General features: G+C 72.3%; 54 protein-coding genes (2 of these 54 cut by a window edge). 30 read left to right on the top strand and 24 right to left on the bottom strand.

Translation table 11 applies throughout. The annotated features are described in order from the left end of the window. Positions 1–577 carry the 3' portion of a uroporphyrinogen-III synthase gene (locus tag ACIRSS_RS27930; protein WP_400899974.1) on the top strand. The gene continues 257 nt to the left of window position 1, outside the view, so only the last 577 of its 834 coding nucleotides appear in the window; the start codon falls outside the window, past its left edge; it ends in the stop codon at positions 575–577. On the opposite strand, the gene ACIRSS_RS27925 is transcribed toward ACIRSS_RS27930, so the two are convergent. The 5 genes from ACIRSS_RS27925 to ACIRSS_RS27905 form a co-directional block, all read right to left on the bottom strand. After that, positions 540–1,346, bottom strand: coding sequence for a DUF899 family protein (locus ACIRSS_RS27925; RefSeq protein ID WP_400899972.1), 807 nt, complete (start codon positions 1,344–1,346; stop codon positions 540–542). The genes ACIRSS_RS27930 and ACIRSS_RS27925 overlap by 38 nt on opposite strands. Continuing rightward, entirely contained in the window at positions 1,346–1,666 is a 321-nt protein-coding gene (locus tag ACIRSS_RS27920) for an ArsR/SmtB family transcription factor (RefSeq protein ID WP_400899970.1), read from the bottom strand. The genes ACIRSS_RS27925 and ACIRSS_RS27920 overlap by 1 nt, the downstream gene beginning before the upstream one ends. Then, on the bottom strand, positions 1,666–2,091 hold the full coding sequence (locus ACIRSS_RS27915) for an SRPBCC domain-containing protein (RefSeq protein ID WP_400899968.1): 426 nt from the start codon (positions 2,089–2,091) through the stop codon (positions 1,666–1,668). The genes ACIRSS_RS27920 and ACIRSS_RS27915 overlap by 1 nt, the downstream gene beginning before the upstream one ends. A 73-nt stretch (positions 2,092–2,164) precedes the next feature. Next, positions 2,165–3,016: a siderophore-interacting protein gene (locus tag ACIRSS_RS27910; protein ID WP_400899966.1), complete on the bottom strand. Its 852-nt coding sequence runs from the start codon at positions 3,014–3,016 to the stop codon at positions 2,165–2,167. Between the two features lie 28 nt (positions 3,017–3,044). Continuing rightward, positions 3,045–3,368 (bottom strand): MGMT family protein, encoded by a 324-nt coding sequence (locus tag ACIRSS_RS27905; protein ID WP_364375660.1) that lies wholly within the window; start codon positions 3,366–3,368, stop codon positions 3,045–3,047. A 172-nt stretch (positions 3,369–3,540) separates the two neighbouring features. Between ACIRSS_RS27905 and ACIRSS_RS27900 the strand changes: the two genes are divergently transcribed. Then, positions 3,541–6,714, top strand: coding sequence for an ATP-dependent helicase (locus ACIRSS_RS27900; protein WP_400901879.1), 3,174 nt, complete (start codon positions 3,541–3,543; stop codon positions 6,712–6,714). Between the two features lie 76 nt (positions 6,715–6,790). Then, positions 6,791–10,048: an ATP-dependent helicase gene (locus ACIRSS_RS27895; protein ID WP_400899963.1), complete on the top strand. Its 3,258-nt coding sequence runs from the start codon at positions 6,791–6,793 to the stop codon at positions 10,046–10,048. Here the strand turns inward: ACIRSS_RS27895 and ACIRSS_RS27890 are convergent, their stop codons facing one another. Next, positions 10,049–10,411 carry a hypothetical protein gene (locus tag ACIRSS_RS27890; protein ID WP_400899961.1) on the bottom strand — a complete coding sequence of 121 codons (363 nt, stop codon included), beginning with the start codon at positions 10,409–10,411 and terminating at the stop codon, positions 10,049–10,051. Between the two features lie 5 nt (positions 10,412–10,416). Then, positions 10,417–10,785: a hypothetical protein gene (locus ACIRSS_RS27885; protein ID WP_400899959.1), complete on the bottom strand. Its 369-nt coding sequence runs from the start codon at positions 10,783–10,785 to the stop codon at positions 10,417–10,419. A 79-nt stretch (positions 10,786–10,864) separates the two neighbouring features. Here ACIRSS_RS27885 and ACIRSS_RS27880 point away from each other — a divergent pair, with 79 nt between their 5' ends. Then, entirely contained in the window at positions 10,865–11,944 is a 1,080-nt protein-coding gene (locus tag ACIRSS_RS27880; RefSeq protein ID WP_400899957.1) for a potassium channel family protein, read from the top strand. Between the two features lie 104 nt (positions 11,945–12,048). Next, positions 12,049–12,468, top strand: coding sequence for a hypothetical protein (locus tag ACIRSS_RS27875; protein WP_400901877.1), 420 nt, complete (start codon positions 12,049–12,051; stop codon positions 12,466–12,468). On the opposite strand, the gene ACIRSS_RS27870 is transcribed toward ACIRSS_RS27875, so the two are convergent. Further along, a complete protein-coding gene (locus ACIRSS_RS27870; protein ID WP_400901875.1) occupies positions 12,461–13,477 on the bottom strand; it encodes a neutral zinc metallopeptidase in 1,017 nt (338 codons plus the stop codon). The two genes, ACIRSS_RS27875 and ACIRSS_RS27870, sit on opposite strands and share 8 nt — an antisense overlap. Positions 13,478–13,727: 250 nt before the next feature. Here ACIRSS_RS27870 and ACIRSS_RS27865 point away from each other — a divergent pair, with 250 nt between their 5' ends. The 6 genes from ACIRSS_RS27865 to ACIRSS_RS27840 are packed head-to-tail and all read left to right on the top strand — an operon-like array spanning position 13,728 to position 19,784. After that, positions 13,728–14,921, top strand: a complete 1,194-nt coding sequence (locus ACIRSS_RS27865; RefSeq protein ID WP_400899956.1) for a hypothetical protein — start codon at positions 13,728–13,730, stop codon at positions 14,919–14,921. Beyond that, positions 14,915–15,556, top strand: coding sequence for a DUF4129 domain-containing protein (locus ACIRSS_RS27860; RefSeq protein ID WP_400899954.1), 642 nt, complete (start codon positions 14,915–14,917; stop codon positions 15,554–15,556). Before ACIRSS_RS27865 ends, ACIRSS_RS27860 begins: the two co-directional genes overlap by 7 nt. Positions 15,557–15,590: 34 nt before the next feature. After that, complete coding sequence (locus tag ACIRSS_RS27855; RefSeq protein WP_400899952.1) at positions 15,591–16,730, top strand: DUF4350 domain-containing protein; 1,140 nt, start codon at positions 15,591–15,593, stop codon at positions 16,728–16,730. Beyond that, on the top strand, positions 16,727–17,692 hold the full coding sequence (locus ACIRSS_RS27850; protein WP_400899950.1) for an AAA family ATPase: 966 nt from the start codon (positions 16,727–16,729) through the stop codon (positions 17,690–17,692). The genes ACIRSS_RS27855 and ACIRSS_RS27850 overlap by 4 nt, the downstream gene beginning before the upstream one ends. 1 nt (position 17,693) lies before the next feature. Further along, entirely contained in the window at positions 17,694–18,986 is a 1,293-nt protein-coding gene (locus tag ACIRSS_RS27845) for a DUF58 domain-containing protein (RefSeq protein ID WP_400899948.1), read from the top strand. Between the two features lie 48 nt (positions 18,987–19,034). Further along, positions 19,035–19,784, top strand: a complete 750-nt coding sequence (locus ACIRSS_RS27840; RefSeq protein ID WP_400899946.1) for an RICIN domain-containing protein — start codon at positions 19,035–19,037, stop codon at positions 19,782–19,784. Here the strand turns inward: ACIRSS_RS27840 and ACIRSS_RS27835 are convergent. Then, a complete protein-coding gene (locus ACIRSS_RS27835) occupies positions 19,776–20,783 on the bottom strand; it encodes a stage II sporulation protein M (RefSeq protein ID WP_400899944.1) in 1,008 nt (335 codons plus the stop codon). The two genes, ACIRSS_RS27840 and ACIRSS_RS27835, sit on opposite strands and share 9 nt — an antisense overlap. 34 nt (positions 20,784–20,817) lie before the next feature. Between ACIRSS_RS27835 and ACIRSS_RS27830 the strand changes: the two genes are divergently transcribed. Further along, positions 20,818–21,954 carry an RDD family protein gene (locus ACIRSS_RS27830; RefSeq protein ID WP_400899942.1) on the top strand — a complete coding sequence of 379 codons (1,137 nt, stop codon included), beginning with the start codon at positions 20,818–20,820 and terminating at the stop codon, positions 21,952–21,954. Here the strand turns inward: ACIRSS_RS27830 and ACIRSS_RS27825 are convergent. Continuing rightward, the gene (locus ACIRSS_RS27825) at positions 21,951–22,919 is read right to left on the bottom strand and encodes a neutral zinc metallopeptidase (protein ID WP_400899940.1); all 969 of its coding nucleotides are present in this window, start codon (positions 22,917–22,919) and stop codon (positions 21,951–21,953) included. The two genes, ACIRSS_RS27830 and ACIRSS_RS27825, sit on opposite strands and share 4 nt — an antisense overlap. A 717-nt stretch (positions 22,920–23,636) precedes the next feature. Between ACIRSS_RS27825 and ACIRSS_RS27820 the strand changes: the two genes are divergently transcribed. From ACIRSS_RS27820 to nudC, 5 genes are read left to right on the top strand one after another with little or no spacing between them, the layout of a single operon-like run. Then, positions 23,637–25,349, top strand: coding sequence for a DUF2207 domain-containing protein (locus ACIRSS_RS27820; protein ID WP_400901873.1), 1,713 nt, complete (start codon positions 23,637–23,639; stop codon positions 25,347–25,349). A gap of 2 nt (positions 25,350–25,351) precedes the next feature. Beyond that, a complete protein-coding gene (locus tag ACIRSS_RS27815) occupies positions 25,352–26,926 on the top strand; it encodes a DUF2207 domain-containing protein (RefSeq protein WP_400899938.1) in 1,575 nt (524 codons plus the stop codon). A gap of 9 nt (positions 26,927–26,935) precedes the next feature. Continuing rightward, entirely contained in the window at positions 26,936–28,228 is a 1,293-nt protein-coding gene (locus ACIRSS_RS27810) for a M16 family metallopeptidase (protein WP_400899936.1), read from the top strand. Continuing rightward, positions 28,225–29,604 (top strand): M16 family metallopeptidase, encoded by a 1,380-nt coding sequence (locus tag ACIRSS_RS27805; protein ID WP_400899934.1) that lies wholly within the window; start codon positions 28,225–28,227, stop codon positions 29,602–29,604. The genes ACIRSS_RS27810 and ACIRSS_RS27805 overlap by 4 nt, the downstream gene beginning before the upstream one ends. Continuing rightward, a complete protein-coding gene (gene nudC, locus ACIRSS_RS27800) occupies positions 29,604–30,623 on the top strand; it encodes an NAD(+) diphosphatase (protein WP_400899932.1) in 1,020 nt (339 codons plus the stop codon). The genes ACIRSS_RS27805 and nudC overlap by 1 nt, the downstream gene beginning before the upstream one ends. 262 nt (positions 30,624–30,885) lie before the next feature. On the opposite strand, the gene ACIRSS_RS27795 is transcribed toward nudC, so the two are convergent. Next, entirely contained in the window at positions 30,886–31,356 is a 471-nt protein-coding gene (locus tag ACIRSS_RS27795; RefSeq protein WP_400899930.1) for a hypothetical protein, read from the bottom strand. 232 nt (positions 31,357–31,588) lie between these two features. Between ACIRSS_RS27795 and ACIRSS_RS27790 the strand changes: the two genes are divergently transcribed. From ACIRSS_RS27790 to ACIRSS_RS27765, 6 genes are read left to right on the top strand one after another with little or no spacing between them, the layout of a single operon-like run. After that, on the top strand, positions 31,589–32,785 hold the full coding sequence (locus tag ACIRSS_RS27790; protein WP_400901871.1) for an ROK family transcriptional regulator: 1,197 nt from the start codon (positions 31,589–31,591) through the stop codon (positions 32,783–32,785). 23 nt (positions 32,786–32,808) lie between these two features. Further along, a complete protein-coding gene (locus tag ACIRSS_RS27785; RefSeq protein WP_400899928.1) occupies positions 32,809–34,170 on the top strand; it encodes an extracellular solute-binding protein in 1,362 nt (453 codons plus the stop codon). Next, positions 34,167–35,159, top strand: coding sequence for a carbohydrate ABC transporter permease (locus ACIRSS_RS27780; protein ID WP_400899926.1), 993 nt, complete (start codon positions 34,167–34,169; stop codon positions 35,157–35,159). Before ACIRSS_RS27785 ends, ACIRSS_RS27780 begins: the two co-directional genes overlap by 4 nt. After that, entirely contained in the window at positions 35,156–36,046 is an 891-nt protein-coding gene (locus tag ACIRSS_RS27775; RefSeq protein WP_400899924.1) for a carbohydrate ABC transporter permease, read from the top strand. Before ACIRSS_RS27780 ends, ACIRSS_RS27775 begins: the two co-directional genes overlap by 4 nt. After that, positions 36,043–37,308, top strand: a complete 1,266-nt coding sequence (locus tag ACIRSS_RS27770) for a 6-phospho-beta-glucosidase (RefSeq protein WP_400899922.1) — start codon at positions 36,043–36,045, stop codon at positions 37,306–37,308. The genes ACIRSS_RS27775 and ACIRSS_RS27770 overlap by 4 nt, the downstream gene beginning before the upstream one ends. Then, positions 37,305–38,273 (top strand): N-acetylglucosamine kinase, encoded by a 969-nt coding sequence (locus ACIRSS_RS27765; RefSeq protein ID WP_400899920.1) that lies wholly within the window; start codon positions 37,305–37,307, stop codon positions 38,271–38,273. The genes ACIRSS_RS27770 and ACIRSS_RS27765 overlap by 4 nt, the downstream gene beginning before the upstream one ends. A gap of 54 nt (positions 38,274–38,327) precedes the next feature. On the opposite strand, the gene ACIRSS_RS27760 is transcribed toward ACIRSS_RS27765, so the two are convergent. The 5 genes from ACIRSS_RS27760 to ACIRSS_RS27740 form a co-directional block, all read right to left on the bottom strand. After that, positions 38,328–38,834 (bottom strand): SRPBCC domain-containing protein, encoded by a 507-nt coding sequence (locus ACIRSS_RS27760; protein ID WP_400899918.1) that lies wholly within the window; start codon positions 38,832–38,834, stop codon positions 38,328–38,330. Beyond that, on the bottom strand, positions 38,831–39,154 hold the full coding sequence (locus ACIRSS_RS27755; RefSeq protein ID WP_400899916.1) for an ArsR/SmtB family transcription factor: 324 nt from the start codon (positions 39,152–39,154) through the stop codon (positions 38,831–38,833). The genes ACIRSS_RS27760 and ACIRSS_RS27755 overlap by 4 nt, the downstream gene beginning before the upstream one ends. Before the next feature lie 120 nt (positions 39,155–39,274). After that, the gene (locus ACIRSS_RS27750) at positions 39,275–39,541 is read right to left on the bottom strand and encodes a DUF2510 domain-containing protein (protein ID WP_400899914.1); all 267 of its coding nucleotides are present in this window, start codon (positions 39,539–39,541) and stop codon (positions 39,275–39,277) included. 87 nt (positions 39,542–39,628) lie between these two features. Next, positions 39,629–40,996 (bottom strand): gluconate:H+ symporter, encoded by a 1,368-nt coding sequence (locus tag ACIRSS_RS27745; RefSeq protein WP_400899912.1) that lies wholly within the window; start codon positions 40,994–40,996, stop codon positions 39,629–39,631. Then, positions 40,993–41,487 carry a gluconokinase gene (locus tag ACIRSS_RS27740; protein ID WP_400899910.1) on the bottom strand — a complete coding sequence of 165 codons (495 nt, stop codon included), beginning with the start codon at positions 41,485–41,487 and terminating at the stop codon, positions 40,993–40,995. Before ACIRSS_RS27740 ends, ACIRSS_RS27745 begins: the two co-directional genes overlap by 4 nt. A 101-nt stretch (positions 41,488–41,588) precedes the next feature. Here ACIRSS_RS27740 and ACIRSS_RS27735 point away from each other — a divergent pair, with 101 nt between their 5' ends. From ACIRSS_RS27735 to ACIRSS_RS27725, 3 genes are all read left to right on the top strand, one after another. Next, positions 41,589–42,272 carry a FadR/GntR family transcriptional regulator gene (locus ACIRSS_RS27735; RefSeq protein WP_400899908.1) on the top strand — a complete coding sequence of 228 codons (684 nt, stop codon included), beginning with the start codon at positions 41,589–41,591 and terminating at the stop codon, positions 42,270–42,272. A gap of 40 nt (positions 42,273–42,312) precedes the next feature. Further along, positions 42,313–43,203: a cobalamin biosynthesis protein gene (locus ACIRSS_RS27730; RefSeq protein ID WP_400899906.1), complete on the top strand. Its 891-nt coding sequence runs from the start codon at positions 42,313–42,315 to the stop codon at positions 43,201–43,203. A 63-nt stretch (positions 43,204–43,266) separates the two neighbouring features. Next, positions 43,267–43,701, top strand: coding sequence for a hypothetical protein (locus ACIRSS_RS27725; RefSeq protein WP_400899904.1), 435 nt, complete (start codon positions 43,267–43,269; stop codon positions 43,699–43,701). Positions 43,702–43,730: 29 nt separating this feature from the next. Here ACIRSS_RS27725 and ACIRSS_RS27720 read toward each other — a convergent pair whose 3' ends face one another. From ACIRSS_RS27720 to ACIRSS_RS27705, 4 genes are all read right to left on the bottom strand, one after another. Next, complete coding sequence (locus ACIRSS_RS27720; RefSeq protein WP_400899902.1) at positions 43,731–44,345, bottom strand: FMN-binding negative transcriptional regulator; 615 nt, start codon at positions 44,343–44,345, stop codon at positions 43,731–43,733. 50 nt (positions 44,346–44,395) lie between these two features. Beyond that, on the bottom strand, positions 44,396–45,229 hold the full coding sequence (locus tag ACIRSS_RS27715) for an SURF1 family protein (RefSeq protein ID WP_400899900.1): 834 nt from the start codon (positions 45,227–45,229) through the stop codon (positions 44,396–44,398). 60 nt (positions 45,230–45,289) lie between these two features. Then, the gene (locus tag ACIRSS_RS27710) at positions 45,290–45,748 is read right to left on the bottom strand and encodes a low molecular weight protein-tyrosine-phosphatase (protein WP_400899898.1); all 459 of its coding nucleotides are present in this window, start codon (positions 45,746–45,748) and stop codon (positions 45,290–45,292) included. 231 nt (positions 45,749–45,979) lie between these two features. Then, positions 45,980–46,537, bottom strand: coding sequence for a chorismate mutase (locus ACIRSS_RS27705; protein WP_400899896.1), 558 nt, complete (start codon positions 46,535–46,537; stop codon positions 45,980–45,982). Positions 46,538–46,568: 31 nt separating this feature from the next. Between ACIRSS_RS27705 and ACIRSS_RS27700 the strand changes: the two genes are divergently transcribed. From ACIRSS_RS27700 to ACIRSS_RS27685, 4 genes are all read left to right on the top strand, one after another. Beyond that, positions 46,569–47,390: a Nif3-like dinuclear metal center hexameric protein gene (locus tag ACIRSS_RS27700; RefSeq protein WP_400899894.1), complete on the top strand. Its 822-nt coding sequence runs from the start codon at positions 46,569–46,571 to the stop codon at positions 47,388–47,390. A 10-nt stretch (positions 47,391–47,400) separates the two neighbouring features. Further along, complete coding sequence (locus tag ACIRSS_RS27695; protein WP_400899892.1) at positions 47,401–48,138, top strand: zinc ribbon domain-containing protein; 738 nt, start codon at positions 47,401–47,403, stop codon at positions 48,136–48,138. Then, positions 48,135–49,256: a bifunctional RNase H/acid phosphatase gene (locus ACIRSS_RS27690; protein WP_400899890.1), complete on the top strand. Its 1,122-nt coding sequence runs from the start codon at positions 48,135–48,137 to the stop codon at positions 49,254–49,256. The genes ACIRSS_RS27695 and ACIRSS_RS27690 overlap by 4 nt, the downstream gene beginning before the upstream one ends. A 183-nt stretch (positions 49,257–49,439) precedes the next feature. After that, positions 49,440–51,182: a hypothetical protein gene (locus tag ACIRSS_RS27685; RefSeq protein ID WP_400899888.1), complete on the top strand. Its 1,743-nt coding sequence runs from the start codon at positions 49,440–49,442 to the stop codon at positions 51,180–51,182. 3 nt (positions 51,183–51,185) lie between these two features. On the opposite strand, the gene ACIRSS_RS27680 is transcribed toward ACIRSS_RS27685, so the two are convergent. The 4 genes from ACIRSS_RS27680 to ACIRSS_RS27665 form a co-directional block, all read right to left on the bottom strand. Then, positions 51,186–51,566, bottom strand: a complete 381-nt coding sequence (locus ACIRSS_RS27680) for a contact-dependent growth inhibition system immunity protein (protein ID WP_400901869.1) — start codon at positions 51,564–51,566, stop codon at positions 51,186–51,188. A 12-nt stretch (positions 51,567–51,578) separates the two neighbouring features. Beyond that, entirely contained in the window at positions 51,579–52,820 is a 1,242-nt protein-coding gene (locus tag ACIRSS_RS27675; protein ID WP_400899886.1) for an SLC13 family permease, read from the bottom strand. A gap of 167 nt (positions 52,821–52,987) precedes the next feature. Then, on the bottom strand, positions 52,988–54,100 hold the full coding sequence (gene sfnG / locus ACIRSS_RS27670; RefSeq protein ID WP_400899884.1) for a dimethylsulfone monooxygenase SfnG: 1,113 nt from the start codon (positions 54,098–54,100) through the stop codon (positions 52,988–52,990). 57 nt (positions 54,101–54,157) lie between these two features. Then, positions 54,158–55,946: the 3' portion of an AAA family ATPase gene (locus tag ACIRSS_RS27665; protein WP_400899882.1), read on the bottom strand. The gene runs 983 nt beyond the window's last position; only the last 1,789 of its 2,772 coding nucleotides appear in the window; its start codon lies beyond the right edge, outside the window; the stop codon is at positions 54,158–54,160.

The following is a 55,946-nucleotide window of genomic DNA, read 5'->3' as shown; positions in this document are numbered from 1 at the left end:
CCTGCTGGAGCGGCTGGGGGCGTCGCGGATCTACGCGCGCGGGCCCAAGGCGGTCGGCGCGGTTCGCGGCGCGGGGTTGCGTGAGTCCTTTTCGGCCTCTTCGGAGAGCAATTCGGAACTGTTCGGTTCGCTGGTGTCCGCAGGGGTCTCGGGGGCGCGGGTCGCGGTCCAGCTGCACGGGACGCCGCTGCCGGAGCACACCGCGCCGCTGGTCGAGGCCGGGGCTTCGGTGGTCGAGCTGCAGCCGTACCGGTGGTACTCCCCACCGGACGTGACGCCGGTGCACGAGCTGATCGACGCGGCGGTGGCCGGTTCGCTGGGGGCGCTGGCCTTCACGAGCGCTCCGGCGGCGGCGAACTTTTTGACTCTCGCTCGGGAGTACGGGCGGTATGAGTCGTTGCTGGCCGCATTGCGCGGGCCGCTGGTGGTGGCGTGCGTGGGCCCGGTGACGGCGGCGCCGCTGGAAGAGGTGGGCGTCGAGACGCTGCAGCCGGAGCGCCAGCGGCTGGGTGCGTTGGTGAAACTGCTGGTCACGACGCTCAGTGGCACCGATGGGGCGTCGGAGATCCGGTCGTAGCGCCGAGGTCGTCGGAGCGGCCGGCCTCCAGCCGCTCCCACTGGGCGATCGGCCGCCCACCCGGCCACTCCGTCAGCGGCGGCCACTCGGGCGCGCCCGCTTCGGTTCGGACGTTCGTGCGCTCCTGGGGCCAGCCCTCCGGTGAGTCCTCCCAGGACTCCTGGCGGCCGTACACCGTCAAATCCATCAGCGCGTAGCTGTAGTCCATCGCCTCCACGCCACGGCGTTTCGTCCAGTACGTCTCGAACACGCGGTCGCCGTCGCGGACGTAACAGACCAGGTGGAACAACCCGATTTCCCGCCCGACCAGCAACGACTCGAGCGATGGCTGCGCCGAGTACCACGGCATCCGCCAGTCCATGAACGCCCGGTAGCGCAGGCTTTCCTCGTACGACGTCCGCGCGTCGGCCGGCTCGGTGCTGACGTTGCGGCCCTGGGAAAACACCGCGTACGTGATGTCGCGCGAGTGCAGCGGCGACAACTCCGCGACCTGGTTCGCGTAGAACGTGCAGCCCTCGCACTGTTCGGCCGCCGGGCGACCCGGGTTCCACATGAAGTAGTACGCGATCAGCTGACGGCGGCCCTCGAACGCGTCCAAAAGTGTGACCGGACCCTCCGGACCGAGCAGGGGGAGCGTCGCGTCCACTTCGACCGCCGGGAGGCGACGGCGGGCCGCCGCGATCGCGTCGCCTTCGCGCGTGTGGGCCTTTTCCCTGGCGCGCAAGCGATCCAGGGATGCTTCGAATGTTCCGCGGTCGACGATTTCCATCAGGACTCCTCGGCGAAGCGTTTGATCTTGGCCAGGCGGCGGTCCCACTCGGCCGCGAGCGCCGCCATCCAGCGGGCTGTCGCGTCCAGGGCGTCGGGACGCACCGCGTACCGGACCTCGCGGCCGGCCTTCACGCCCTCGACCAGCCCGGCCGCGTCGAGGACGGTCAAGTGCTTGACCACCGCCTGGCGCGACACCGGCATCCCGGCCGCCAGCGTCGTCGCGGTGGCCTGGCCGTGGGCGGCGAGCAGGTCGAGCAGCCGGCGGCGGGTCGGGTCGGCCAAGGCGGCGAGCACGCCGTCGACGACTTCGGTGGACATCAGCCGACGCGCGCGGCGAGCGCGGGCAGGCACTGCTCCCAGCCCGCGGTGTGGTCTTCGACCACGTTGCGGCGGTTAGCGTCGGACGTCGGCAACTCGGTGAACCCGCTTTCGACCACGCGCAGGCGAGTGCCGTCGCCCTCGGGGGTCAGCGTGAACTCGACGAGCGTCGAGTTGTCCTCCCGCAGCTCTTCGCCGGGGAACGCGCTCACCCAGCGGTAGGCCAGGTAGTGCGGCGGGTCGACCTTCTCGACGCGGATCGGGAAGTCGCCGTGCTCGGAGTGCGTGACCACCAGCGTCCGGCCTTCTTCGGCCAGCGTGCCGCGGGCGGTTTCGTCGTCGGTCGCCCAGAACCCGGGCTCGGCCACCAGCGGCCAGACCTTCTCCGGGGCGGCGGCGATCAGGATCTCGCGTTCGATCAGCATCGACGGGCTCCTCTCTTGTGCAACTCCAGGGTTGCACGTCGAGGAGCCATGGTGCAACCCCGTGGTTGCATGTTCAGTCGGCCGGCGCCTCGCCCGCCTCCGCCGCGCGGACCGCCTCCCGGCTCGCCTCTTCCTCGCTGATCCCCAGCCGCCAGTAGCCCGTGAAGCAGATCCGCCGCTTGTCGACTTCGCGCTCGCGTACGAGGTGGCGCCGCACCAGCTTGACGACGCCCGCTTCGCCCGACACCCACGCGTACGGCGCTCCGCCGGGGAAGCTCGCCGCGCGCACCGCGTCGAGCAGTGCCTCTCCCAACGGGCGCGACCCGCGGATCAGCCAGTGGACTTCGACCGCTCCGCGCGTCTCGAACGTCTGGCGCTCACTGCGTTCCGGCACCTCGATGTACGCCGAAGCGCGCGTGCCGGCCGGGAGCCGCTCGATGATCGCGCCGATCGCGGGCAACGCCGTTTCGTCGCCGACCAGCAGCTGCCAGTCGGTGCCGCCGGGCACGTCGTACAGGCCGTGTGGGCCGAGGAACGCGACGCGGTTGCCCGCCGCCGCGCGCGACGCCCACGCCGAGGCCGGCCCGGTGTCGCCGTGCAGTGCGAAGTCGACGTCGATCTCCGCCGCCTCGGGCCGGTGCGCCCGGACCGTGTACGTGCGCATCGGTGGCCGGACGTCGTCCGGCATCGCCAGGTACGTCCGGTACCACGACATGACGTCGGAGCCGGTCTCCGGCAGCCGCGGCTCTTCCTCCCCGGGCAGCGGGAAGAAGACCTTGACGTACTGGTCCGGCGCCCCGGGTGGCACTTCGCGGAAGCTGGCCGCTTCGAACGTCACGCGCACCATCTGCGGCGTGATCGGCCGCACCGCGGTCACCCGGGCCCGGTGGTACGTCAAAGCCGGCCGCTCCACCTGTGTCGTCATTAGGCGAGGCTAACCTAAGAATCAGCGGTCAGAACAGTCCCTCCTCACCCGGATCTTCGTCACCGCCGGGCTTCCAGCGGTACTTCCGCAGGTCGACGCGCTGGCCGTCGGCCAGCACGCCCTCCGCGCGCAGCCGCTCGAGCTGGTCGTGCACCAGGTGCGGCGCCGGGGTCCCGTTCGCGCGCAGGATCCGGTGCCACGGCAGGTCGTGCCCGTCCTCGGCCAGGATGGCGCCGACCATCCGCGGCGAGGGCGCGCCGGCGAGCGCCGCGATGTCGCCGTACGTGGCCACCGTGCCGGCTGGCACCGACTCGATGATCTCCCGCACCCGCTCGTGCAGAACGTCGTCCATACCGACACTCTGCCGCACACCACCGACACTTTCCGCAGCCGTCCGGCGCACGCTCCGGCACCTTCGCCGAACGTGCCGGCGTTAAGGCGTGCCGGTGCGCCACCCGGGTGAGCGGGCGTGGTTCCATCGCTGGGTGAACGCGAGGCGAACGGGGCGGGCGGACGCGCGGCTGGTGCGCACGCCGATCACCGACGCACCCACGTTCACCTGGGACGAAGGCGCCCGCCGTGTGCTCTCCGCACCCGGGGGCTTCCGCCGCGTGCTCGGCGGTCCCGGCACCGGCAAGACGGCGCTGCTCGCGTCGGCCGCCACCCGCCGCATCGCCGAGGGGGCGGACCCGGAGAGCGTGCTGGTGCTCACCACGTCCCGCAAGGCCGCGGACGCGCTGCGCGCCGACATCACCCGCCGGCTCACCTTCGACCCCGACCAGGCGCGGCCGCTGCCGCGCACCGTCCGCGAACCCCTCGTCCGCACGGTCCACTCGTACGCCTACTCGCTGCTGCGCCTCGAAGCGATGGCCGAGGAGCTCCCGCCGCCGCGGCTGCTCGCCGGCGCCGAGCAGGACGTCGTCGTCCGCGAGCTGCTGGCGGGCGACCTCGACGAGGAGGCCGGGTGCTGGCCCGAGCAGCTGCGGCCGGCGCTGATGGTGCCCGGGTTCGCCGAGGAGCTGCGCGACCTGCTGATGCGCGCCGCCGAACGCGGGCTGGGCCCGGAGGACCTCGCCGAGCTGGGCCGGCGTCGCGGCCGCGAGGAGTGGATCGCCGCCGGGCAGTTCTGGGCGCAGTACGAGGAGGTCACGCAGCTGCAGGGCGCGGGCGGCAACGCCCTCGGCGTGGCGAGCGCGCCCGCGCTGGACGCCGCCGAGCTGGTCACCTCCGCGCTGCTCGCCCTCGAAGACGACGACGAGCTGCGCGAACGCGAGCGCACCCGCGTGCGGCACCTGTTCGTCGACGACGCCCACCACCTCGACCCGCTGCAGACCAGCCTGGTCCGGGTGATCGGGCACACCGCGGCGGAGTTCGTCGTCGCCGGCGACCCCGACCAGAACGTGTTCTCCTTCCGCGGTGCCGACGCGAGCCTGTTCGCCGACGCCGACCCGGACGGCAGCCGGACCGTCACGCTCACGACGGCCCACCGGCTCGCCCCGGCCGTCCGCCTGGCGGTGGCGAAGATCGGGGCGACGCTGCCCGGGTTGTCCCAGCACCGCAAGATCGTCCCGCCCGCGGGGGCTTCCGGCGGGAACGTGCGGGTCCGTGTGATGCCGACGCCGGCCGCCGAGGCCAGCTGGATCGCCGACCAGCTTCGCCGCGCGCACCTCGTCGATGGCGTGCCGTGGTCGGAGATCGCGGTGCTCGTCCGGTCGCCGGCGCGGACTTTCCTGGTGCTGCAACGGGCGTTGCGCGCCGCCGGCGTCCCGATCGGATCGGCGACCGAAGAGCTGCCGCTGGCGCGCCAGCCCGCGGCGCGGCCGCTGCTGGCCGTGCTGAAGCTCGCGCCCGCGCCCGAACTCCTCGACGTCGACCTCGCCGAAATGCTGCTGTCGTCGGCGCTCGGCGGCGCGGATCCGTTGGCGCTGCGGCGGTTGCGCCGTGGTCTGCGGCGGCTCGAACTGGCCGGTGGTGGCCAGCGGTCGAGCGACGAACTGCTCGTCGAAGCGTTGCGCGGCGGGGACATCCTCGCCGGGCTCGCCGACGCCGAGGCCGAGCCGGTGCGGCGCGTCGGCGGGCTGCTGCGCGTCACGCACCAGGCTGTGGCGCGCGGCGACGGCGTCGAGCAGGTGCTGTGGCAGCTGTGGAACGAAAGCCGGCTGCAGGAGAAGCTGCTGAAGCAGGTCGAACGCGGGGGATCGCTGGGGGCGCAGGCCGACCGCGACCTCGACGCCGTCGTGGCGCTGTTCGACGCCGCCGGCCGGTACGTCGACCGGCTGCCGCGCGCGAGTGTCGCGTCCTTCGCGGATTACCTGGGGGCGCAACAGATCGCGGGCGACACACTCGCGCCGGCGGCGGTGCCTTCGGACGGCGTCTCGCTGCTGACCGCGCACGCGGCCGCCGGTCGCGAGTGGACGGTCGTCGCCGTCGCGGGGGTCCAGGAAGGAGCGTGGCCGGACCTGCGGCTGCGCGGATCCGTGCTGGGCGTGGAACGGCTGAAGGACCTGATGTCCGGAGTGGACGATGACGCCGTCTCCGCGACCGCGCCGATCCTGGCCGAAGAGCGGCGGCTGTTCTACCTGGCGATGAGCCGGGCGAAGCAGACGCTGCTCGTCACGGCGGTGTCCGGAGAGGACGAACAGCCGTCGCGGTTCCTCGACGACCTCGAGGAGAACGGCGCCGACGACGGCGGGCTCGACTCCCGGATGAAGCCGCCGGGGCGGTCGCTGGTGCTGGCCGAGCTGGTGGGGGAGCTGCGCGAGGTCGTCTGCGACGACAAGGCCGACCCCGTGCGCCGGCGGCGCGCGGCCAAGCAGCTGGCGCGGCTGGCCGAGGCGAAGGTGCCGGGCGCCCATCCGTCCACTTGGTACGGCTTGCTGCCGGCCTCGACCGACGAGCCGGTGCACCGGCCGGGCGACCTGATCCGGATCTCACCGTCCACAGTGGAAATCCTGACGAAGTGCCCGCTGCGCTGGATGATCGAGCGCCACGGCGGTTCCGACCCGGCGCAGCTGGCCGCGGTCACCGGCACGCTGGTGCACGGGCTGGCGCAGGCGGTGGCGTCGGGGCGCACGGACGCCGAGCTGCAGGCGGCGCTGGACGAGGCGTGGGTGCGCGTCGACGCCGGGGCGCCGTGGTTCTCCCGGCGCGAGCGGCGGCGGGTCGAGCAGATGCTGCAGAACTTCGTGACGTGGCTGGAGCGCAGCCGGGCGGAGCTGAAGGCGGCGGGCGTCGAGCAGGACATCGAGGTCGAGCTGCCGGCCGGGGGCGAGGACGAGGTCCGGGTGCTGCTGCGCGGGCGGGTCGACCGGGTGGAGCTGGACGCCGACGGGCGGCCGGTGATCGTCGACATCAAGACGGGCAAGGTCCCGGTGTCGAGCGCGGACGCCGAGGCGCACCCGCAGCTGGCGGCGTACCAGCTGGCGGTGCTGCTGGGGGCGATCAAGGGCAGCAACGAGCCCGGCGGGGCGCGGCTGGTCTACGTCGCCAAGGGCAACAACAAGACGGGGGCGACCGAGCGGTCCCAGCCGCCGTTGGACGAGGTGGGCGGCAAGCAGTGGCTGGAGCTGGTCCGCGACGCGGCGGCTTCGGCGGCGGGGCCGGACTACCAGGCCCAGGAGAACCCGGACTGCGACCGCTGCCCGGCCCGCGGGTGCTGCCCGCTGCGGCCGGAGGGCAGGCAGGTGCCGGGCCCGTGAGCCGGTCAAGGGACGTCGTGAGTGAGAAACAGTGTTCTAAGCCTGTTTCTCACTCACGACCGGGTGGGGGGCGTGGGTGAGCCCGCTCGTCATCGCCAACCCCGTCGAGCCCGCCGAACTCGCCGATGCGCTCGGCTTGCACCGGCCGACCCCCGAACAGGCCGTCGTCATCGCCGCGCCCGTGGAACCGTCGCTCGTCGTCGCCGGGGCGGGGGCCGGGAAGACCGAAACCATGGCCGCGCGGGTCGTCTGGCTCGTGGCCAACGGGATCGTCAGCCCCGACCGCGTCCTCGGCCTCACCTTCACCCGGAAAGCCGCGCGCCAGCTCGGGGAACGCGTCCGCGCGCGGCTGCGGCGGCTGGCCGGGTCCGGGCTGCTCGACCGGCTCGACCCGTCCGGCGGGCTGCGGTCCACCGTGGTCGCCGGCGAGCCGACCGTCCTCACCTACCACGCCTACGCCGGCCGTCTCCTCTCCGAACACGGCCTGCGCCTGCCTGTCCAACCCGGTGTGCGGCTGCTCTCGGAAACGTCGTCGTGGCAGATCGCGCACCGTGTCGTGTCCACTTGGGACAACGAGCTCGACACCGACCGCGTGCCGCCCACCGTCACCGCGGACCTCCTGCAGCTCGCCGGCGAACTGGGCGAGCACCTCATCTCGACCGAGCAGCTCGCCGAGTACACGACGTGGATGTGCCGCGTCATCGAGAACGCCCCGCGCGCCAGGGGACAGCGGGCCGCGCTGCCGCAGAAGCTCACGGAAATCATGGCCGCGCAGCACTTCCGGCTCGCGCTGCTGCCGCTCGTCGAGGAGTACCACCGCCGCAAGCGCAACGAAGGCGCGCTCGACTTCGCCGACCAGATGTCCCTCGCCGCCCAGCTCGCGAGCGGGTACCCGTCGGTCGTACGCGGGGAGCGTGAACGCTTCGGTGCCGTCCTGCTCGACGAGTACCAGGACACCGGGCACGCCCAGCGCGTCCTGCTGCGGGCGTTGTTCGGCGGCGTCGAGAACCAGCCGATGCCGGTCACCGCCGTCGGCGACCCCGCGCAGGCCATCTACGGCTGGCGCGGTGCCAGCGCGGCCAACCTGCCCCGCTTCACCACGGACTTCCCCCGCCACTCCATCGACGAAAAGGCGGGCGAAAAGCTCGTCCCCGCGCACGAATTCGGCCTGCTGACGAGCTTCCGCAACCCGCCGGAGATCCTCGAACTCGCCAACGCGATCGCCGAACCGCTGCGGGCGCGCGGCCTCGGCGTCGAACGGCTGCGGGCACGCGAAGGCGCCGGTCCGGCGGACATCGCGGCCGCGCTGCTGCCGGACATCCGCGCCGAGCGCGAGTGGGTGGCCGACGCGATGGCGCGACGCTGGCACGCGCAACAAGAGGAGACGGGCAAACCGCCGACGGCCGCCGTGCTCGTGCGGCGCCGGGCCGACATGGCGCCGATCGCCGCCGAGCTGCGGGCGCGCGGGCTGCCGGTCGAGGTCGTCGGGCTCGGCGGCCTGCTCGACGAGCCCGAGGTCGCGGACCTCGTGTCGACGCTGAAGGTGCTCGCCGACCCGTTGTCGGGCAGCGCGGCGGCCCGGCTGCTGACCGGCGCGCGCTGGCGGCTCGCGGCCGCCGACGTCGCTGCGCTGTGGCGCCGGGCCGGCGAACTCTCCAGTCCGGAGAAGGCTTCGGACGAGCCGGAGCTGGTCGTGGAGCGCGTCGAACAGGCCGGACTGATCGACGCGATCGACGAGCCCGGGTCGCCGGAGCGGTACTCCGAAGCGGGCTACCAGCGCATCCGGCGGATCGGCTGGGAGCTCGCGGCGCTGCGACGGCGGCTCGACCAGTCGCTGCCGGAGCTCGTCGCCGACGTCGAACGCACGATGCTCCTCGACGTGGAGTCGTTGGCGCGCCCGGGATCCGCCGGGCGCGCGCACCTCGACGCGTTCGCCGAAGTCGTCATCGACTACGCCGAAACGGCACCCACGGCGACCCTGCTGTCCTTTGTGGACTACCTGAACACCGCCGCGCACGCGGAAGACGGGCTGACCCCGGGCGAGGTCGAGGTCGTGCCGGACCGCGTGCAGGTGCTGACCGTGCACTCGGCGAAGGGCCTCGAATGGGAGGTCGTCGCCGTCCCGCACCTGGTGCAGGACGTCTTCCCGGGCCGGCGGCGCTCGTCGTCGTGGCTGCGGACGGCGACGTCGCTGCCCGCCGCGTTGCGCGGTGACTCGCAGGACCTGCCGGAGCTGCGGATCGCCGAGGGCTACGACCGCAAGGAAGTCCAAGAAGGACTGGAACTGCACGAAGCCGGGTTCGTCGAGCGGGAGCAGGCGGAAGAACGGCGGCTCTGCTACGTCGCGCTGACGCGGTCCGAGCACGCGCTGATCGTGTCCGGGCACTGGTGGAACGAGAGCAGCAGCCGGTACAAGGGGCCGTCGGAGTTCCTGACGGAGATCGGTGACGTCCTGCGCGAGACCGGCGTCGGGCAGCTCGCGGAGTGGGCGCCGGAGCCGGAGAAGGAGGACGAAAACCCCCTGGTTTCGGACTCGCGCAAGGCGCGCTGGCCCCTCGACCCGCTGGCCGACCGCCGCACCGGCGTGCAGACCGGGGTGGAGCTGGTCTCCGAGGCACTGTCCAATATGGATGAAGAAGAGTCCGAAGAGGACGACGATCCGGACGGCTGGCTGACCGACACGGACGTCCTGCTCGAGGAGTGGGCGCGCAAGGACGACCACGTCCACCGGGTCCCGCTGCCGTCGCGGCTTTCGGTGAGCCAGCTGGTCGCGCTGGCCGACGACGCGGGCAAGCTGGCGGCGGACCTGCGCCGCCCGCTCCCGGTGGAGCCCAACAGCTTCGCCCGCCGCGGCACCGAGTTCCACGGCTGGCTGGAACGCCGGTTCGCGGGCGACCAGCTCATCGAGATCGACGACCTCCCGGGCGCGGCCGACTTCGGCGAAGCCCCCGACGCGGACTTCGAGGAGCTGCAGGCGGAGTTCGAGAAGAGCGAGTGGGCCACACGGGTGCCGCACGCGGTGGAGGTGTCGTTCACGGCCGACGTCGAGGGCATCACCCTGCGCGGCCGGATGGACGCGGTGTTCCAGAACCCGGACGGCACGTGGGAGGTCGTGGACTGGAAGACGGGCTCGGTGCCGCCGGAGTCGCGGCAGCCGGTGCTGGCGGTCCAGCTGGCGGCGTACCGGATGGCGTGGGCGGCGCTGAAGAACATCCCGGTGGAGCGGGTCCGCGCGGCGTTCCACTACGTCCGGGCGAACCGCACGATCCGCCCGGCGGACCTCCTGGACCCCGAAGGCCTGCGACGGCTGCTGCGGGACATCCCGGAGGCGTGACTACAGGTTCAGCGGGTACAGCTCGAGGCGCTCGACCGTCAGCCGCAGCCGGGCGCCGGGCCGGACGGCCGGCGCGGCGAGCTCGGCCTGCACGACGCTGCCGCCCAGCCGGAGGGTGACCACCCCGCCGTCGTTCGCGGCCACCGGAGCCGTCATCAGGATCTGTTCACCGGCGCCGGAAAGCGCGGGTTCGCCCGGCGGCACCGCCGCCCAGGCCCGGACCTCGTCCGGGATCTCCAGTTCCACGTCGACCGGCCCAGTCGGCGGAGGCTCGATGCCGCGCCAGCGCGCGCATGCGGTGCCGAGCGGCGAGCCGAAGCGAACCAGGCCGCCGTCGAGGACCTCGGTGATCTCGATCCGCACCGGATTCAGGCCCGGTCGCGGACCTTCAGCGCCCACGCGATCAGCGGCCACTGCAGCGGCAACCGCGCCCACGCCAGCGCGCGGCGCGGGGCCGGGGCCGAAGACGCGTCCACCGCCATCTTCACGTTCCCCGGGAACACGCCCAGGAACAGCAGCGCCGCCGCCAGGCCGCCCAGCCTCCGGGTCCGGGGGACCGCCACCGCTACCCCGACCGCCAGCTCCGCGACCCCCGACCCGTACGTCCACGCCCGCCGGGACCCCGGCAGCGATGCCGGGATCAGCTCGTCGAACGGCTTCGGGACCGCCAAGTGCAGCACGCCCATCGCGCCCAGCGCGCCGGCCAGGAAGCGGGCCGGTCGTTGTGAGTTGGCCATGAACTGATCGTTCCACGCGGCGGCCCGGTACTCCGTTCGGCTATCCTCCGGGCGTGAGTGACGCTCGACACCAGCCAGCATGAAGGCCCTGAAGCGGTTGCCGCTGGGCAGTCTCACCGATCGGCCGGACCACGAGCTCGTCGGCGTCCTGCGCATGCCCGAGCTGACCGTCAGCCCGCTGCGCGCGATCGTGAAGCGGATCATCGGCGCCCTGCTCGCGCTGCTGGCCACCGTGGTCATCGTCTACATCGACCGCGACGGCTACCGCGACGCCAACGGCGATGGCCTGTCCCTGCTGGACAGCCTGTACTACGCCACCGTCTCGCTGTCGACGACCGGCTACGGCGACATCGCGCCCGCCACGTCGTCCGCCCGCCTGGTGAACGTTCTGGTGATCACCCCGCTGCGGGTGCTCTTCCTCATCGTCCTGGTCGGGACCACCCTGGAGGTGCTCACCGAGCGCTCCCGGCAGGCGTTCAAGATCCAGAAGTGGAGGACGAAGGTGCGCGACCACACGGTCGTCGTCGGGTTCGGCACGAAGGGCCGGTCCGCCGTCAACGCGCTGCTCGGCGACGAGTCCGTCGCCCCGGGCCAGATCGTCGTCGTCGACACCGACCAGCAGGCCCTCGACGCGGCGAGCGCGCTCGGCCTGGTCGCCGTGCACGGCTCGGCCACCCGGTCCGACGTCCTGCGCGTCGCCGCGGTGCAGCACGCCCGCGCGGTCGTCGTCGCCCCGAACCGCGACGACACAGCGGTGCTCGTCACGCTCACCGCCCGCGAGCTGGCGCCGAAGGCGCACATCGTCGCGTCGGTGCGGGAGGCGGAGAACGTCCACCTGCTCAAGCAGTCGGGCGCCGACCAGGTCGTCGTGTCCAGCGAGACGGCCGGGCGGCTGCTCGGCATGGCGACGTCGACGCCGCTGGTCGTGGACATCATGGAGGACCTGCTCACGCCCGAGTCGGGCCTGGCGATCGCCGAGCGGCCGGTCGAGCCGTCCGAAGAGGGCGGTTCGCCGCGGCACCTGTCCGACCTGGTCCTCGGCCTGGTCCGCGACGGCGTCCTGTACCGCGTGGACGCCCCGCAGGCGGATGCCATCGAGCCCGGCGACAAGCTGCTCTACGTCAAGAAGGTGACGCAGGCGGAGAAGATCGAGCGGTAGGTCCGCTTCGCCGCTGAGCGGGACCGGGGCGCCTGGGTTTTGCCCGGCGGATCTGGAACCATGGCGAAGTGCCCCCGCGATCACTCGATCTCAAGTGGCCCACGGTGGCGATCCCCGCCGCGGCGGGTGTGCTCGTCGTGCTGCTGGCCTGGCTGGCCGGGCCGGGGCTGCTGGGCATCTCGAACGACGACCTCGGCGCCCCGGTGACGGCCGAGGTCACCAAGCCCGCGCCGTGCGACCGGCCGGACGCGGTCGAGACCGTGAAGTTCACCGTCGCGGGCAAGACGCACGAGGGCACCCTGAACGGCTGCGGGCACGGCCAAGGCGAGCGTGTCGAGGTCGGCGTCCCCGACCAGCTGCCGGACCAGGGGACGGTCACCGTCCGCGTCGCGGACACGTCGGCCGGGGCGTCGGACGCGCGGCGTCCGGTCGGCCTGTTCCTGCTCGTGTTCGCCTGCTTCTCCGGCGGGATGTTCGCCTACCTCTGGCTGAGCATCCCGCTGCGGCCCAAAACAGCTAGCTGACCTCGGACGACGGCGCCGCGAAGGTGTTGCAGTCGGCGATCCGGTTGCTCGTCGCGCCCGCCCGCCACCAGGACGCGTAGTGCGCGTTCGTCCCGTGGTCGTGGCTGCGGGAGGTGTTGTCGCCGCGGGTCTCCTGGTCGTTCCAGGCCTTGTTGTACATGTCGCGGCTGATCGTGCCGCCCTGGTCGACGTGCGCGCCGAGGAACATGCCGGAGAAGCACTGGGCCTGCAGTTCCTTGCGCCGCGACATCTCCAGCCCGGCCGGGCTGTTCTGGCCGGCTTCGTAGATCTTCTGCCAGGCCGCGTCCATCAGCCCGGCGACCTCCTGGACGTGGTGGCCGTACTCGTGGGCGAAGAGGGCCAGGTAGACGCCGGGGTTGTTGCCGTACTGGTCGGTCTGCAAGCCGCGGAACGGGACGTACAGGTTGTTTTCGCAGTAGTACGCGGCGGTCGCGATGCCGACCTGGATCGTGCCGCACTCGGTCTCGAAGCTCGCGCCGGTCGGGAAGTGCAGCGCCGGCGGGGTGAACGGCAGGTGGTAGGCCGTGAGGAACGGGCCCCACGCCGCGTCGAGGCACTTGCTGGCGGCGGTGAAGAAGGCTTCCGCGCCGTCCTGCGTGCTCTGCCAGGCGGGGAGGTTGCAGACGCGGTTCTGCAGGCCGGCGTTCGGGTCCTGCAGGATCGGGTGGTCGGCCAGCTTGAGGATCTTCTGCGGGCCGGTCGGGCTGGGCGTCGACAGCTCGCTCGGCGGGGCCGACGCCGACGCCGGGGCACCCGCGCCGCCGGGCAGCTGCGAGGGGAGGTCCTGGGACGTCGGCGTGTCGCGGAAGTTCGCGTTGGCCGACGGCGTCTCGCCGCGGTTGAGGACCACGATCGCGACCAGCCCGAGCACCAGCACGGCCACGGCCCCGAGGCACACGCCGATCACGGCCGCCGGGGAGCGGCGACGCGGGGCGGAGACGGTGTGGGGGCGGCCCAACCAGGGAAGATCCGGTGGCGCATCCGGCACCGGCGGCGGCTGGACGATCCCGCGAGGCGGTACCCGGCCGTGGGGCGGTTGCGTCACTAGGCAGTCCCGAAGGGTCTCGGTACGGACCGGGGGTACCCGATCCCGCCATTCAGCATATCGGGGGAACGGGGGCTCTCGCACCCGTCCGTGCGCGCCGAGTCACCGCGCACCGACGTCACCCCAGGTCTGGCCGGGTGCAACGGGCTCTGAAAGAGTGTGGGCAACCAGGTACTGCAGGCGAGGGGCTTCGATGACAGACACCGGTGGCGCGCCCGGCGGCCAGGGCGACGACACGCCGACACCCAGCCAGGGACTTCCCCAGGCAGTACCCCCCGGATCGGGTGGTTCGAAGCCGGGCGCGGACCACTCCGCGTCACCGGCGACGCCGCCGCGCGGGTGGCAGCCGCCGGACGCCGCGGCGGCCCCGGGCCCGGCGACGCCGCCGGGCTGGGAGCGCCCGGCCGCCACCGGGCAGCCGCAGTGGGGCGCCCGGCCGCAGTACCAGCAGCAGCCGTACCAGCAGCAGCGCCCCTGGAGCCCGCACGGGCTCGGCAAGCCGGGCGTGATCGCGTTGCGGCCGCTCAACATCGGCGACATCCTCGACGGCGCGATCACCACGATCCGCCGCCACCCGCTGCTCATCCTCGGCATCGGCGCGGTGCTGGCGGTGATCACCGCCGCCGTCACGTTCCTGGTGCAGAAGTTCGTCTACGACGACCTGCAGAGCCTGGCCACGACGGCCGAGCTCGGCCCGGGCGCGACGGATGCGGAGGTGCGCAACGCCGTGTTCGGCGCGTTCGGCGACGTGCTGCTCGCGCTGCTGCCGACGGCGCTGCTCACGACGTTGCTGACGACGGTGGCGAACGGCCTGCTGGCCGCGGTCATGGGCCGCGCGGCGCTCGGGCGCGAAGTCACCTTCGGCATCGCCTGGAGCGAGGTGCAGCCGCGGCTGTGGCCGCTGCTGGGCGTCGGGTTCGCCTACTCGATCCTCACGACGCTCGGCGTGCTGCTGTGCATCATCCCCGGCATCGTCGCCTATGTGTTCTGGGCGCTGGCCAGCCCGGCGCTCGTGCTGGAGCGCGGCACTTTCAAGCAGGCGTTCTCGCGGTCGGTGCGGCTGGTCAGCGGCTCGTTCTGGCGGGTGTTCGGCATCCTGCTGCTCGCCGGGCTGATCGCGTACTTGTTCAACGCCATCATCCAGCTGCCGTTCAGCCTCGGCAGCGGCGCGTTCAGCGGGATCCTGAACCCGTCGGCGCGGACGGTCGTGCCCGGCACCGGTGAACTGCTGCTGCAGTCGGCGGGCCAGATCGTGTCCGAAACCATCGCCACGCCGTTCGTCGCGCTGGTCACCGTGATCGTGTACCTCGACCAGCGGATGCGCCGCGAGGGCATGGACATCGAGCTGGCGCGCGCGGCCGGGGTCCAGCCCCCGCAGGCATGGTGACGCTGCTGCTCACCGACATCCCGGTCGACATCGACCGGGACGATGCGCGGCGCGCGGCGGCCGAGGAGCTGTCCGACCCGAAGTACCAGGCCGCGCGGCCGAGCGGCCTGGAGCAGTTCGTCCAGTGGCTCGGCGAGCAGCTCCAAAAGCTGCTCAACGGCGTGTCGAACGTGGTCCCGGGCGGGATCTTCGGGGTGCTGCTGATCCTCGTGGTGCTGATCGTGCTCGTCGTGGTGGTCCGGCTGCGCACCGGCAAGATCGCCCGCTCGTCCCGAGCCGACCGGCTCGTCTTCGGCGGGAAGCGGCAGAGCGCGGACGACTACCGCCGCGCGGCCGCCGAAGCCGCCGCGGCCGGCCGGTACGACGACGCCGTCCGCGACCGCTTCCGCGCCGTCGTGCGCGCCCTGGAGGAACGCGCGCTGCTCGACGCCCGCTCCGGCCGGACGGCCGACGAAGCCGCCGCCGAGGCCGGGGTGCTGCTGCCGAACGTCGCCGCGGAGCTGCGGCAGGGCGCGCGGCTCTTCGACGACGTCCACTACGGCGGCCGCGAAGGCACCGAAGCCGCCTACCGCGCGCTGACCGAGCTGGACGAGCGCTGCCGCCGTGAACGCCCGGTCGCCCTGGCGGTCCCGTGAGCTCCGCCGACGTACTTTTTCCCGCGGAGGCGGCATGAGCACAGCGGTTTCGCCGGACGTGCGCCGGATCTGGCGCGGAGTGCGGATTCCGCTCGCCCTGGTCGCGCTGATCTTCGCGGCCGGCGCGCTGCTCCTGCTCGGCCGCGGCGAGCAGACCCGCGGCGCGCTCGAACCCGGCTCCTACGAACCCGGTGGCGCGCACGCGCTGGCGAAACTCCTGCGGGACCAGGGTGTCGACGTCCGCACCGCGCACTCGATGGACGAAGCTGACGCGGCCGTCCGCGAAGACGCGACGCTGCTGGTCACCGAGCCGGACCTGGTCCCGGCCAAGCGGCTCGACGCGCTGCGGCGGCACGCCGCCGACGTCGTCCTCGTGACGCCGGGAGCGCCGACGCTGCAGGACTCGCTGCCGCTGGTCCGGCCGGTCGGCCGGAGCGACGTCGGCACGCTGCACCCGGAGTGCACGGTCGCCGCGGCGGTGGCGGCCGGCGACGTCACGCTCGGCGGGGTCGGCTACGCCTCGCCCGGCGCGCGGTCGTGCTACCCCGGCGACGACGGCGGCGGCACGCTGCTGCAGCTCGCCGACTCCGGCGGCACGACGACGCTGCTCGGCTCGTCGGCGCCGCTGACCAACTCGCGGCTCGCCGACGAGGGCAACGCGGCGCTGAGCCTGCGCCTGCTCGGGCAGCACCCGACGCTGGTCTGGTACCTGCCCTCGATCGCCGACCCGGGGCTGGACGACACCCGCAAGTCGATCTTCGACCTGATCCCGGACGGCTGGTACTACGGTGCCGCGCAGGCGTTCATCGCCGTGGCGCTGCTGGCGCTGTGGCGGGGACGCCGGCTCGGCCCGGTGGTCACCGAGCCGCTGCCGATCGTCGTGCGCGCGGCCGAAACCGCGGAGGGCCGCGCCCGGCTGTACCGGCGGGCGAAGGCCGCGGACCACGCGGGCGAGACGCTGCGGGAGGCGGCGCGGACGCGGCTGCGGACCGTGCTCGGCCTGCCGCGCGACGCCGACGCGGCCGCGCTGGTGCACTCGGTGAGCGAGCGGACCGGGCGGCCGGCGAACGAGATCGGCGCGGTGCTCTACGGCCCGGCGGTGCCGGACGACCCGGCGCTGGTCCGGCTGGCCGGCGAACTGGACAGGGTGGAACGAGAGGTGGGGCGAACTTGACCAGCGAGAACGCGACGGGGGCCCGGGACGCGCTGATCGCGCTGCGCACGGAGGTCGGCAAGGCCGTCGTCGGCAACGACGCCGCCGTGACCGGGCTGATCCTGGCGCTGCTGTGCCGGGGGCACGTGCTGCTCGAAGGCGTCCCCGGCGTGGCGAAGACGCTGCTCGTGCGGGCGCTGGCCGCGGCGCTGGACCTGGAGACCACGCGCGTGCAGTTCACGCCGGACCTGATGCCCGGCGACGTCACCGGCTCGATCGTCTACGACGCGCACAGCGGCGAGTTCTCCTTCCGCGAGGGCCCGGTGTTCACGAACCTGCTGCTCGCCGACGAGATCAACCGGACGCCCCCGAAGACGCAGTCGTCGCTGCTGGAGGCGATGGAGGAGCGGCAGGTCTCGCTCGACGGCAAGTCGCGGCCGCTGCCGGACCCCTTCATCGTGATCGCCACGCAGAACCCGGTGGAGTACGAGGGCACCTACCCGCTGCCGGAGGCGCAGCTGGACCGGTTCCTGCTGAAGCTGACGATGCCGGCGCCGTCGCGCGAGGACGAGATCGGCATCCTTTGGCGGCACGCGCAGGGCTTCGACCCGCGCAACCTCGCCGCGGCGGGGCTCAAGGCGGTCGCCGGGGCCACCGAGCTCGCGGCGGCGCGGGAAGCCGTGGCGCGCGTGACGATCGGGCCCGAGGTGATCGGGTACGTCGTCGACCTGTGCCGGGCGACGCGGCAGCTGCCGTCGGTCCGCATCGGCGTTTCCCCGCGCGGCGCCACGGCGTTGCTCGCGGTGACGCGAGCCTGGGCGTGGCTCGCCGGCCGCGACTACGCGACCCCCGACGACGTCAAGGCGCTGGCCCGCCCCGCGCTGCGGCACCGCCTGGACGTCCGGCCGGAGGCCGAGCTGGAAGGCGTCACCGCGGACGGCGTGCTGGACCGCGTGCTCGCGTCCGTGCCCGTGCCGCGCTGACATGGCCGTCACCGGAAGGCTCGGGCTGCTCGCGCTGTTCGGCGCGCTGGTGGTCGGGCTGCTCGCGCCGTCGGACCTCGGGATCCTGGCGGTCGGTGGCGTGCTCCTGGTGCTCGTGGTCGTCGACCTCGTGCTGGCGGGGAGCGTGCGGCCCCTGGTGTTCCGGCGGTCGGGCGACACGTCGGTGCGGCTCGGCGAGCCGTGCGAGGTGACGCTGGTCGTCGCCAACCCGGGCCGTCGTGCGGTGCGGGGCCTGCTGCGGGACGCGTGGCCGCCTTCGGCGGGCGCTTCGGACCGGCACGCCCTGCGCGTCCCACCGGGGGAGCGCCGGGCGTTGGTGACCGCGCTGCGGCCGTCGCGGCGCGGTGACCGGACGGCGGCGCGCGTGACGGTCCGGTCGGTGGGGCCGTTGGGATTGGCGGCGCGACAGGGTTCACACGAGGTGCCGTGGACCGTGCGCGTGCTGCCGCCGTTCCACAGCCGCAAGCACCTGCCGTCGCGGCTGGCGCGGCTGCAGCAGCTCGACGGCCGCAACGCGGTGCTGATCCGGGGCCAGGGCACGGAGTTCGACTCGCTGCGCGAGTACGTGATCGGCGACGACGTCCGGTCGATCGACTGGCGCGCGACGGCCCGGGCGGCGGACGTCATGGTCCGGACGTGGCGGCCCGAGCGCGACCGGCACGTGGTGCTGGTGCTCGACACGGGCCGCGTGTCGGCGGGCCGGGTCGGCGACGCCCCGCGCCTGGACGCGGCGATGGACGCGGCGCTGCTGCTGGCGGCCCTGGCGACCCGCGCCGGCGACCGCGTCGACCTGCTGGCGTACGACCGGCGGCTGCGCGCGGCGGTGCAGGGTTCGTCGGGAGCGGCGTTGCTGACGTCGCTGGTGAACGCGATGGCGCCGATCGAGCCGTCGCTGGTGGAGACGGACGCGCGGGGGATGGTCGCGGAGGTGCTCCAGCGGACCCGGCGCCGGGCGCTGGTCGTCCTGCTGACGGGCCTCGACGCGGCACCGCTGGAGGAGGGGCTGTTCCCGGTGCTGAGTTCGCTGACCGCGCGGCACGAGCTCATCGTGGCGTCGGTGGCGGACCCGCGGGTGGCGGAGATGCTGTCCGGGCGCGACGACGCGGAGGCCGTGTACGACGCGGCGGCGGCGTCGCGGACGGTGGCCGAGCGCCGGCGCGTGACGGAACGCCTGGGGCGGCACAGGGTCAGCGTCGTGGACGCGGTGCCGGAGGAGCTGCCGCCGGCGTTGGCGGACCGCTACCTGGCGCTGAAGGCGGCGGGGCGACTCTGACGGGTGACTGCGGTGGTGAACGTCCGTTCGCCCTGTTAAGCCCGAAGCATGTTCAAGCTCATGGCCGTGGCCTTGGCGATCGCTTCCGTTCCCGACGGCTCTCCGGTCTACTTGGCCGATGGCGGCGGCAAGCTGTCGCTCGCGGTGGTGTCCGGTCAGCCGGTGCTGGCGGACGCGGCTGACCCGGGTGCCAAGTGGACGTACACCGGGCAGCACTTCACGAATGTCGCAAGTGGACAGTGCTTGACCGCGGTGAGTCCCGTCGACGGCGTGGCGGTGAAGGTGGCGGCTTGCTCCGACGGGGACAAGCACCAGGCTTGGCGGCGCGTGGCCGGTCTGCCGGGGTTGGTGGAGATCGCGAACGTGGCGACCGCGCGGTGCCTGACCGCGGAGGACGCGGTCGCGGGCGCCCGGCTGTACCAGGAAGTCTGCTCGTTGACGGGAATCGCGAACACGTGGGCGGCGGGCGGCCGGACGTTGGCGATCCTGTCGGGCAACGGCCAGCGGCTGGCTTCGAAGGACCCGGGAGCACCGTTCGTGGTCCGGGTGATCGGCGAGAACGGCCAGCCGGCGCCGGACGTGCCGGTGACGTTCTTCGTGCGCGCGGCCCGGCCGAAGAACGCGCTGGTCTTCGAGGGCGGCGGGGAGACGGTGACGGTCAAGACCGGCCCGGACGGGTCGGCGGCCAGCCCGAAGCTGGTGCTGACGGAGGTGGGGGAGTTCGAGGCGCGGTTCGTGGGAACGGCGGGCCTGGAGGACGGATCGTCGATCGCCTTCGAAGGCTCGTGCCTATGCTGACTCGGGCAGGAAGTCCCCGGCGTCACGGGCGTCGAGATCCCCGACCTCGCCCTCTTTCGCCGCTCGCCGGCCCAGCGTGAACACGTACACCAGGAACAGCACCTCGACGAGGACGCCGATGCCCACGCGGACCCACGTCGGCCAGCCCGACGGCGTCACGAACGCTTCGATGATCCCCGTCACGAACAGCACGCACGCCAGCCCGAGCGCCATCACGACCACCGAACGGCCCTGCTCGGCCAGCGCCGCGGTTCGGGAGCGGCGGCCCGGGTCGACCACCGTCCAGCCGAGCCTCAGCCCGGTGCCCGCCGCGACGAACACCGCCGTCAGCTCCAGCAGGCCGTGGGGGAGCAGGAGGCCGATCATCACGTCGCCGCGGCCGGCCGCGCTCATCGCGCCGATGATCAGGCCCGCGTTGAGGGAGTTCATCCACAGCGCGCCGATCACCGGCAGGCCCAGCGCGACGCCCAGGAACAGGCACGTCGCCGCCACCCAGGCGTTGTTCGTCCACACGCGCGCCGCGAACGACGCCGCCGGGCCCGTCGAGTAGTACGCCTCGGCTTCGCCGCCGGGCTTCGTCAGCTGGTTCAGCTCGTCGGCGCTGCCGATCGACGCGCGGACGTGCGGGTCGCCCGCGACCCAGACGGCGACCACCGCCATCACCGCGATCGACACCAGCGCGGCCGGGATCCACCAGCGGCGCGAGAGGTAGACGGCGGCGGGGAAGCGGCGCGTGAAGAACAGCGCGACCTCGCGCCACGCGGGGTTGTGCGACCCCGAGATCGCGCTCCGGCCGCGGGCGACCAGCCCGGACAGCCGGCTGACGAGCGCCGGGTCGGGCGCGACCGAGCGGACGATCGACAGGTGCGTCGCCGTCCGCTGGTAGAGCGTCACCAGTTCGTCGGCCTCGGCACCGGTCAGCTTGCCGCCGCGGTGGGTCAGCTCACCGAGCCGGTTCCACTCCGCCGTGTGCGTCGCGACGAAGACGTCCACATCCACGCCGACCACCCTATCCGGTCGCTACGCTGGCCTGGTGCACGAGGAATCGGAGCTGGTCACCGGGGAAGCCGTCGTCCTGGACCTGCGCGTCGCGAAGCTCGCCAGCCGCGCGCTCGCGATGCTGCTGGACGTCATCGTGCAGTTCGCGCTGCTGCTCGGCGCGATCTTCGTCCTGACGCTGACCGTGCCGGGCGAGGACGAATCGCTCGCGCTGACCCTGATCCTCGTGTTCCTGGTGCTGATCCTGGTCGGCTACCCGGTTCTCTGGGAGACGCTCTCGCGCGGCCGGTCGCTGGGCAAGCTGGCGGTCGGGCTGCGCGTGGTGCGCGTCGACGGCGGCCCGATCCGCTTCCGGCACGCCCTGACCCGCGGGCTCGCCGGGTTCGTCATCGACTTCTGGGCGCTCGGGGTGTTCGGGGCGGTGGCGGTGGTCGTGTCGCTGTGCTCGTCCGACGGCCGCCGGGTGGGCGACTTCCTGGCGGGCACGCTGGTGATCCGCGACCGCGTCCCGGAGAGCGCGGGCTACCCGGCGATCGGCATGCCCCCGGGCCTCGAGGGCTGGGCGGCCCAGCTCGACCTGACCCGGCTGCCGGACGACCTCGCGCTGGCGAGCCGCCAGTTCCTGGCTCGGTTCGGCCAGCTGGCCCCGGAGGCGGCGCACGCGCTGGGCTGGAGCCTGGCGCAGCAGGTGGGCAACGCACTGGGCACGCCGGTGCCGCCGGGAGTGCCGCCGTGGGCGTTCTTGGCGGCGGTGCTGGCGGAGCGCCGCAACCGCGACCACGCGCGCGCGATGCGGACGTACGCGGCGCAGGTGGAGGCGGCACGGGGACAAGTGCCGGCGGGGTTCGGCGCGGGGGTGCCGGGACAGCCTGGTTATGCGTCGGCTGGTTACTTCGGCGGCGGCCAGGCGGGCTTCGCGGGGCAGCTCGGCCAGGCCGACCATGCCGGCCAGGCGGCCCAGCTCGGCCACGCGGGCCAGCCCGGCCATGGCGGCCAGGCGGGCCAGCCCGGCCACGCGGGACAGCCGGACTCCCCGGCTTCGGGCGCCGAGCCCTCGCCGTGGTCGGCCGGACCGGCGGCCGCCGGCAGCCCGGCCGAGGGGGATGCGCCGACCCCGCCGTCCGGTGTTCCGGCGCCGGCCGTCGAAAATCCGTTCGCCCCGCCGAGCTAGGACACGTCCGCCGAGTCCGAAAGCCACGTGTTGCACTGCTGGTTGCGGTTCTTCGTCGCGCCGTGTTGCCACCAGGCGATGTTGTGCTTGGCGCTGCCGTGGTCGCGCTTGCCGTTGCGGGCGTAGTCGTCGCCGCGGTCCTGGGCGTTCCACGCCTCGTTGTAGATGTTCTTGTCGACCGAGCCGCCGGACACCGACGCCGAGCCGAGGAACATCCCCGAGAAGCACTGCGCCTCGAGCTCCATCCGGCGCGACAGCTCCAGGCCGACCGCCGAGTCGGCGCCGGCGTCGTAGCGCTGGTTGCCGTACGCCTCGGAGATGCCGGCCAGGTTCTGCACGTGGTGGCCGTATTCGTGGGCCAGGATCGACAGGTACGGGCCGGGGTGGTTGCCCCACACGTCGATCTCGATGCGGTCCATCGGCATGTAGATCGTGTCGTTCGTCGGGCAGTAGAACGGCGTGACGCCGGTCGTCGTGCCGCCGCTGCCGCACGGTGTCGACGACTCCGACAGCGACCGCGGCACCGACAGGTTCGGCGACCGGAACGGCAGGTCCGCGCCGCCGAGCATGCGTGACCACATCGCGTCGAGGCAGGCGATCCCGGACTGGAAGAAGCGGGTGGCGCTGTTCTGGTCGGTCGCCCAGCGGCTCAGCGAGCAGGGGACGTTCTGCAGGCCGTAGTCGGGACTGGCGAACAGCGGGTTGTTCCCGGTCGCGGCGACCGAGCGCGGGCCGCTCGGCTGCTCGGACGTGCGGGTGGTGGTGCCCTCGGTGGTCCGGCTGGTGGTCGTTTCCTCGGTGGACGAGGTGGTTTCGGTGGTCTCGTCGGCGGAGGTGGTTTCGTAGGTGTCCGAGGGGTAGGTGCTCGAGTACCCGGCATCGGCGACGTGCCGGGTGCTGCCGCCGATCAGCGCAACGGCCGCGACGAGCCCCCCGACCACGGCGACGATCCCGATGATCGCCACGGCGACGATGACCCCGGTGTTCGACTTCTTGGCGACGTAGGGCCGGTAGCCGGGAGCGAACCGCGGGCCGAAAGGCGAGCCGGGCGGCGGGCCGGGGTAGGCGGGGGTGAAGACCGGTGGCGCGGCCGCGGCGGGCGGGGGGAGCGGGGGCCGGGCGGGCGGGAAGCCGCCGGGGCGCGGGTAGGGCCCGGAGGCGGGGAAGCTTTGGGTGCCTTGCGGACCGCGGGGCGGCTGGCCGGGGTACGGCGGTTGACCGGGCTTGGCGCCTTGCCAAGGCCCCGGCGTGCCGCCGGGTCCTTGGCTTTGCTGGGGAGCGCCGGGCGTTTGGTTGGGCTGAGTGTGTGGTTGGCCGGGGCCGCCGGGTGCCTGCCGTGGCTGGCCGCCGGGGCCTTGCCCCGGTGTACCGCCGGGCGTCTGGCCCGGCTGACTGTGCGGTGGCCGACCCGGCTGCCCGCCCGGTCCGTGCCCCGGCCGCCCCTGGGGCAACGGCCTGCCCCCCGGCGGCGGCAACGGCCGGGCCCCCGGGGGCGGCACCGGCCGCCGCGGGTCGTGTGGCCCAGGGCCAGGACCAGCGCCGGAACCAGGACCCTGCGGGCCGTGCGTCATGAAAGCGGAACCCCCCGTGCGATTTCCCCGTCGGAACCGGCGTACCTGCGGTGATCTCGCCGTTCCGGGCGTCAGCATAGATCGGGTGCTCTAGGGTGTGGTGCTGTGTCGATGAAATGGGGGGCGGCGGTCACGGCCGCCGTCATGGTCCTGGTCACCGCCGGGCCCGCCGCCGCGCAGGGGCCGTCCGCCGGGCCCGTGCTGCCTGACGTGCCGTCCGACCAGGTCAAAAAACCCCAGCAACTGAACGGCCAGAACATCCAGCCGCCCGAAGGCGCCACCGCCGACGTCGCCCTCAAGGTCCTGCGTGACGGCTCCCTCGAAGTCACCGAGCACGTCACCGTCCCCGGCGGCAAGCAGCTGACCTCGCGCGTTCCCCTCAAGGTCTCCGCGAGCGACGACCAGGACCGCGTCTTCGCCGTCCGGAACACCAAGACCGAAGGCGCCGCGAGCAGCCAGCTGACCGGTGACCAGCTCGTCCTCACCTTCATGGGCGGCGCGTCCACCGTCACCTATACCGTCGACGGCGTCGTCGCCGACCAGAACGGCCGCCAGCAGGCCCGGTGGCAGGTCGCCAGCGGCTTCGACACCCCGCTCGCCAAGCTCACCGCCTCCTTCCTCGCGCCGTCTCCGCGACTGTCCCCTGTGGACTGCTTCGCCGGCCCCATCGGTTCGAGCCAGCGCTGCACGCTCGCCGAGCTCGACCACACCGGCGTCGTCCGGCTCGAACAGAACGACGTCCGCCCCGGCGACCGCGTCGACCTCCTCGTCGGCCTGCCTGCGAACACCGTCCCCGCCACCGCGAAGTTCGCCGACGTCGGCCTCTTCGCCACCGCCTTCGCCTTCACCCCGCTGACCGGCGTCGCCTTCGCGCTCCTGCTCGTCTTCCTGATCGCGGGCGGCCTCTACGTCCACCGCCGCCGCAAGGAGGACGCGGGCGCCCTCACCGCCGCCACCGGCCCGGTCGAGGTGCTGCTGCGCGACGGCGACCGCGTCTACTTCGCCAGCCCCGACGGTGTCCTGCCCGGCCAGGTCGGCACGGTCGTCGACGAGACCGTCGACGTCGTCGACATCAGCGCCACCGTCGTCGACCTCGCCGTCCGCAACTACCTCTGGCTGGCCGAGGTACCGGGCCCCGACTGGCAGCTCGCCCGCCGCAACCCGCCCGACGAGCACCTCCACGACTTCGAACGCGCCGTCTACGAGACGCTGCTGCCGGCGGGCACGGACGCCGTGCTCGTCTCGCAGCTGCGCGCCCGCGGCACCCTCGACCTGCGCAAGATCAGCGACGCGATGTACGCCGACGTCGTCACCAAGCGCTGGTTCTCCCGCCGCCCCGACACCGCCCGCGGCCGGCTCACCTGGCTCGGCGCCGGGATCTTCGCGCTCGGCGCGGCCGCCACGGCCGTCCTCACCTTCACCGTCGGCGAAGCGCTGCTCGGCGTCGCGGTCGCCCTCGCGGGTCTCGCCGTCGCCGCGGCGGCCGCGCTGCTGCCCTCGCGCACCGCGCGCGGCCGGGCGCTCGTCGGCCAGGTCCGCGGCCTGCTCGACTACCTGCACACCGCCAAGGCCGAGGACATCCCGCCCGCCGACCGCGAAATGGTGTTCTCGCGCTCGCTGCCGTACGCGGTCGTGCTGGGCGACACCGAACGCTGGCTCGGCGCCTTCGCCGCGCTCAACCCGGCGTCGGACGGCTCGGCCGGCCTCTACTGGTACGGCGGCATGGAAGCCGACCACGACCTGCGCCGGTTCGGCACGCACTTCCCGTCCTTCCTCACCGCGCTCGACGGGCTGCTCACCGCCGCCGGCCGCACCGCCCGCTGACCGTGCTCGCCGCCGCGGTGCTGGCGCTGGTCCTGGCCGCGGCGCCGGACCAGCCGCCGCTGCCGACCGTGCCGCAGAGCGCGGAGATCCAGCTCAAGGTCGAGCGCGACGGCTCGCTCTCGGTCGCCGAGGCGATCTCGGTGCCCGACGGCGTCACCATGGACCGCCGGGTCCCGCTGCGGGTCGCCGCGCCGCACCACCGCGACCGCGTCTACGGCGTCCGCGACGTCGTCCTCGAGGGCAGCGGGAACGCCCAAGTGGACAACGGCGCGCTGACCGTCCACCTGACGTCCGGCACGTCGGTCCTCCGGTACACAGTGGACGGTGCCGTCGCCGGCGACCGGGTCACGTGGGAACTGGCCGGCGGCTGGAGCGCCGACCTGAAGTTCATCCGGGCTTCCTTCGCGGCGCCCGAAATCCCGACCGCCGTCGACTGCCTCGCCGGGCCGCCGGATTCGGACTTCCCGTGCGGCGCCGCGCAGATCGACCACGCCGGCTTGACGCGGTTCAGCCAGCAGAACCTCGCGGCGGGCGACCGCATGACGGCGACGGTCGAACTGCCCCCGGGCACCGTCCCCGGGAACGAAGTGCTGGTCCCCGCCAAGACGATCGCGGGCGCGTTCGTGCTCACCGCCCCGGTCGGCTGGGCCTGGGCGGGCTTCGGCGCGCTCCTGCTGGCGGCCGCGGCGTGGGTCCTGCTCGCCCGCCGCCGGGACGCCGGCGACCCGCCGAAGGCCGGCTTGATCGCGAAGAACGGCGAGTTCGCGTCCCCGGCCGGGGTGCTGCCCGGGCACGCCGGCGTGCTGCTGCACGGCCGCGCCGGGCCCGTCGATCTCGCCGCGACCGTGCTCGACCTCGCCGTCCGCAACTACGTCTGGGTGAGCGACGGCCCCACGCTGATCCGCCGCAACCCCGCCGACGAGCACCTGACGCCCTTCGAGCGTGCCGTGTTCGCCGCCGTGCTGCCGGAAGAGGCGGTGACGCTCGCCGAACTGCGGGAGCGGCACGTCGAGATCCCCCGCGCGGAGCTGGCCGCGGACCTCGCCGGCCGGGGGTGGCTCGCGACCGGGCGGCTTCGGCGCGCGGGGGTCCGGGTCGTCTTCTACGGCCTGTTCCTCACCGTCCTGCTGGCCTTGACCGTCGGGTACGCCCAGCTCGGCGTCATCCTCGCGCTGACCGGGGGCCTCGCCGCCGTGACGTCGGCGGCGCTGCCCGCACGCCGTCACGCGGGCGCCGGGGTCGCGCGCCGGCTCCGCGGCGTCGCCGAAGAACTGGCCACCACCCGAGCGAAGGACTTCGACAAGTCCCAACGGGAGCTGGTGTTCTCGCGCGGCCTCCCGTACGCGCTCGCTCTGGGCGAACTAACCCCCTGGGTGGCCGCCTTCGCCGCGCTCGAACACCCTCCGCCGGTGTACTGGCACGACGGCGACATCACCCCTGACCAGGCCGGATCCTTCGCGGTCGCGCTCGCGGGCACCTTCGCGGGCGCCCACCGCGGCCGGCGCCTCGACGCGGTGCGGCAGCACACCCGTTCTCACTCGCCAGTCGGGACGCACGCGGGTGCCGACCCGTCGTAGGGTGGGGCCATGGCCGATCCCGAGCTCGTCCGATACACCCTCGACAACGGTCTGCGCGTGGTCCTCGCACCCGACGCGACCGCGCCGGTGGTCGGCGTCAGTGTCCACTACGACGTGGGCTTCCGCTCCGAGCCCGAGGGGCGCACCGGTTTCGCGCACCTCTTCGAGCACTTGATGTTCCAGGGCTCGGAGAGCCTCGAGAAGCTCGCCCACTTCCGGCACGTCCAGTCCAGCGGCGGCACCTTCAACGGGTCGACCCACCCGGACTACACGGACTACTTCGAGGTGCTGCCGAGCGCCGCGCTCGAGCGCGCGCTGTTCCTCGAGGCCGACCGGATGCGCGCGCCGAAGCTGACCGCCGAGAACCTGGCGAACCAGATCGACGTCGTCAAGGAAGAGATCCGGCTGAACGTGCTGAACCGGCCGTACGGCGGGTTCCCGTGGATCACCCTGCCGCCGGTGCTGTACTCGACGTTCCCCAACGCGCACAACGGTTACGGCGGTTTCGAGGACCTCGAGAGCGCGACGGTCGACGACTGCGCGGCGTTCTTCGACACCTACTACGCGCCCGCGAACGCCGTGCTCACCGTGGCGGGCGACTTCGAGGTCGACAACGCCAAGAAGCTGATCGAGACGCACTTCGGCGACGTCCCGCACCGGCCCGCGCCGCGGCGGCCGTCGTTCGCCGAGCCGCTGCCGACCACCGAGCTGCGCGGCGAGGTCGAAGACCCGCACGCCCCGCTGCCCGCGCTCGGCATCGGCTACCGGATGCCCGACCCGATCAACGACGTCGACGGCTACCTGGCCTACCTCGTGCTCGCCGGCGTCCTCACCGACGGCGACGGCTCCCGCCTGCAGCAGCGGCTGGTGCACCGCGAGCCCCTGGTCGTCGACATCGGCGCCGGCGCCGGGCTGTTCGGCCCGTTCGAGGCGCGCGACCCCGACACGTTCACCATCACCTTGATCCACCCGCACGAGGTGCCGCGCGAGCGCGTGCTCGCCGCGCTGGACGACGAGCTGGAGAAGCTCGCCGAGACCCCGCCGAGCGAGGAGGAGCTGCGCAAGGTCACCGCCCGCTGGACGGCGAGCCTGCACTCCGAGCACGACCGGCTGGTGTCCCGGACGCTGGCCCTCGGTTCGTTCGAGCTGCTCTACGGCGACGCGTCGCTGGTGTACAAGCTCGCGGACCGGATGTCCGCCGTCACCTCGGAAGCCGTTTCGGCGGCGGCGAAGGCGCTGCGCCCCGACGCGCGCGCCGTCCTGGTGGTCAAGCCCGCTTCGGAAGGGACCAACGAGCAGTGACTTCTGCAACGCACCGCAGTGCGGACGAGATCGGCCGCACCACGCGGGGGCCGCGCCCGCTGCCGCCGCTCGGCGAACAGCGCGCCGCCGCGGATCTGTCCCATGTGGACACTTCGTTGTCCAACGGCCTGCGCGTGCTGGCCGTGCGCAAGGCGACCGTGCCGCTGGTCGAGGCCCGGCTGTGGATCCCGTTCGCGGGCGACGACGCGCTGCACCCGGCCACGGCCGAGGTGCTCGCCGAGACGATCCTGACCGGCACGGCCCGCCGCAACCGCATCGAGATCGACGCCGAGCTGGCGCTGATCGGCGGCGACATCGGCGCCGGCGTCGACCCGGAACGCCTGGTGCTGACCGGGTCCGCGCTCGCCGACAAGCTGCCGACGTTCCTCGACGTCCTCGGCGACGTCCTGACGGGAGCGACGTACGCCGACGACGAGATCGCGCGCGAGAAGGAGCGGCTCGTCGAGCGGATCGCCGTCTCGCGCACGCAGCCGCGCACGATCGCCCGCGAAGCGCTGCAGAAGCACCGCTACGGCGACCACCCGGCCACGCGCGAGGTCCCCAAGGCCGAAGACGTCGCGGTCGTGACGCCGGAGCAGGTCCGGGCGCTGCACCAGGCGTCCGTGCTGCCCCGTGGTGCGGTGCTGGTGCTGGTTGGCGACCTCGACCCGGCCGCCGTCATCGGTGACCTGGAGAAGGTGCTCGGCGGCTGGGCGTCCGACCGCTCCGCCGTCCGGCTGCCGCCGCTGCCCGAGCTGACCGGGCCGAACGTGCTGCTGGTGCCGCGCGCCGGCGCCGTGCAGTCGCAGATCCGGCTCTCGGCGCAGACCGTGCCGCGCACCGACCCGGGTTACGCGGCGCTGCAGCTGGCGAACCTGGCCTACGGCGGGTACTTCTCGTCGCGGCTGGTGGAGAACATCCGCGAGAACAAGGGGTACACCTACTCCGCGCACTCCGGGTTCGAGTTCACCGACGGCACCGCGGTGGTCAACGTCGACGCCGACACGGCCACCGAGGCGACCGCGCCCGCGCTGCTGGAGACCCGCTACGAGCTGGGCCGCCTCGGCCAGGTCCCGCCGACGGGCGACGAGCTGGAGTCGGTGCGGCAGTACGCGATCGGTTCGCTGCTGACGTCGACGTCGTCGCAGTCGGGGCTGGCCGGGCAGGTGCTGGCGCTGGCGTCGACCGGGCTGGGCCTGGAGTGGCTGAACGAGCACCCGGCGCGGGTGGCGGCGGTGACGGCCGACGAGGTCGCCGAAGCGGCGCTGAAGTACTTCGCCCCCAAGCGGTTCACGGGCGTGGTGGTCGGCGACGCGGCGGTGCTGGAGCGCAAGCTGCTGTCCCTCGGCGACGTCGTAGTGGGCGATCCGGCCTGATGTCCGTCCCGTTCTCGCTGGGGGAGCCGCCCACCCTGTCCCGGTCCACTGTGGACCGCCAGGAAGGCTTGCGCACCAACCCTTCGCGGCTGTTGTCGCGCTGGGCCGACGCCCGGGTCGTCCTGCTGGACGACACCGGGCGCACCCCGGTCGTGGAAGGATCGTCGGTGCTGGCGTTCCGGAAGGCGATCGACTTCGGTGCATCGCCCCCGGCGGACGCGGTGTTCCTGGGCGAGTGGCAGGACACGGACTACTGGTCGCTGCCGGGTGGGCCATCGGGTGACGCCGGCACGGTCAAGATGGCGGGCAGCTGGGGGTTCGTCGAGGAGGTCCCGACCGCGGACGGCGAGATCTGGGTCGAGCTGCGCGGGTACGGAGACCTGCTGGACGACACGTCGGCGGGGCTGTTCACGACGGCCCAGGCGTTGCGGAACTGGCGTCGCCAGGCGAAGTTCTGCACGCGCTGCGGTCATCCGACGGAGCTGATCCAGTTCGGCTGGGCGAGCAAGTGCACGAACGACGGCCGCGAGGAGTACCCGCGCACGGACCCGGCGGTGATCTGCCTCGTCCACTCTTCGGAGGGCGTGAACGGCTCCCACGTGCTGCTGGCGCGTCAGCCGATCTGGCCGGCGGGGCGGTACTCGGTCTTGGCGGGGTTCGTCGAGGCGGGGGAGTCGCTCGAGGCGTGCGTGGTCCGCGAGATCCGCGAAGAGGTGGGCGCGTCGGTGTCCGACGTGCGGTACCTGGGGAGCCAGCCGTGGCCGTTCCCGCGTTCGATCATGCTGGGCTTCACAGCGCGCGCGGACCGATCGTTGCCCCTGGTCCCGGCGGACGGCGAGATCGAAGAGGCGCTGTGGGTGTCGCGCGCGGAGGTGCGTGAGGCGTTCGCGAACAGTTCGGTGCGAGGCGAGGGTTCAAAGCCGACGCCGATCGCCGACGGGGCGGCGGAGATCATCCTGCCGGGGAACTCGTCGATCGCGCGCGTGATGCTCAAGGCTTGGGCGGACGCGGAGGAGTAGGGCTCGATCCGCTGAAGGCCGCCTCGCGTTCGGGGCGGCCTTGGTTCGCGTAGCCCTCGCAGTCTTGCAGCCAGCCGGCCATCGCTTCCAGGTAGCGCGGGAGTGAGACGTTCTCCCAGCTCTCCGGCGGTCCGTCCGACCAGGCCGCGAGCAGGTCTCGCAGGGTAGCCACCACTGCGTCCCGCTTCGGGGCTGGACGGGGTTCGATCCGGTCGCCAGTCACCCGCCGGATCCTGCCAGGCGGTGGCCAGCGCCGTCACGGTCAGCGCAGGGAACCTCGTTCGTCCACCGTGCGCGTCGGCCGGCCGGTGAAGCCCGCGGGTCGGCCGAAGGCCAGGTTCAGGGTGTCCAGCCGGTAGCGCCATTCGTCGCCGCATGCGCACTGGGCGCCGAAGCGGTAGTTGATCTGCCAGCGGAGCCACTCGCCCGGGTTGAGCCGGATCGGCCGCGGCCGCCAAGCCCGCCGGGGCTTCCCGTGCAGCGCCGGCGTGAGCTGCACACTCAGCACGTTGTCCACCTCGCGCAGCGTGACGCCGTCGAGGTCGGCGATCGGCCGCACTTCGAAGCGCGGCTCGAAGCCGTCCCGCTCCGCGATGGTCACTTCGTGCACCAGCGACCCCGTCGACTCCGGGAGCGGGAAGCCGATGGGCGCGCGGTTGCGTCGGGCCGCTTCGGCGCCGCCTCGGGACCGTTTGGTCCAGGTGGTCCGCACCCACTGCGCCACGATGTCCACGCCTACCAGCGTCTCCGCGACCGCAAGCGGAAATCCGCTGACCAAGCCGCGGATCGCCGGCGCAAGTCGTTCACCGGTGTTTCCGCCACGTGGCCCAGTGGGGGCGAGGCGTTACCTGGTCGTTTCACCAGACCGTTGACGGCTGTGCTCCGGCTCACTACAGTCCTGCGAAACCGTCTGTAAAGTATCCTAATTAAGTCGGGAGCGACGAGTGCGAGCCGGTAGCCCGCGGATGCTGCGCGAGATCAACGATCGCGCCGCCATCGAGGTCCTCCTTCGGGAAGGCCCGCTGACCCGCGCCGAACTCGAGCTCGCCATCGGTCTTTCCAAGCCCGCCACCGCGCAGCTCATCACCCGGCTCGAACTGGACAACCTCGTCGTCAAAGCCGGCGTCCGGGGTGGTGGGCGGGGGCCGCGCGCCCAGCTCTGGGCCGCCAACGGCAGCCTCGCCTTCGTCGCCGCCGTCGATCTCACCCCGCACGTCGCCGACTTCGTCGTCGCCGATGTCGCCGGGGTCGTGCTCGCCGAATACCGGACGCCGCTGCCCGTGCACGCGGGTGCCGACGTCGTCGGGACCTTCGGCGAAGCCCTCCAGAAAGTCGCCGAAGAAGCCGGGATCACCCGGGAACAGCTGGCCCACGTCGTGATCGGCGCGCAGGGGGCGTTCGATCCGCGGACCGGCCTGCTGTCCTCGGCCCCGCACATCCCCGGCTGGCTCGGCTTCGACGTCCCGCAGAAGCTCTCCGACGAGCTCGGTGTCGACGTCCTCATCGAGAACGACGTCAACCTCGTCGCCGTCGAAGAGATGAGCGTCGGGCAGGCCCAGGACGTCGACGACTTCGTCATGGTCTGGCTGTCCGAAGGCGTCGGCGGCGCCGTCGTCATCGGACGGCGGCTGCTGCGCGGCGCCACCGGCGGCGGCGGCGAGATCGACTGGATGCGCGTGCCCGATCCGGCCACCGTGGACACCGGTGACGTCTGGCCCGAGGCCGGCGCCCGATTCGGCAACCTCGTCGACTCGCCCGCCATCTGCCGGCTCGCCGCCGCGCACGGCATCCAAGCCGACACGGCCTGGGACGCTGTGACCAAAGCACCCAAGGGCCACCCCTTCCTGGACGACCTCGCCCGGCGGGTCGCCGGCGGCGTCGCCAACCTCGTAGCGGTCGCCGACCCGCAGCTCGTGCTCCTCTGCGGGGACACCAGCCGCGCCGGCGGCGAGGAGTTCGCCGCGCTGGTGCAGGAAAAGCTCCACGAACTGGTCCTGCCGCGCACGCCCGTCGGCTGCGCTTCCGTGCAGGGCAACGCCGTCCGCGCCGGCGCGTTGCAGTCGGCGCTGGCCACCGCCCGTGAGGACGTCTTCGGCGTCGTCACCCCCACGCTCCTCGGGTCGCAGGCCCGAGGACGAAAGCACCCGTCCCCGACCGAGTAGACCGACCGATGAGGAGGAGGGCCATGCCCCCTACCACCCGGACCCGACGAGGCGCCCTGCTTGTGGCCGCCGCCGCGGCGTCCGTCCTGCTGACCAGCGCCTGCTCCGGCGCCGCCGCCCCGAGCGGCGGTGGTGACCCCGCGGCCGCGCCCGGCAAGGACGACAAGCTCACGATCACCGTGTACTCCAAGTTCACCGACCGCGAGTACGGCGTGGTCACCGCGGGCCTCAACAAGCTCAAGACGAAGTTCCCGAACATCGAGATCAAGCACGAGGGCAACCAGGACGACGACAAGCTCACCCAGTCGATCCGCGGCGGCAACCCACCCGACGTCGCGATCTCCTTCTACACCGACAACCTCGGCGCCTGGTGCTCCAACGGCAGCTTCCAGGACCTGAAGCCCTACATCGACCGCGACAAGATCGACCTGAACCAAATCCCGGAAGCGGTCCGCAACTACACCGAGTACCAGGGCAAGCGGTGCGCGATGCCGATGCTCGCCGACGTCTACGGGCTCTACTACAACAAGGACATGTTCGCGGCGAAGGGCATCACCTCGCCGCCGAAGACGACGTCGGAACTGTTCGAGGCCACCAAGAAGCTCACCGAGTTCAACCCGGACGGGTCGATCAAGGTCGCCGGCTTCCTGCCCTCGATGCCGTTCTACGCCAACCAGGCCCAGTACTGGGCGCCGAACTTCGGCGCGCCCTTCCTCGGCCCGGACGGCAAGTCGGACCTCGCCACCAACCCCGGCTGGAAGGCGATGTTCGAGTTCCAGAAGCAGCTCATCGACTTCTACGGCGGCCACGACAAGGTCGAGCAGTTCAAGGCCGGCCTCGGTGACGAGTACTCCGCCGACCACGGCTTCCACAAGAAGAAGCTGGCGATGATCTACGACGGCGAGTTCCGCACCGCGTTCCTCAAGGACCAGGCGCCGGACGTCAACTACGGCACCGCGCCCGCGCCGGTGCTCGACAGCATGGCCGACCACTACGGCGGCGGCTTCACCACCGGCACGATCATCGCGATCCCCAAGGGCGCCAAGAACCCCGGCGCCGCGTGGGAGCTCATCAAGCAGGTCACCCTGGACACCGACACCCTGGTCGACATGGCCAACGGCCTGAAGAACGTGCCCAGCACCAAGGCGTCGCTGACCTCGCCGCGCCTGGACCTGCAGCCGCAGTTCAAGACGTTCCTCGACATCTACGACAGCGGCAAGCTGGTCGCCAACCAGACCACCCCGATCGGCGACGCGCACCTCAAGGCGGTCAACGACTTCGCCGAGAAGTGGCAGGCCGGCTCGGTGCCCGACCTGACGGCGGGCCTGCAGAAGGTCGACGCGCAGATCGACGACGAACTGAAGCAGAAGGGCGCGGGCGGATGACGTCCACGCTCGCGGAAAAAGCCCAGGGTTCCCCGTCCGCGCCGAGCAAGGCGCGGGCGGGGGGCCGCCGGGCCAAGCGCCGCCGGACCGTCTTCCTCTTCATGGCCCCGGCGTTCGTCGGGTTCCTGATCTTCTTCGGCTACCCGCTGATCGCGACGGTCTACTACTCCTTCACCCGGTACGACCTGATCAACGCGCCGGTGTTCGTCGGCTTCGACAACTACGTCCGGATGTTCACCAGCGAGCCGCTGGTCGGCACGGCCGCGTACAACACGCTGTGGCTGGTCGTCGTCCTGACGGTCTGCCGGGTGGTGTTCTCCCTCGGCGTCGCCTCGGTGATCTCCCGGCTCAAGTCGGGCGTCGGCCTGGTCCGGACGCTCTGCTACCTGCCGACGCTCGCCCCGCCCGCGGCGGCGACGCTGGCGTTCGTCTTCGTGTTCAACCCGGAGTTCGGCCCGGTCAACCGGTTCCTGCGGCTCTTCGGCATCGACGGCGGCCTTTGGTTCAACAGCCCGTCCATGTCCAAGCCGGCGTTGACGCTGCTGGCGCTGTGGGGCTCCGGCGAGCTGATGATCATCATCCTGGCCGCGCTGCTGGACGTCCCGACCGAGCAGTACGAGGCAGCCGAGCTCGACGGCGCCGGCCCGATCCGCCGGTTCTGGCACGTCACGCTGCCGTCGATCTCGCCGGTGCTGCTGTTCGGCGTGGTCAACTCGATCATCTACGCGCTGCAGTTCTTCACGCAGGCGATCGTCGCTTCCTCGGCGTCGGCCGGGACAGCGGACGTCGCCGGCAACTCGAAACTCATCGGGGCGCCGCAGAACTCGACGCTGACGTACCCGATCTGGCTCTACGTCCAGGGTTTCCGCTACTTCAACATGGGTTACGCGGCGGCGATGGCCGTCCTGCTGTTCATCGTCAGCGCGGCGTTCACGTGGATTCTCGTGCGTCAGCTGCGGAAGTCCCAGCACCAGGAGGAGGGCGCATGACCGCCGTGGCCGAAGCGCCGCAGCGTACGGCGGGCGTACCGCCGAAGGTGCGGTTCAAGCGGAACTGGGACAAGCGGCTGTCGTTCATCGCGCTGCATTCCGTCGGCATCGCGATGGGCGTGATCTTCATGCTGCCCGTCCTGTTCGTCTTCCTCACCGCGGTGATGGCGAGCGACCAGGCGATGACGGCGAGCCTGTGGCCGACGGAATGGCACTTCGAGAACTTCGTCAAGGTGTTCCAGAAGGCGCCGCTGCTCGAATACTTCGGCAACAGCCTGCTGTATTCGGCGCTGGCGACGGCGGGCGCGCTGCTTTCGGCGATCCCGGCGGCCTACGGGCTCGCGAAACTGCGGTGGCGCGGGCAGAACCTGTTCTTCATGCTGACCGTGGCGGCGATGCTGCTGCCGCCGCAGGTCACCGTCGTGCCGCTGTACGACCTGTGGGTCCGGCTGGGCCTCACCGGCACGCTGGTTCCGCTGATCGTGCCGTACTTCTTCTTCGACGCGTTCTCGATCTTCCTGCTCCGCCAGTTCTTCCTCACCATTCCGAAGGACTACATCGAAGCGGCGAAGATCGACGGCTGCAACGAGTTCCAGGCGATGGTCCGGGTGCTGATCCCGATGGCCAAGCCGGGGATCGCGGCCACCGCGATGTTCTGCTTCCTGTTCACCTGGAACGACTACTTCGGGCCGCTGCTCTACACCGGCGAGAACCAGGACCACTGGCCGCTTTCGCTGGCGATCGCCTCCTTCCGCGGCATGCACCACGTCGAGTGGAACATGACGATGGCCGCGACCGCGCTGATCATGGCGCCGGTGATCGTGCTGTTCATCTTCGCCCAGAAGTCGTTCGTCAAGGGCATCACATTCACGGGAGTCAAGGGATGAAGCTGGCAGTCGTCGGTGGCGGGTCCACCTACACGCCGGAGCTGATCGACGGGATCGCCGGGCGCCGGTCCACTTTGGACGTCGACGAGATCGTGCTGGTCGACCCGGACGCCTACCGCGTCGAGGCCGTCGGCGGGTTCAGCCAGCGGATCCTCGACCACGCCGGCCACCCCGCGCGGGTCCGGACGACGCAGTCGCTCGAGGAGGGCGTCGACGGCGCTTCCGCCGTGCTGATCCAGCTGCGCGTCGGCGGGCAGCGGGCGCGGCGCTCGGACGAGACGTTCCCGCACGCCTGCGGCTGCGTCGGGCAGGAGACGACCGGCGCGGGCGGCCTGGCGAAGGCGCTGCGCACGGTGCCGGTGGTGCTCGACATCGCCGACCGCGTCCGCAAGATCGCCGGCGACGACACGTGGATCGTCAACTTCACCAACCCGGTCGGCATCGTCACGCGCGCCCTGCTCAACGAGGGCCACCGCGCGGTCGGGCTGTGCAACGTCGCGATCAACCTGCAGCGCCAGTTCGGGAAGCTGCTCGGGGTCGGCGCGGACGACGTCAAGCTCGTCCACACCGGACTGAACCACCTGAGCTGGGAACGCGGCGCGCTCGTCGACGGCGTCGACCGGCTGCCCGAGCTGCTGGACCAGCACCTGGACTACCTCTCCAACGAGGTCTCCGTGCCGGAGAAGTGGTTGCGGCGCATGAACGTCGTGCCGTCGTACTACCTGAAGTACTTCTACGCGCACGACGAGCAGGTCACCAAGCAGCGCACCGAGCGGCCGCGCGCGGACGTCGTCTCCGACGTCGAGGAAGAGCTGCTGAAGATCTACCTCGACCCGGAGCAGAACACCAAGCCGGAGTCGCTGGAGAAGCGCGGTGGCGCGTACTACTCGGAAGCCGCCGTGCAGCTGGTGCATGCGCTGACCGCGGGCGGGCCGGCCGAGGAGCACGTGGTGAACGTCCGCAACGACGGGACCTTTCCGTTCCTGCCGGACGACGCCGTCATCGAGGCGCGGTCCATTGTGGACTCGAAGGGGGCGACCCCGGTTCCGCAGCTGCCGGTGGAGCCGCGGTTCTCGGGCCTCATCGCGGCGACGACGGCGTACGAGTTCCTGGCTTTGGAGGCGGCGCTGAAGGGCGGCCGCGACCGCGTGGCGGACGCGCTGCTGGCGCACCCGCTGGTCGGCCAGTACTCGAAGGCCGACACGCTCGCCGATTCGCTGGTGCAGATCAACCGCGAGTACCTGCCCTGGGCGCGCGGATGAGGCCTGCGATTATCGCGATCGACGGCGGCAACAGCAAGACCGAGGTCCTGGTGATCTCGGAAGACGGCGTCGTGCTGGGGAAGTCCCGTGGCCCCGGCGCGTCGCCGCAGAACATCGGCGTCGCGGCGTGCGTCACGGCGCTGGAGGGCTTGGTCCTGGAGGCCTACGCGGACTTCGGGGAGAAGCCGTTCGCGGTGCACACCTCGGCTTACTTGGCCGGACTGGACTTCCCGCGCGAGGAGGAAGCGCTGCACGCGGCGCTGTCCGCGCGCGGGTGGAGCGACACCCTGACGGTCGGCAACGACACCCTCGCGCTGCTCCGGGCGGGCAGCGCGGGGGTGGGTGTCGCGGTCGTGTGCGGCGCCGGGATCAACGGCGCCGGCGTCGGCCCGGACGGCCGCGTCCACCGCTTTCCCGCGCTGGGCAAGATCTCCGGCGACTGGGGCGGCGGCTACCGGCTCGGCGAGGAAGCCCTGTGGTGGGCCGTGCGCGCCGAAGACGGCCGTGGCCCGCGGACCGCGCTGATGCCGGCGGTGGCGGCGTACTTCGGCAAGCCGACGTTGCTGGACGTCGTGCAGGGCCTGCACTTCGAAGAAATCCCCGCCGCCTCGATCCACGGCCTGTGCCCGCTGCTGTTCGAGGTCGCCGCGGCGGGCGACGAGGTCGCGCAGGAGATCGTGACGCGGTTCGTCGAGGAGGTCAGCGTCTTCGCGGCGGTGATCCTGCGCGAGCTGGACCTGACCGAGGACGCGCCGGAGATCGTGCTCGGCGGCGGCGTCCTGACCGGCATCGGCGCGCCGGTGATCGCGGAGATCGAAAAGCGGTGCCTGAAGGTGGCGCCGCGCGCGGTGGTCCGCGTCGTCGACGTGAACCCCGTGGTGGGAGCGGCGTTGTTCGGACTCGACACGCTGGGCGCGTCCGAGGCCGCGAAGGCGGCCTTGAAGGCGGCGACCCAGCGCGTCTGAAGACCCTGGCGGGGCCTGCCTCGAAGCGGCGCGAGACAGGCCCCGCCAGACCCCCTACGGAACCAGGATCTCGCCGGTCTCCAGCAGGGACTTGAGGTCGGAGAGCACCCAGGCCCAGCCGCCCCCGGCGTTCTCGCCCGGCCCGGCGTTGATGTCCTCGTGCACGCCACCGACCATCTCGGCGGTCAGCGGCGCGCCGGTGACGTCGTGGGTGACGGTCAGTCTGGTGCCGGCGGTCTTCGTCGCTTCGATGTCGTAGGTGAGCGTCGTGTACGGCTCGGCGCCCATCCCTTCCGGGCCCAGCAGCAGTTTCCAGGTGATGACGAGCTTGCGCGGCGGGTCGACTTCGAGGACTTCGCCGTCGACGAGGTCCCCGGTGAACCCGGCGTCGATGAACGCCTGCGTCGGGCGGGTCCGGTGCTTGCCGCCGACCTTGAGGTCGAAGTCGGCGAGGCCGGTGTAGCCGTACTTCTGCGTCCACTCGGGCTTGGTGATGGCTTCCCAGATGCGCTCGGGGGTGGCCTTGATGTAGACGCGGTGGACCTGCACGGTGGTCGTCATGGTTCTTCGCCTTCCAGTTCGTTCTTGAGGTCGAGCAGGGCGGTGACGTGGCGTTCGGTGTACTTGTCGATCCACCGGTCGTGGATCTCCCGGATCGGCACGGGGTTGAGGAAGTGCCGCTTCTCGCGACCTTCCTTCCGCGCGACGACGAGTCCGGCCTCTTCGAGGAGCTTCAGGTGCTTCATGACGCCGAAGCGGGTCATGTCGACCTGGGTCTCCAGCTCGGTGAGCGTGCGGCCGTCGCGCTCGAAGAGCAGGTCGAGCAGGAACCGGCGGGTCGGATCCGCCAGCGCCTTGAACACCAGGTCGTCGTCGGGCACGTCAGCGAGAATAGGTGACCAAAAGGTCACATGTCAACGTAGGAAGAAGGCCGCCACCCTGTGCGGGTGACGGCCTTCGGTATCGGCTGGGTTGCGGTGGCGGCTTCCGCCGCCGCCCGGTTACGTCGTCGGCGCGAAGGACGGCGTCCACTGCGCGCCGTCCCACCACTGCGTCGAGCCGGGCTGCGTGGGTGACGGGTACCAACCGGGCGGTGGCGCGGCCGGGGGCGCGGGCTGGGCCTGCTGTTGCTGCTTGGCCTGGGCCTGCTGGAGTTTCGTCTGGACACGCAGCTCCTTCAGCTGGGCCTTGGCCACGCGCTGCTTCTTGCTGCTGCCGCGGACAGCACCCATCGTGCCGACCATCAGCGTCTTCCGGATGAGTCCCATGCGATCCCACCTTCCCGTCGCGAACGTCCGGAAGACGCTGATCGGGTCGGCGGTGTTACGCGTAGATCGGGATCGTGACCTCGTCCGCTAAACGACCAGCGACAGCGGCAGGATCAACGCGATCGCCACCACCGAAATCAGCGTCTCCATCACCGACCAGCTCTTCAGCGTCTGCCCGACCGACAGCCCGAAGTACTCCTTCACCAGCCAGAACCCGGCGTCGTTGACGTGCGAGAAGAACAGTGACCCCGCCCCGATCGCCAGCACCAGCAGCGCGCTGTGCGACGGGTCCATCCCCGCCGCCAGCGGGGCGACGATGCCCGCCGCCGAGACCGTGGCGACCGTCGCCGAACCCGTCGCCAGCCGGATCGCCACCGCGACCAGCCAGCCGAGCAGCAGCGGTGACAGGTTCGCGTCCTTCGCCAGGCTGGTGATGACGTCGCCGACGCCCGCGTCCACCAGGGTCTGCTTGAAGCCGCCGCCCGCGCCGACGATCAGCATGATCCCCGCGATCGGGCCCAGTGAGTCGGCGAGCACAGTGGACAGCCGCGCGCGGTCCAGGCCGGCGGGACGGCCGAGCAGCACCATGCCCACCAGGACCGCCGCCAGCAGCGCGATCAGCGGGTCACCGATGAAGTCCAGTACGCGGCGCGCCTGGTTTTCCTTGCCCAGCAGGATGTCCGCGAGCGCTTTCGCCAGCATGAGCACGACCGGCAGGAGCACCGTCGTGAGCGTCGCGGCGAAGCTCGGGCGCGGCTTGTCCGTGTCGGCGCGCTCCGGGACCAGGCGCTCGGGCGGCGTCGCGTCCGGGACGAGCCGGGCCGCCAGCTTGCCGAACAGCGGGCCCGCGACGACGAGCGTCGGGATGCCGACGAGCAGGCCGAACGCCAGCGTCACGCCGACGTTCGCGTTCAGCGCGCCCGCCGCGGCGAGCGGACCGGGGTGCGGCGGGACCAGGCCGTGCAGCACCGAAAGCCCGGCGACCGCCGGAATTCCCAGCAGCATCAACGGTTTCCCGGTGCGCTTGGCCGCGAGCAGCACGACCGGGATGAGCATCACGAGCCCGATCTCGAAGAACATCGGCAGCCCGATCAGCGCCGCCACGAGGGCCATCGCCCAGGGCAGCGCGGCGCCGCGGGCCTTGCCGAGCACGGTGTCGACGATCTGGTCGGCACCCCCGGAGTCGGCCAGCAGCTTGCCCAGCATCGCGCCGAGGGCGATCAGGATGCCGACCGACGCGACCGTGCTGCCGACGCCGGTCGTGAAGCTCTTCAGCAGTTTGTCGACCGGCATCCCGGCGGTCAGGCCGAGCACGAGCGAGCCGAGCACCAGCGACAGGAACGGGTGCAGCTTCACCTTCGTGATCAGCACGACGATGACGGCGATCGCGACGACGGTCGCGACGATCAGGCGGGTGTCGTGGCCGGTCCAGCCGGCGGCGAGGACGGTGTTCACGCGTGCTCCTGGAAAGCGGTCAGGGCGGCTTCGGTGATCTCAGCCGGCGTTTCGCGGATGTCGAAGATCGCGCCGGGCTCGTCCGCTTCGAGCGGTTCCAAGTCGGCGAGCTGGGAGTCCAGCAGGGACACCGGCATGAAGTGACCCGAACGCGACTTCATGCGTTCGGCGAGGATCTCGCGGTCGCCGTGCAGGTGGGCGAACCAGACGTCGCCGCCGGTCCGCAGCACGTCGCGGTACCGGCGCTTGAGCGCGGACGACGTCACGACGCCGCCGGAGTCCTGGTGGTCGCGGATCCAGCCGGCGATGGCCTCGAGCCAAGGGGCGCGGTCGGCGTCCGTCAAGGGATGCCCCGCCGTCATCTTGTCGATGTTGGCCTGCGGATGGAACGTGTCCGCCTCGGCGTATTCGACGCCCAGCGCGTTCGCGAGCGCCGTGCCGATCGTCGTCTTGCCGGAGCCTGACACCCCCATCACCACGATGACGGTCATCCGCACCTCCACTTCGTTGTGCCCAGGTGAGTCAAACTCAAAAGTACTACTTATTCAAGATGAAGTACTACTTAATCGAGTCAGATCGCTAAGTTGGCCAGGTGAAGCACGAACAAGCATTGGACGCCCTCGGCGCGGCGATCGCGAACGGAGAGCTGGAGCCGGGCACCGTCCTGCGCTCCGATGAGCTCCAAGAGCGCTTCGGTGCTTCACGGACGGTGGCGCGCGAAGTCGTCCGGGTGCTCGAGACGATGCGCCTGACCAGCAGCAAGCGCCGGGTCGGCGTGATCGTCCGGGACCAGGCGGAGTGGAACCACTACGACCCGCGCCTGATCCGCTGGCAGCTCGACGGCCCCGCGCGCCCGGCGGCCCTGGCGATGCTGAACGAGCTGCGCTCGGCGATCGAGCCCTGCGCGGCGCGGTACGCCGCCCTGCGCGCGACGCCGGAGGAGCGCGGCCGGCTCGGCGCGCTGGGGGAGCGGCTGGCGCGCACGGCCCGGGCCCGCGACCTCACGACGTTCCTCGAGTTCGACATCGCGTTCCACGACCTGCTGCTCGGCGCGTCCGGGAACCCGATGTTCGCGCAGCTGTCCGAGGTCGTCGCCGAGGTGCTCACCGGCCGGACCGGGCACGGGCTGATGCCGCCGGAACCGCAGCCCGAGGCGGTGGCGTGGCACCTGGAGGTGGCCGCGGCGGTGGCCGCCGGGGACGCGGACCGGGCGGAGCGGGCGATGCGCGACATCGTCGTCCAGGCGCGTGACGAGATCGCCGCGCTGGTCGAGTAGCCTCGTCGGGTACTGGACTTTCTTCCGCCGGGGGGCACGGGTGAGCGCGGCGCGCGCGATCGGACTGGTGTTGGGCGTGGCGGCCGACGGCGCCCTCGGCGACCCCCGTCGGCGCCTCCCGGTGACGGCGTTCCGCCGCCTCCCGCAGCGCACGGGCGCGGTGGTCGCGGGCGTCGCGGTGGCCGGCGGCCTCCTGCTCGAACGCGCCGGCCGCGGCCGCCCGCTGGTGCAGGCGTCGGCGACGGCCGTGACGACCTGGGCGGTCCTCGGCGCGGCCGGCCTGGCGCTGCAGGGCACGGAGCTGGCCCGCGACCTCGAGGAGTCCCGCTTCGACCCGGCCCGCGCGACACTGTCCGAACTGGACCCCCGCGTCGCCGACGGCCTGGACCTGGTGGGGCTGTCGCGCGCCTCGGTGGAAACGGTCGCGGAGAACACGTCGGACGCGGTGGTCGCTCCGCTGGTCTGGGGCGCGGTCGCGGGTGTCCCTGGCCTGCTCGGAGCGCGCACGGTCAGCCTGCTGCGCCGGGCGCGCGTGGGCCGGCCGGGCCACTGGGCGATCGACCGGCTCGACGAGCTGGTCCACCTGGTCCCGACCCGCGTGGCGGCGGCCTTGACGGTGCTGGCGGCCCCGGTCGTCGGCGGTTCGGCGGGGGGCGCGTGGCGGGCGTGGCGCCGCGACACGATCGCCCACCCGAGCCCCAACGCGGGCCGCGTCGAGGCGGCGTTCGCCGGAGCCTTGGAAGTTCGCGTAGGCGGGCGGACGGTCTACCCGCACGGGGTGGCGGAGCTGCCGGTGCTGGGGGTCGGGCGGAACCCCGATGCCGGGCACGTGACGCGGGCGGTGGAGCTGTCCCGCGTCGTCGGGTGGCTGGCGGGGGTCACCTCGGTCCTGCTCGCGGTCGTCGCGGGTCTCTGGCGCCGCTCGCGTTGACGTTGTAACTCCTCCGCGTATCGACAGGCGTAGGCAACGCTTCGCGATAATGGGAGGATTTTCGTGCGGTACAAGCACATTGCGGTGGGCGTGGTCACCGCGAGCCTGTTCACCCTCGTCGTCACCGGCACCGCCGAGGCCAAGCGCCACTGCGGGCCCACCTACGAGCAGGACGGCTTCGGCAGCCTGGGCACGTCGTTCACGCTGAAGTCCAAGCACGACGACGACGGGCCCGGCGGGTCGTTCGTCGTCGGCGAAGAGTTCGAGATCCACACCAACGTCGCCGGCCAGACCTGGAGCATAACCTTCGCCGACAACGGCAAGGTCTTCTTCACCGGCGACGACGTCTCGGCGACCACGGGGATCCGCGAGCAGCACCCGACCGCCAACCAGCCGGGCGTCACCCAGCACATGACCGCGGACGCGGTGAACCACACCACGGGCGAGACCATCCACGGTTTCCTGGACGTGCTCCCGGTCCCGGGCTGCGGCGGCTGACGCGATCCGTGCGTCGCGGCTGAGGGCCCTCAGCCGCGGCGGCGCAGCTGCGCCAAGGCCTCCGCGTCGAGCCGCCCGCCGCGTTCGGCCAGCTTGCCGCCGATCCGCGCGCGGTCCTCGGGGGTCTTGTTCCCGCCGAACTTGAACTTCGCCCGCACCCCGGTGATCGTGAACTCGATCCCGCGGATCCCGGGCAGCAACCGCCGGTCCGGCGCCTCCGGCGCGCTCACCGGCGCCCGCGCGCCGTCCGGTTCGAAGTGCCGCAGCTGCTTGTCCAGCAACGCCGCCTTCGCCTCCGGGTCGTCGACGAGCCGGACGTCACCCTCGAGCTGCACCGTCGCGTAGTACGACGTCGGCACCCCGACCGCCGGGTCGCCGGCCGTGTTCCAGTCCGCGCGGACGTACGTGTAGTCGTCGACGACCGTCAGCAGCGCCCGCGGGTGCTCCTCCAGCAGCGGCCAGATCGGGTTGGGGCGCGCCAGGTGCGTGAGGATCGTGTCGTCGCCGTCGAACGCGAAGTGCGCCGGCGTCACCACCGGCAGGTCGCGGCCCGCGCCGCCGGCGATCAGCTGGCCGAAGTCGTGCCCGGCCAGCCACGCGCGCCATTCCGCGTCTTCGGCGGCGTCCCAGGGGTGGATCAGCATGACCCCAGTGTCACCACCGCAAGTGGCCTTGCCGAAGGTCCATTGCGGCGCTATTTCTGATGGCCACTTTCGGCGAGCTCGTCTTCGGCCAGGATCTCCGCGACGGACTTCCGGCGCGTCGGCGCCTCCGACGTCGGGTCCAGCGCACCGCCCGGCTTCAGCTCGCGCACGGTGAAGTACAGCCAGCCCAGCAGCGCCATCGCGCCGAACGCGATCCACTGCAGCGCGTAGGACAGGAACGGCCCGGAGTCGGTCTGCGGCAGCGGCAGCGCGCCCAGCACGCCGGGCTGGCCGGTGTCGAGCTGGAAGTACCCCGGCCGGATGTCGAGCTTCGCGGCCCGCGCGACCACCCGCGAGTCGACGACGTAGCTCTGCAGCTGCCCGCCGGTCGACGCGTCGGCGAAGGCGTCCCGGTTCTTCGGGTCGGTCTCGTCGGCGCGCACCCGCGCGGTGACCTGCACGATCCCGGGCGGCGGCGGCGCGTACGGCAGCACGCCGGACTTGCTGTCGAGCCGGACGTACCCGCGGTCGATCAGGACGACGGTGCCGTCGGTGGTCCGCAGCGGCGTCAGGACCTCGAAGGCGCCCTCGCCCTGGACGGTCCGCAGCCGCGCGACGACTTCCTTGTCCGCCAGGTACTGGCCGCTGATCGAGACGAGGTGCCATTCGGTGCGCTGGTCGGGCACGCTGCCCGGCGGCAGCAGCTGCGCCAGCGGCAGCGGCGCGGCGGTGAAGGACGCCTCCAGCGCGGAGTTCTGCTGCTCGCGTTCGGCGTTGCGGCTGAACTGCCACGGCGAGAGCAGCGTGAAGCAGCAGATGGCGAAGGCGAACACCACCACCGTCAGAGCCAGCCACCCGGGCTTGAGCAGGAACCGCAACCGCACCCCACCACGGTAGGCCGTACCCCGGCGCGCCCGCCCGCCGACCTCCGCCGGTTGTGACCTCTACCCGCGCGAACGCACCCAATCCAGCAAACCGGGCACCGAGCGTTCGATCATGCCGAGGACGTCCTCGAAACCGTCGTCACCGCCGTAGTAGGGGTCCGGGACCTCGGCGCCTTCGGGCGCGGACGGGTCGAAGGAGCGGAGCAGCCGCACCTTCGCCGGATCGTCGACGCGAGCGCGGAGGAACTCGGCGTGCCCCTCGTCGGCGGCCAGCAGGAGGTCGGCGTGGAGGTCTTCGTCGGACACTTCGGAGGCGACGTGTTCGGAGGGGTAGCCGTGAGCTTCGAGCGTGGCGCGGGCCCGCTTGTCGGCGGGTTCGCCGGCGTGCCAGGGGCCGGTGCCCGCGCTGGTCACGCGGACATCGTCGATTCCGGACTCGTCGAGCTTCGCGCGGAAGACGAGTTCGGCCATGGGGGAGCGGCAGATGTTGCCGGAGCAGACGAAGACGAGGTGCGTCACGCCCGCGAGCGTAACCGGCCGGTTCACCCGGTCACCCGCTCGCTCGGCGGTACCCGGCGCCCCGCGGCGCCACTTAGCGTCGATCACGCGAGGACGCGAACCGGAAGGAGAGCGACATGCACGGGTGCTGCTCGAAGTGCACCGGACAGGGCTGCGGCTGCTGCGGCAACTGCAACTGACGCTGCACCGGCGCTCGCGGCGGCGGCAGTGGACCCGCCGCCGGGGCGCCCCCTAAGCCGGCAAGCAGGTCGCCGACGTCGCTTCGCCCAACGCTCGCGCGTGCAGCGCGTCGAACCGGTGCACCACGTCCGCCACTCCCGCCGCCACCAGCTGCCGCGCCGGGCACAGGCGAGACTCACGCAGCGACAACGTCGCCGCCAGCTCCGTCAGCAATCCCGCGTTCACCCGATCGATCACCGGGCGGATCTGGCCCAGATCGGGCCGGGTCGTCGGCACCTCCGACGGGTGCGCGTCCCAGCGCGCGTACCACCCGCGCTGCACCAGCTTGTTCGCCTCGATCTGCGCGCGGAAGAACCGCACCGCGTCTGCCGGGTCCAGGCCCAGCGCCGGCGCCTGCGCCGACACCGAGTCGTAGATCTGCTGCTCGCGCACCGGGTCGTCGATCGGGGACGGCGTGCCGTACTTCGCCGCCGCCACCTGGTCCGCGATCGCGACGCGCTGGGCCGCCAGGTCCGTCAGGCGCCACAGGCCAGGAGCCGAAGCCGACGCCGGGACCGACGCCAGGACCAGGCCCGACACCACCGCGAAGAGCACAGCCAGTACTCGCATGGCCCGCGACCGTACATGCGAAGATCCCCCGGTGCCCGCGCTTTCCGAAATCATCACCGTCCTGGAGCAGGCGTACCCGCCCGCGCTCGCCGAGTCGTGGGACGCCGTCGGCCTCGTCTGCGGCGACCCCGCCGAGCCCGTCACGCGCGTGCTCTTCTGCGTCGACCCGGTCGCCGAAACCATCGACGAAGCCGCCGCCCTCGGCGCGCAGCTGATCGTCGCCCACCACCCGCTGCTCCTGCGCGGCGTGCACGGCGTCCCGGCCGACACCGCCAAGGGCGCGCTCGTCCACCGCATGATCCGCGACGGCATCGCGCTCTTCTGCGCGCACACCAACGCCGACTCGGCCGACCCCGGCGTGTCCGACGCCCTCGCCCAGGCGATCGGGCTGCGCGTCACCGGCCCCCTCACCCCCAACGAAGACGGCGTCACCGGCATCGGGCGCCTCGGCGAGCTGCCCGAGGCCGAGCCGTTCGCGCGGTTCGTCCAGCGCGTCGCCGACGCCCTGCCCGCGACCGTGCCCGGCGTCCTCGGCGCCGGGGACGCCGACCGCCCGATCCGCACCGTCGCCGTCTCCGGCGGCGCCGGGGACTCCTACCTGAAGCAGGCCACCGCGGCCGGCGTCGACGCGTTCGTCACCGCCGACCTGCGGCATCACCCCGCCGGCGAGCACCTGGCGAACCCGGGCGCCGTGCCCGCGCTGGTCGGGCTGACCCACTGGGCCAGCGAATGGCCCTGGTGCGGGCAAGCCTCGGCGGTCATCGGCAACGCGTTTGCGGGTAACGTCGACACCTACGTCTCCACGCGGTGCACCGACCCGTGGAACGTCCGCGCCGAGCGCACATCGAATTAAGAGGAGCACCGTGAAGGCCGAACCCGCCGTGCAGCGCCAGTTGCTCGAGCTCGCCAAGGTGGACGCCGAGCTCTCGCGCACCGCGCACCGCCGCCGCACCCTGCCCGAGCTGGCCGAGATCGACGCGGGGGAGAAGACCGCCCGCGAGCGCCGCGACGCGCTCGTGTCCGTGGAGACCGCCGCCTCCGACCTCGACCGCGAGATCGCCCGGCAGGAGAAGGAGATCGAGTCGGTGCGCGCCCGCGAGGACCGCGACCGCAAGCTCCTGGCGTCCGGGTCGGTCAACTCGAAGCAGATGACCGACATCGAGCACGAGCTGCAGACCCTGCAGCGCCGCCAGAGCGCGCTCGAGGACGACCTGCTGGAGCTGATGGAGCAGCGCGAGGCCCTCGGCCTGGACGCGCAGCGCACCGGCGCCGAGGTCGACAAGGCCGAGGCCGAGGTCGCCGCCGCCATCGCCCGCCGCGACGAGGCGTTCAAGGACCTGGACACCACCCGCGCCCGCCGCGACGAAGACCGCGCGAAGCTGCTGCCGCGCTTCCCGGAGCCGCTGCTCAAGCTGTACGAGCGCGTCCGCGAGCACAAGGGCATCGGCGCCGCGCTGCTGCGGGCCCGCCGCTGCGGCGCCTGCCAGCTGGAGATGGACCGCAACACGATCGCCGAGATCAAGGCCGCGCCGGAGGACGACGTCATCCAGTGCGAGAACTGCGGCGCGATCCTGGTCCGGACCATGGAGTCGGGTCTGTGACCTCGCATGTCATCGTCGAAGCCGACGGCGGGTCCCGGGGCAACCCGGGGCCGGCCGGCTACGGCGCGGTCGTCAAGGACAGCGATGGCGAGGTCCTCGCCGAGCGCAAGGAAAGCCTCGGCGTCGTCACGAACAACGTCGCGGAGTACAACGGCCTGATCGCCGGGCTGACCGCCGCGGCCGAGCTCGGAGCGTCCACTGTGGACGTCCGGATGGACTCGAAGCTCGTGGTGGAGCAGATGTCCGGGCGCTGGAAGATCAAGCACCCGGACATGCAGCCGCTCGCCGAACGCGCCAAGGAACTGGCGGCCGGCTTCTCGCGCGTGAAGTACGAGTGGATCCCGCGGGCGGAGAACTCCCACGCGGACCGGCTCGCGAACGAAGCCATGGACGCGGCCACCGGGAAGCCCGCCGCCGGGAAGCCCGCGCCGAAGCTGCCGACCCGCAAGCCCGACCGCGCCGCCGTGGCCTGGACCGGCGCGAAAGGCACTCCGACCCGGCTGCTCCTGCTGCGCCACGGCCAGACGGAGATGTCGGCGCTGCGCCGCTACTCCGGCCGCGGCGACGTCCCGCTGACCGAGCTGGGCCGCTCCCAGGCCGCCGCGGCGGCGAAGCGGCTGGCCGCGATGGACGGCCTGGTCGTCGACGGCGAGGCCGTCCCGATCATCTCGTCGCCGCTCACGCGCACGAAGCAGACCGCGCAGGCCGTTGCCGACGCGCTCGGCGGCCGCGTCGAGACCCACCCCGGCCTCATCGAGACCGACTTCGGCGACTGGGAGGGCCTGACGTTCGCCGAAGCGGCCGACCGCGACCCCGAACTGCACTCCTCGTGGCTCGGCGACAGCTCGGTGCCGCCGCCCGGCGGGGAGAGCTTCGAGGTCGTCCACCGGCGCGTCCGCAAGGCCCGCGACGAGCTCATCGCCGAGCACGGCGGCAAGACGTTGGTGCTGGTCAGCCACGTGACGCCGATCAAGACGCTGCTCCGGATGGGCCTCGACGCGGGACCGCAGCTGCTGTTCCGGCTGCACCTCGATCTGGCGTCGCTGTCGATCGTCGAGTTCTACCCGGACGGGAACGCTTCGGTCCGGCTGGTCAACGACACCTCACACCTGGCCTGACCCGGAAAATGTGGGGTGGATCACGGTCAACGCCGACGCGTGGCGGACCCCCGATGGGGTATTGGCTAGAGTGTCTCGACCGCGTCGCCGCGGTGGCGGATCCACGGCTGGGTCCACTTCAGGGGGCGCCAGCTCGCGCGTATCCCACCGGCAGAAGCCTGCGGGCGGAACAGTGACGAGGACATGACGGCTAGCGCACTCACCGAGACCTCCCCGAGCGACGTCCCCGAGGACCCGGCGCCCGCGACGACCACGCGCGGCCTGGGCGCGCGCCTGGCGCCGGTGCTGGCCGTGCTCGCCGGCGTCGCGGCGGTCGCCGCCCACGCCACGCGCTACGGCCACTGGATCGTCGACGACGCCGCCATCACCTTCTCCTACGCCCGCAGCTTCGCCGACGGCCTCGGCCCGGTGCTGCAGCCGGGCGCCCCGCCGGTCGAGGGCTTCTCCGACCCGACGTGGATGGTGCTGCTCGGCCTCGGCAAGCTCGTCGGCCTCTTCGACCACGGCTCGCTCTTCGGGCTCCCGGACTACGTGCTGTTCCCGAAGGCGCTGGGCCTGCTGTTCACCGGCGGCATCCTGACCGCCTGCTACATCGCGGCGAAGCAGATCTTCACGCGCTTCGCGTGGCTGGCGACGCTGGTCGCCGGCCTGACGCTGGCGACGATCCCGTCGTTCGTCATCTGGGTCGTGTCCGGCCTGGAGAACTCGCTGTTCGCGTTCGCCGTCGTCACGCTCGCGGTGACGTTGTTCGTGGCGGTCCGCAACGACCGGCTGCTGACCCCGAAGGTCGCGCTCTGGGCCGGTGTCATGGTCGCGTTCGCGGCGCTGACCCGGCCGGAAGGCCTGATCTACGCGGGCGCGTACCCGCTCGCGGCGCTGTTCCTGCTGCGCGGCGGCCTGTTCTGGAAGAGCTTCCGGCTGGCGCTGCTGTCGGTGGCGGCGTTCGCGGTGCCGTTCGGCGCGTACGTCGTCTGGCGGCACGCGGAGTTCGGGCGGCTGCTGGCCAACCCGTCGGTGGCCAAGCAGCAGGGCCTGCCCGGCATCGACGCTCTGAAGCGGCCGTTCGAGCTGGCGGGCTACGCGGGCTGGGCCGGCGTGGTCCTGCTGGCGCTGGTGATCGTGTTCGCGCTGGTCAAGGCGCCGTGGCGGCGGTCGCTGGTCGCGCTGCTGGTGCCGCTGGGGCTGGGGATCGTCGCGTACGGCGTGATGGTCGCCGACTGGATGTACCAGCACCGGTTCGCCAGCCCCGTGTGGCCGCTGGCCGTCATCGCGGGGACGCTGTCGGCGGGCGAGCTGCTGAAGCACCGGCGGGCGTTGCTGCGGATCGGGATCGTGGTCGTGCTGGTGGGGGCGTTCGTCCCGTCGGCGGTCGGGTTCGCGGCCGCGGCGGACAAGTTCGCGAAGAACCCGAACATCACGGCGTGCCTGGTGGCCGACCGCTTCGGCCGCGGCTTCAACACGTACGCGGACATCCTGGGCATCGGCAAGGCGTCGCTGCTGCTGCCGGACCTCGGCGGTTCGTCGATGACGAGCCGGCTCGAGCTGGTGGACATGGCGGGCCTGGTCAACAAGCCGATCGCGGACCTGGTCCACGACAACGACCTGGCGGGCCTCCGGAACTACGTGTTCGACACGGTGAAGCCGACGTTCATCCACTCGTGGGGCCCGTGGGCCGCGGGCAACGGCATCGCGCTGGACCCGCGCCTGGACCGCGACTACGTGCTGATCTATTCGTCCCCGATCGAGGGCCTGCGCAACGGCGACTGGGTGCGCAAGGACGCGGTGACGGACCCGGCGAAGCTGAAGGCGGCCCAGGACTACGCGGCGAAGACGATCCCGGCAGTGGCGGCGGACCGCTTCGGCGGCCCCCTGGACGACTGCGGCGCGACGATGAAGCCGGGCCAGACGATCTCGATGCCCGGCTGAGCCTCAGCGGAACACGTCGATCTGCCGCTGGACGCTTTCCGGCGTGCCAGGCTGGTTGTCGAGCCTCTCGACCACGCTCGACGCCCGGCGGAGTTCGCCGGGGTGCCGTCGCCAATGGGCCGGCGGCACCTTCAGCAAGGCGACCAGCAGGTCGCCGGGGTAGCAGTCGCCCTCGGCGAGGGGATCCCGCTCCAGGAGGTCGAGCGCGAGCGGCACGAGCAGCTCGATGCTCACCCGCTGGAGCAGCAGGAGCCGGAGATCTTCGGCACTCAGGTCACCGACCGGCTTGCGCCGGAGCTCGTGAGCCGTTCGGACCAGGCGGGTCGCGTCGGCGGGCGGGCCGCCCCAGGCCTGGCCTTCGAGCTGCTCGAGGCTCAGCGACATGTCGGCCACGGGCTAGCTCGCCACGCTCAGGCTCAGCCACAACGCTCCCGTCGCCGCGGCCAGGCACACGGGCGTTGTGATCGCCCCCAGGACGTGGAACGTCTTCGCCGACGGGTGCTCCGGCAGCGTGCGGCGCCACAGCAGGGTCGCCAGCGAGCCGAGGTACGTCGCGTTCGGGCCGATGTTCACGCCCAGCAGGACCGCCAGCAGCACGCCCGGCGCCGGGTGGGGGCCCAGGACCGACAGCAGGATCAGCGTCGCCGGGAGGTTGTTGACCAGGTTGGCCAGGAGGGCCGCCACGCCCGCGGCCACGAGGAGGTCGAGCAGGCCCGTCGACGTCGGCAGGACGTCGCGCAGCAGCCCGCCGAGGACGTGCTCCGAGACCGCCTCCACGACGACCGCCAGCCCGAGCACGAACAGGACCAGCTGCGGCGACGCCTCGGTGACCAGCTGCCACGGCTTGATCTTGCCCAGCGCCAGCGCCCGGACGCCCAGGATCAGCGACGCCAGCGCCGCGATCCACACCGGCTCGACGTGCCCCAGCTGGCCGACCCCGAAGCCGACGAGCGTCAGCGCCAGGATGACGAGCGCGAACGTCGGCGTCTCGAGGTGCTGCTTCGGGTCGGCGGTCTCGCGCGGACGCAGGTCGGCGGCGAAGAAGCGCAGGAACACCAGCAGTTCGATGCCGATCGTGACGAGCCACGGCAACGCCATCATCGCCGTGAAGCCCGCGAAGGTCAGCCCCGACGCGGCGAAGGCGAGGAGGTTCGTCAAGTTGGACACGGGCAGCAGCGTCGACGCCGAGTTCGCCAGGTGCGCGCAGGCGTAGACGTGCGGGCGGGGCGGGAGCTTCAGGCTGGTGGCCGTCGCGAGGACGACCGGCGTGAGCAGGACGACGGTGGCGTCCAGGCTGAGGATCGCGGTGACGCCGGCCGCCGCGGCGAAGGTGAGCACGAGCAGCCGGCGAGGTTTGCCGTGGCAAGCCTCGGCCAGGCGGTTGCCGAGCCAGGTGAAGACGCCGTCGACACTGGCCAAAAAGGACAAAAGCAGGATCGCGGCCAGGAAGCCCAGGGTCGGGAGGATTTCGACGGCCCGGTGCCCGGCCGCCGCCGGCCGCACGAGACCGAGCAGCAGCGCCAGCCCGGCGGCCGGCACCGCGGCGACGGCTTCGGGCCAGCCGCGCGGACGCACGATGGCGAAGACCAGCACGGCGGCGAGGAGCGCCAGGCTTCCCGCCCCGGCCCAGAAGTTCACGCTCCCACGCTAATCGACGCCCGGCGCGGCCCGCCGGGGGCGCCCCCGTTTTCCACGCTACCGGAAGGCACCGACAATTCCGCGAGCCCGGCGGCGGCCCGCTCGAGCGCGGCCCGGTTTTGTCGGTGGTCGCGAGTAAAGTGGAAAACGGGGGCGCCCCCGCGGGCTCAGACTCCCAGCGGCTCGGGGGTGGCCGCGCCGCGGGCGAGGTCCTGCTCCTTCGCCCGGATCACCGGCAGCACCTCCTTGCCGAAGTGCTCGACGTCCTCCAGGTAGTGCAGGAACCCGAGCAGCAGCAGGTTCGCCCCGCGCTTCTTGTACTCGATCGCCCGGTCCGCGATCTGCTCCGGCGTGCCGATCAGCTTGGTCCGGAACCCGTCGTTGTACTGCACCAGGTCTTCGAACCCCGAGTCCGCCCACATGCCCTTAGAGTCCGAAGTGGACTTCCCGGCCTGGGCCACCGCCGACCGGAACCCTTCCACCGCCTCGACGTTCGCCTTCGCCACGATCTCGCGAAGCACCGCGCGCGCCTCACTTTCCGAGGAGCGCGCGATCACGAACCCGTTGAGTCCGAAACGGACGGTCCTTCCATGGGAAGCGGCGTACCCCTGCACCTCCGAAACCTGCTCGGAGAACCCGTCGAAGTCCTTGCCGTTGCTGAAATACCAGTCCGACACGCTCCCCGCCAGCTTCCGCGCCGCCGTGGAGTTGCCGCCCTGGAAGATCTCCGGGTGCGGGGCCGCGACCGGCTTCGGCTTGATGTCGAAGTCGTGGATGCGGTAGAAGTCGCCGCGGAACTCCGCGTGGTCGTTCGTCCACAGCTCGCGCAGGACGCGGATGAACTCCTCGGACCGCCGGTAGCGCTCGTCGTGCTCCAGCCAAGGTTCACCCAAGCCGGTGAACTCGCCCTTGAACCAGCCGCTCACCACGTTCACCGCCGCGCGGCCGCCGGAGATCACGTCGGCGCTCGCGATGAACTTCGCCAGCACGCCGGGGTGCCACAGTCCCGGGTGGACGGCCGCGATCACCTTGAGCCGCTGCGTCGCGAGCAGCAGCGCCAGGCTGAAACCAGTCGACTCGTGTTGGTACGCCGCGCCGTAGCTGGCCGTGTAGCGCACCTGCGAAAGCGCGTACTCGAACCCGCTGTTTTCGGCCAGCACCGCCAAATCTCTGTTGTACTCGTAACCCCAGTCCGTCCGCTGTTCGATGTCGGACGTGACGAGGCCACCGCTCACGTTCGGGACCCAGTAGGCGAATTTCAACGGCTCTTCGAGGGACATGGCCCGAGTAGAGCAACGCCGCCGGGACCGGTCAACGCGCGTCCACGCGGTGGGAACTCACCCGCCGCGGTGCGACTTCGCCAGCGCGCCACCGAGTTCCGCGCGCCCGGCGATGCCGAGCTTGCGGTACGCGCCCGACAGGTGCAGCTCCACCGTCCGCCGCGTGAGGTGCAGCGCCGTCGCGATCTCGCGGTTCGTCAGGCCCTGCGCGGCCATCACGGCGATGCGGTTCTCCTGCCGCGTCAAGCCGTGCTCGTTGTCCTTCGCCGGGGTCAGCGCCCGCCGCGCCGACCGGAGTTCCTCCGCCGCGCGCCGGGCGAGCGGACGCGCGCCGCAGTGCTCGCTCAGCTCGACGGCCTGCCGCAGCGTCTCGATGGCCTTCTCGGACTGGCCGTGCCGCGCCTGCAGCGTGCCCAGCTCGGTCAGCGCCGTCGCCAGCTGAAGCCGGGCCGGCGACGACCGGAGCGTCGTGATCGCCTTCGTCAGCGCGCGCTCGGCTTCGTCGTCCTCGCGGACGAGACCCATCGTCGTCAACGCCGTGCCCAGCGGCCGCGCCGCGCCCCAGCGGGCGGAGGCGTTGATGTCCTCTTCGGCCAGCCGGGCCGCGTCGTCGGCCTGACCCAGCGCCAGCGCCGCCCGCGCCGCGTGCGCGCGCCACGGCACGAACCCCGGGAACCGCATGCCGTGGTGGGCGAGCCGGCGCCCGCAGCTGAGCAGGTCCTCGAACCCGAAGCGCGTGTACCCGGTCGCGACGCGCAGGCGGCCGCGCGCGTACAGGAGGTACGTGTGGGTGAACAGGCCCTGGCTCGCGACGAAGTCCATCCGGTCCAGCAGCGACGTCGCCGCCTCGAACCGGCCCAGGTCCACCCAGCATTCGACGAGCTTCGCCGCGCACAGCACGCCGACCGGGCAGGTCGTCGTCCCGCCGCGCTCGTCGAAGCGGCGCAGCAGCGACTCGAAGTGGACGCTCGCCCGCTGCAGGTCGCCGCTGGCCTGCAGCGCGATCCCGCGGGCCAGGGTGGGCAGCGCGCCGTGCGGGACGTGCACGTCCCACGGCTCGCGCTCGACGTCGAGGACGCGGCAGAGCCGGTCGACGTGCGCGGGTTCGTCGGCGAGCACCGACGTCGCCAGCGTGAAGAAGTAGTGCTGCTCGAACAGCTCGCCGTCGTCGCCGGTCAGCGCGTCCGCGAAGTGCCCGACGGCCTCCTGGGCGGACTCGCCGCTGCGGACCGCGTCGAGCGCCAGCAGCGCCGACCGGCTGCGCTGCGCCGCCGGGTCGGTCAGCGGTGCCCACTGCTCCTCGAAGTCGCGGAACTCCGGCGGTGGGCCGAGCCGGCTGCCGGCTTCGGCGAGGTAGGTCATGCACAGCAGCGGCCAGACGGCGTCCGGCCCACCCGCGTCGAGCCGTGCCGCGATCTGGCCCGCGGCGCTGATCGCCAGCCGCGCGTCCTGGCCGCCGCAGAGCGACAGCAGCATCGCCGACGCGATGAACGCGGCCGTGTCGCGGTTGCCGATCGTGTCGACGGCCTCCCGCACGCGCTGCGCCGCGGCCGGCGGGTCGACCTGGAACTCCGCGTGCGCCAGCTGCAGCAGCACGGCCACCCGGCGCCCCGACGTCAGCCGCTCCTCCAGCGCCCGCCGCAGGTACCGCGCGCCCAGCTCGGACCGGCCGGAGAACACGGCGTTGCGCGCGCTCAGCCGCAGGACGTCGACGCCCCACGGGATCCGGATCGACGTCGCGTCCAGCAGGTGCGCGGCGACGCGCTCGGCAGGCGCGCCGGTCTCCGACAGCAGCTTCGCCGCCCGCGCGTGGTTGACCGCGCGCGTGGTCTTCGGCATGTCCTTG

The sequence above is a fragment of the Amycolatopsis sp. NPDC101161 genome, from assembly GCF_044768185.1.
In the GTDB taxonomy this organism is placed as follows: domain Bacteria; phylum Actinomycetota; class Actinomycetes; order Mycobacteriales; family Pseudonocardiaceae; genus Amycolatopsis.
The sequence above is the reverse complement of the archived record's forward strand: the minus strand, read 5'-3'. Positions and strand labels throughout refer to the sequence as shown.

Coding starts and splice junctions, on each gene's coding strand:
- ACIRSS_RS27925 (WP_400899972.1), bottom strand. CDS start 1,346: ATGGAAATCGTCGACCGCGGAACATTCGAAGCATCCCTGGATCGCTTG.
- ACIRSS_RS27920 (WP_400899970.1), bottom strand. CDS start 1,666: ATGTCCACCGAAGTCGTCGACGGCGTGCTCGCCGCCTTGGCCGACCCG.
- ACIRSS_RS27915 (WP_400899968.1), bottom strand. CDS start 2,091: ATGCTGATCGAACGCGAGATCCTGATCGCCGCCGCCCCGGAGAAGGTC.
- ACIRSS_RS27910 (WP_400899966.1), bottom strand. CDS start 3,016: ATGACGACACAGGTGGAGCGGCCGGCTTTGACGTACCACCGGGCCCGG.
- ACIRSS_RS27905 (WP_364375660.1), bottom strand. CDS start 3,368: ATGGACGACGTTCTGCACGAGCGGGTGCGGGAGATCATCGAGTCGGTG.
- ACIRSS_RS27885 (WP_400899959.1), bottom strand. CDS start 10,785: ATGGCCAACTCACAACGACCGGCCCGCTTCCTGGCCGGCGCGCTGGGC.
- ACIRSS_RS27880 (WP_400899957.1), top strand. CDS start 10,865: ATGAAGGCCCTGAAGCGGTTGCCGCTGGGCAGTCTCACCGATCGGCCG.
- ACIRSS_RS27865 (WP_400899956.1), top strand. CDS start 13,728: ATGACAGACACCGGTGGCGCGCCCGGCGGCCAGGGCGACGACACGCCG.
- ACIRSS_RS27860 (WP_400899954.1), top strand. CDS start 14,915: ATGGTGACGCTGCTGCTCACCGACATCCCGGTCGACATCGACCGGGAC.
- ACIRSS_RS27855 (WP_400899952.1), top strand. CDS start 15,591: ATGAGCACAGCGGTTTCGCCGGACGTGCGCCGGATCTGGCGCGGAGTG.
- ACIRSS_RS27845 (WP_400899948.1), top strand. CDS start 17,694: ATGGCCGTCACCGGAAGGCTCGGGCTGCTCGCGCTGTTCGGCGCGCTG.
- ACIRSS_RS27840 (WP_400899946.1), top strand. CDS start 19,035: ATGTTCAAGCTCATGGCCGTGGCCTTGGCGATCGCTTCCGTTCCCGAC.
- ACIRSS_RS27820 (WP_400901873.1), top strand. CDS start 23,637: ATGAAATGGGGGGCGGCGGTCACGGCCGCCGTCATGGTCCTGGTCACC.
- ACIRSS_RS27810 (WP_400899936.1), top strand. CDS start 26,936: ATGGCCGATCCCGAGCTCGTCCGATACACCCTCGACAACGGTCTGCGC.
- nudC (WP_400899932.1), top strand. CDS start 29,604: ATGTCCGTCCCGTTCTCGCTGGGGGAGCCGCCCACCCTGTCCCGGTCC.
- ACIRSS_RS27790 (WP_400901871.1), top strand. CDS start 31,589: ATGCTGCGCGAGATCAACGATCGCGCCGCCATCGAGGTCCTCCTTCGG.
- ACIRSS_RS27785 (WP_400899928.1), top strand. CDS start 32,809: ATGCCCCCTACCACCCGGACCCGACGAGGCGCCCTGCTTGTGGCCGCC.
- ACIRSS_RS27780 (WP_400899926.1), top strand. CDS start 34,167: ATGACGTCCACGCTCGCGGAAAAAGCCCAGGGTTCCCCGTCCGCGCCG.
- ACIRSS_RS27775 (WP_400899924.1), top strand. CDS start 35,156: ATGACCGCCGTGGCCGAAGCGCCGCAGCGTACGGCGGGCGTACCGCCG.
- ACIRSS_RS27770 (WP_400899922.1), top strand. CDS start 36,043: ATGAAGCTGGCAGTCGTCGGTGGCGGGTCCACCTACACGCCGGAGCTG.
- ACIRSS_RS27765 (WP_400899920.1), top strand. CDS start 37,305: ATGAGGCCTGCGATTATCGCGATCGACGGCGGCAACAGCAAGACCGAG.
- ACIRSS_RS27760 (WP_400899918.1), bottom strand. CDS start 38,834: ATGACGACCACCGTGCAGGTCCACCGCGTCTACATCAAGGCCACCCCC.
- ACIRSS_RS27750 (WP_400899914.1), bottom strand. CDS start 39,541: ATGGGACTCATCCGGAAGACGCTGATGGTCGGCACGATGGGTGCTGTC.
- ACIRSS_RS27740 (WP_400899910.1), bottom strand. CDS start 41,487: ATGACCGTCATCGTGGTGATGGGGGTGTCAGGCTCCGGCAAGACGACG.
- ACIRSS_RS27720 (WP_400899902.1), bottom strand. CDS start 44,345: ATGCTGATCCACCCCTGGGACGCCGCCGAAGACGCGGAATGGCGCGCG.
- ACIRSS_RS27705 (WP_400899896.1), bottom strand. CDS start 46,537: ATGCGAGTACTGGCTGTGCTCTTCGCGGTGGTGTCGGGCCTGGTCCTG.
- ACIRSS_RS27685 (WP_400899888.1), top strand. CDS start 49,440: ATGACGGCTAGCGCACTCACCGAGACCTCCCCGAGCGACGTCCCCGAG.
- ACIRSS_RS27680 (WP_400901869.1), bottom strand. CDS start 51,566: ATGTCGCTGAGCCTCGAGCAGCTCGAAGGCCAGGCCTGGGGCGGCCCG.
- sfnG (WP_400899884.1), bottom strand. CDS start 54,100: ATGTCCCTCGAAGAGCCGTTGAAATTCGCCTACTGGGTCCCGAACGTG.